This is a genomic window from Sinorhizobium arboris LMG 14919 (assembly GCF_000427465.1).
GTDB lineage: Bacteria > Pseudomonadota > Alphaproteobacteria > Rhizobiales > Rhizobiaceae > Sinorhizobium > Sinorhizobium arboris.
In genome coordinates this window covers 3195803-3253473 of sequence record NZ_ATYB01000014.1, presented here as the reverse complement: position 1 = coordinate 3253473, position 57671 = coordinate 3195803, and the positions used below count along the sequence as shown (strand labels likewise).

Annotated in this window: 40 protein-coding genes (2 of these 40 running past the window's edge); 25 read left to right on the top strand and 15 right to left on the bottom strand. The window is 64.1% G+C overall.

Annotation, left to right across the window (positions count from 1 at the left end):
- Positions 1-765, top strand: partial view of an MFS transporter gene (locus tag SINAR_RS0126930; RefSeq protein ID WP_028001965.1) — the 3' portion only. Its footprint begins 1125 nt before the window's first position; only the last 765 of its 1890 coding nucleotides appear in the window; the start codon falls outside the window, past its left edge; its stop codon occupies positions 763-765.
- Between the two features lie 102 nt (positions 766-867).
- Here SINAR_RS0126930 and SINAR_RS0126925 read toward each other — a convergent pair whose 3' ends face one another.
- Both SINAR_RS0126925 and leuB read right to left on the bottom strand, forming a co-directional pair.
- Entirely contained in the window at positions 868-1560 is a 693-nt protein-coding gene (locus SINAR_RS0126925; RefSeq protein WP_028001964.1) for a phosphatase PAP2 family protein, read from the bottom strand.
- A 132-nt stretch (positions 1561-1692) separates the two neighbouring features.
- The gene (gene leuB, locus SINAR_RS0126920; RefSeq protein ID WP_028001963.1) at positions 1693-2805 is read right to left on the bottom strand and encodes a 3-isopropylmalate dehydrogenase; all 1113 of its coding nucleotides are present in this window, start codon (positions 2803-2805) and stop codon (positions 1693-1695) included.
- Between the two features lie 171 nt (positions 2806-2976).
- On the opposite strand from leuB, the gene SINAR_RS0126915 reads away from it, so the two are divergent.
- Together SINAR_RS0126915 and SINAR_RS0126910 are read left to right on the top strand one after the other, a co-directional pair.
- The gene (locus SINAR_RS0126915) at positions 2977-3618 is read left to right on the top strand and encodes a LysE family translocator (protein ID WP_028001962.1); all 642 of its coding nucleotides are present in this window, start codon (positions 2977-2979) and stop codon (positions 3616-3618) included.
- A gap of 77 nt (positions 3619-3695) precedes the next feature.
- Entirely contained in the window at positions 3696-5759 is a 2064-nt protein-coding gene (locus SINAR_RS0126910) for a M3 family metallopeptidase (protein ID WP_028001961.1), read from the top strand.
- Positions 5760-5893: 134 nt separating this feature from the next.
- Here SINAR_RS0126910 and SINAR_RS0126905 read toward each other — a convergent pair whose 3' ends face one another.
- Positions 5894-7063, bottom strand: a complete 1170-nt coding sequence (locus tag SINAR_RS0126905) for a dihydrodipicolinate synthase family protein (protein WP_028001960.1) — start codon at positions 7061-7063, stop codon at positions 5894-5896.
- A 301-nt stretch (positions 7064-7364) separates the two neighbouring features.
- On the opposite strand from SINAR_RS0126905, the gene SINAR_RS0126900 reads away from it, so the two are divergent.
- The 13 genes from SINAR_RS0126900 to SINAR_RS0126830 all read left to right on the top strand — a co-directional run bounded on the left by SINAR_RS0126900 (position 7365) and on the right by SINAR_RS0126830 (position 23485).
- Positions 7365-8408: a LacI family DNA-binding transcriptional regulator gene (locus SINAR_RS0126900; RefSeq protein WP_028001959.1), complete on the top strand. Its 1044-nt coding sequence runs from the start codon at positions 7365-7367 to the stop codon at positions 8406-8408.
- The gene (locus SINAR_RS0126895) at positions 8405-9406 is read left to right on the top strand and encodes a 1,5-anhydro-D-fructose reductase (RefSeq protein ID WP_028001958.1); all 1002 of its coding nucleotides are present in this window, start codon (positions 8405-8407) and stop codon (positions 9404-9406) included. Before SINAR_RS0126900 ends, SINAR_RS0126895 begins: the two co-directional genes overlap by 4 nt.
- Positions 9406-11031, top strand: a complete 1626-nt coding sequence (locus SINAR_RS0126890; protein ID WP_028001957.1) for an acyl CoA:acetate/3-ketoacid CoA transferase — start codon at positions 9406-9408, stop codon at positions 11029-11031. The genes SINAR_RS0126895 and SINAR_RS0126890 overlap by 1 nt, the downstream gene beginning before the upstream one ends.
- A complete protein-coding gene (locus SINAR_RS0126885; protein ID WP_028001956.1) occupies positions 11024-11803 on the top strand; it encodes an enoyl-CoA hydratase/isomerase family protein in 780 nt (259 codons plus the stop codon). Before SINAR_RS0126890 ends, SINAR_RS0126885 begins: the two co-directional genes overlap by 8 nt.
- Complete coding sequence (locus SINAR_RS0126880; protein ID WP_028001955.1) at positions 11803-13311, top strand: aldehyde dehydrogenase family protein; 1509 nt, start codon at positions 11803-11805, stop codon at positions 13309-13311. Before SINAR_RS0126885 ends, SINAR_RS0126880 begins: the two co-directional genes overlap by 1 nt.
- 160 nt (positions 13312-13471) lie before the next feature.
- Entirely contained in the window at positions 13472-14716 is a 1245-nt protein-coding gene (locus SINAR_RS0126875; protein ID WP_028001954.1) for an ABC transporter substrate-binding protein, read from the top strand.
- Positions 14717-14938: 222 nt separating this feature from the next.
- Positions 14939-15817 carry a carbohydrate ABC transporter permease gene (locus tag SINAR_RS0126870; protein WP_028001953.1) on the top strand — a complete coding sequence of 293 codons (879 nt, stop codon included), beginning with the start codon at positions 14939-14941 and terminating at the stop codon, positions 15815-15817.
- Positions 15817-16698 (top strand): carbohydrate ABC transporter permease, encoded by an 882-nt coding sequence (locus SINAR_RS0126865; protein WP_028001952.1) that lies wholly within the window; start codon positions 15817-15819, stop codon positions 16696-16698. Before SINAR_RS0126870 ends, SINAR_RS0126865 begins: the two co-directional genes overlap by 1 nt.
- A 3-nt stretch (positions 16699-16701) precedes the next feature.
- The gene (locus SINAR_RS0126860) at positions 16702-17814 is read left to right on the top strand and encodes an ABC transporter ATP-binding protein (protein WP_028001951.1); all 1113 of its coding nucleotides are present in this window, start codon (positions 16702-16704) and stop codon (positions 17812-17814) included.
- The gene (locus SINAR_RS0126855) at positions 17811-19331 is read left to right on the top strand and encodes a GMC oxidoreductase (protein ID WP_028001950.1); all 1521 of its coding nucleotides are present in this window, start codon (positions 17811-17813) and stop codon (positions 19329-19331) included. Before SINAR_RS0126860 ends, SINAR_RS0126855 begins: the two co-directional genes overlap by 4 nt.
- Complete coding sequence (locus SINAR_RS0126850; RefSeq protein WP_028001949.1) at positions 19328-20101, top strand: 3-ketoacyl-ACP reductase; 774 nt, start codon at positions 19328-19330, stop codon at positions 20099-20101. The genes SINAR_RS0126855 and SINAR_RS0126850 overlap by 4 nt, the downstream gene beginning before the upstream one ends.
- Before the next feature lie 204 nt (positions 20102-20305).
- Entirely contained in the window at positions 20306-21961 is a 1656-nt protein-coding gene (locus tag SINAR_RS0126845; protein WP_028001948.1) for a GMC family oxidoreductase, read from the top strand.
- Between the two features lie 252 nt (positions 21962-22213).
- Positions 22214-23485, top strand: coding sequence for a glycerate kinase type-2 family protein (locus SINAR_RS0126830; RefSeq protein ID WP_028001947.1), 1272 nt, complete (start codon positions 22214-22216; stop codon positions 23483-23485).
- A 103-nt stretch (positions 23486-23588) separates the two neighbouring features.
- Here the strand turns inward: SINAR_RS0126830 and aptA are convergent, their stop codons facing one another.
- Positions 23589-24926 (bottom strand): omega-aminotransferase AptA, encoded by a 1338-nt coding sequence (gene aptA / locus SINAR_RS0126825; protein ID WP_028001946.1) that lies wholly within the window; start codon positions 24924-24926, stop codon positions 23589-23591.
- A 145-nt stretch (positions 24927-25071) separates the two neighbouring features.
- Between aptA and SINAR_RS0126820 the strand changes: the two genes are divergently transcribed.
- Positions 25072-25620, top strand: a complete 549-nt coding sequence (locus SINAR_RS0126820; RefSeq protein ID WP_028001945.1) for a cupin domain-containing protein — start codon at positions 25072-25074, stop codon at positions 25618-25620.
- 115 nt (positions 25621-25735) lie between these two features.
- Here SINAR_RS0126820 and SINAR_RS0126815 read toward each other — a convergent pair whose 3' ends face one another.
- From SINAR_RS0126815 to hglS, 4 genes are read right to left on the bottom strand one after another with little or no spacing between them, the layout of a single operon-like run.
- The gene (locus tag SINAR_RS0126815) at positions 25736-26968 is read right to left on the bottom strand and encodes a pyridoxal phosphate-dependent aminotransferase (RefSeq protein ID WP_028001944.1); all 1233 of its coding nucleotides are present in this window, start codon (positions 26966-26968) and stop codon (positions 25736-25738) included.
- Between the two features lie 12 nt (positions 26969-26980).
- Positions 26981-28513 carry an L-piperidine-6-carboxylate dehydrogenase gene (gene amaB, locus SINAR_RS0126810; RefSeq protein ID WP_028001943.1) on the bottom strand — a complete coding sequence of 511 codons (1533 nt, stop codon included), beginning with the start codon at positions 28511-28513 and terminating at the stop codon, positions 26981-26983.
- Between the two features lie 34 nt (positions 28514-28547).
- A complete protein-coding gene (locus SINAR_RS0126805) occupies positions 28548-29969 on the bottom strand; it encodes an FAD-binding oxidoreductase (protein WP_028001942.1) in 1422 nt (473 codons plus the stop codon).
- A gap of 10 nt (positions 29970-29979) precedes the next feature.
- Positions 29980-31380, bottom strand: a complete 1401-nt coding sequence (hglS, locus tag SINAR_RS0126800; protein ID WP_028001941.1) for a 2-oxoadipate dioxygenase/decarboxylase HglS — start codon at positions 31378-31380, stop codon at positions 29980-29982.
- 113 nt (positions 31381-31493) lie between these two features.
- Here hglS and SINAR_RS0126795 point away from each other — a divergent pair, with 113 nt between their 5' ends.
- The 3 genes from SINAR_RS0126795 to SINAR_RS0126785 all read left to right on the top strand — a co-directional run bounded on the left by SINAR_RS0126795 (position 31494) and on the right by SINAR_RS0126785 (position 42680).
- The gene (locus SINAR_RS0126795) at positions 31494-32387 is read left to right on the top strand and encodes a LysR family transcriptional regulator (RefSeq protein WP_028001940.1); all 894 of its coding nucleotides are present in this window, start codon (positions 31494-31496) and stop codon (positions 32385-32387) included.
- A 458-nt stretch (positions 32388-32845) separates the two neighbouring features.
- Positions 32846-41344, top strand: coding sequence for a cyclic beta-(1,2)-glucan synthase (gene ndvB / locus SINAR_RS0126790; RefSeq protein WP_084617693.1), 8499 nt, complete (start codon positions 32846-32848; stop codon positions 41342-41344).
- A 178-nt stretch (positions 41345-41522) separates the two neighbouring features.
- The gene (locus tag SINAR_RS0126785; protein ID WP_028001938.1) at positions 41523-42680 is read left to right on the top strand and encodes an OpgC family protein; all 1158 of its coding nucleotides are present in this window, start codon (positions 41523-41525) and stop codon (positions 42678-42680) included.
- A gap of 57 nt (positions 42681-42737) precedes the next feature.
- Here SINAR_RS0126785 and SINAR_RS0126780 read toward each other — a convergent pair whose 3' ends face one another.
- Both SINAR_RS0126780 and SINAR_RS0126770 read right to left on the bottom strand, forming a co-directional pair.
- Positions 42738-42935 carry a hypothetical protein gene (locus SINAR_RS0126780; protein ID WP_028001937.1) on the bottom strand — a complete coding sequence of 66 codons (198 nt, stop codon included), beginning with the start codon at positions 42933-42935 and terminating at the stop codon, positions 42738-42740.
- Between the two features lie 368 nt (positions 42936-43303).
- Entirely contained in the window at positions 43304-45061 is a 1758-nt protein-coding gene (locus tag SINAR_RS0126770) for a glucan ABC transporter ATP-binding protein/ permease (protein WP_028001936.1), read from the bottom strand.
- A 379-nt stretch (positions 45062-45440) separates the two neighbouring features.
- Here SINAR_RS0126770 and SINAR_RS0126765 point away from each other — a divergent pair, with 379 nt between their 5' ends.
- Positions 45441-46181, top strand: coding sequence for an autoinducer binding domain-containing protein (locus SINAR_RS0126765; RefSeq protein WP_028001935.1), 741 nt, complete (start codon positions 45441-45443; stop codon positions 46179-46181).
- Positions 46182-46489: 308 nt separating this feature from the next.
- Positions 46490-49948 carry a pyruvate carboxylase gene (pyc, locus tag SINAR_RS0126760; protein ID WP_028001934.1) on the top strand — a complete coding sequence of 1153 codons (3459 nt, stop codon included), beginning with the start codon at positions 46490-46492 and terminating at the stop codon, positions 49946-49948.
- Between the two features lie 57 nt (positions 49949-50005).
- On the opposite strand, the gene SINAR_RS0126755 is transcribed toward pyc, so the two are convergent.
- From SINAR_RS0126755 to SINAR_RS0126745, 3 genes are all read right to left on the bottom strand, one after another.
- Positions 50006-50767, bottom strand: coding sequence for an amino acid ABC transporter ATP-binding protein (locus SINAR_RS0126755; protein WP_028001933.1), 762 nt, complete (start codon positions 50765-50767; stop codon positions 50006-50008).
- Positions 50764-51444: an amino acid ABC transporter permease gene (locus SINAR_RS0126750; protein WP_028001932.1), complete on the bottom strand. Its 681-nt coding sequence runs from the start codon at positions 51442-51444 to the stop codon at positions 50764-50766. The genes SINAR_RS0126755 and SINAR_RS0126750 overlap by 4 nt, the downstream gene beginning before the upstream one ends.
- Before the next feature lie 231 nt (positions 51445-51675).
- Positions 51676-52449: an amino acid ABC transporter substrate-binding protein gene (locus SINAR_RS0126745; RefSeq protein WP_028001931.1), complete on the bottom strand. Its 774-nt coding sequence runs from the start codon at positions 52447-52449 to the stop codon at positions 51676-51678.
- A gap of 270 nt (positions 52450-52719) precedes the next feature.
- Between SINAR_RS0126745 and SINAR_RS0126740 the strand changes: the two genes are divergently transcribed.
- From SINAR_RS0126740 to ispG, 3 genes are all read left to right on the top strand, one after another.
- Entirely contained in the window at positions 52720-53502 is a 783-nt protein-coding gene (locus SINAR_RS0126740) for a DeoR/GlpR family DNA-binding transcription regulator (RefSeq protein WP_028001930.1), read from the top strand.
- Between the two features lie 72 nt (positions 53503-53574).
- On the top strand, positions 53575-54771 hold the full coding sequence (locus SINAR_RS0126735; RefSeq protein ID WP_028001929.1) for an MFS transporter: 1197 nt from the start codon (positions 53575-53577) through the stop codon (positions 54769-54771).
- 148 nt (positions 54772-54919) lie between these two features.
- On the top strand, positions 54920-56173 hold the full coding sequence (gene ispG, locus SINAR_RS0126730; RefSeq protein WP_028001928.1) for a flavodoxin-dependent (E)-4-hydroxy-3-methylbut-2-enyl-diphosphate synthase: 1254 nt from the start codon (positions 54920-54922) through the stop codon (positions 56171-56173).
- A 53-nt stretch (positions 56174-56226) separates the two neighbouring features.
- Here the strand turns inward: ispG and SINAR_RS0126725 are convergent, their stop codons facing one another.
- Both SINAR_RS0126725 and SINAR_RS0126720 read right to left on the bottom strand, forming a co-directional pair.
- The gene (locus tag SINAR_RS0126725; protein WP_028001927.1) at positions 56227-57012 is read right to left on the bottom strand and encodes an SDR family oxidoreductase; all 786 of its coding nucleotides are present in this window, start codon (positions 57010-57012) and stop codon (positions 56227-56229) included.
- Positions 57013-57057: 45 nt separating this feature from the next.
- Positions 57058-57671 carry the 3' portion of a sugar-binding transcriptional regulator gene (locus SINAR_RS0126720; protein ID WP_028001926.1) on the bottom strand. The gene runs 337 nt beyond the window's last position, so only the last 614 of its 951 coding nucleotides appear in the window; the start codon falls outside the window, past its right edge; its stop codon occupies positions 57058-57060.

Sequence of the window (57671 nt, the reverse complement as noted above, 5' to 3'; positions counted from 1 at the left end):
ACCTCCTGCGACATCGCCACCGCCTTCCTGACCAAGAACTCGGTTCCCTATGACGTCGTGACGACGGCGGCTGCGGGGACGCCGGCGACGGTGAAGATCGGCGAAACGACGATCACCAGCTATGATGCGGTTGCGGCCGGCGACAGGGCGAAGGCCGAGGAAGCGGCTTTCGGCAAGCAGGTCAACATGGCGCTGCAGGCTTCGGGCTATCCGCTGGTGCGCGGTGCCGCCAAGGTGCCGGAATCGAAGCTCGACGCCTTCGTCGCTGCCAATCCGGAACTTGCCCTCGACGCGGCTGCCGTGCGCTCCGGCGAAAAGACCATGGTGCCGGCCGACAAGCTCGTCGCCGACAAGCTGCTCACCCAGGAGGAAGTCGGCAGCGCCACCGAAATGGCGGTCTATGACATCGGCAAGGGCGGCGCCTTCACGATGGTGGCCGATCCGGAACGGGTCAACTGGACGGTTATCATCGCGGTGCTGACCGTGCTCGTCATCTATGTGACGATGGTCTATGGGCCGATCGCGGCACTGCTCGTCGAGCTCTTCCCGACCCGCATCCGCTATACCGGCATGTCGCTGCCCTACCATATCGGCAATGGCTGGTTCGGCGGGCTGCTTCCGGCAACGGCCTTCGCGATGAGCGCGGCAAAGGGCGATATTTACTACGGCCTTTGGTACCCGATCGTCTTCGCGGGCATCACGCTGGTCATCGGTCTTCTGTTCCTGCCCGAGACGAAGGACCGGGACATCCACACGATGGATTGAGCCGGCGGACGGGAGCGGGATGGGGAGCGTGCTTCCCATTCCGCTTCAACAGCTCTCCTGACTCCGGCGCGGCTTCCGCGCCGGCTTTTTATCTGGGCTCGTCTATTCGGTTTCGGACTCCGCACGCCTCAGCACGGGCCAGCCGGCCGCACCGCGCTTGAACAGCCAGCCCTGCCGGGCAAAGACGAAAGCCATCATCAGCGCGACCCAGAGGCCGAGCAGCAGGCCGGAGGCCACATCGCTCGGATAATGGGCGCCGACGACGACGCGCGAGATGCCGACAAGCAGGGCCAGCAGCAGAAACAGCGGCCGAAGCTGCGGCATCACCATCGCGAAGGCGCCGAAGAAGGCGCCGGCCGCCGTGGAATGTCCCGACGGAAAGCTTTCGAACAACGTGTCGCCGGTGAAGGGCGTGAGGCTGTAGGGGCCGTAATCTGCAAGGAGTTCGGGGCGGGCACGGCCGATCAGGAATTTCAGGCCGTGCACCAGCGTGCTCGCCGTGCCGATCGTCAGCAGGAAATAGGCGGAAAGATTGCGCGCCGCCCGCGCCCTCTGCCGCAAGGTGTCGCGCGCGGAGGATCGCCTGACGACGAAGGCGATCAGCAGCAGCAAGGCCGAGCCGTAGATCATCCAGGCGAAGGTGCCGAAATCGGTGATGGCGCGGTTGAAGCCGACGATTTCCTCCGGCAGACCTTGCGCCCATTCGGACAGATGCGGATCGAAAGGGATGAAGGCGACAACGAGGACAACCGTCATCAGCCAGATCCAGACGGTCAGTGAAAGCGGTCGGTTCATTTTGCTCCTTCCTTCACCTTATGGATGTGAAGGCGCGGCCGGCAAAATCAAGACCCCGCAAACGCAAGGCACCTCCGGCAAAGCCGGAGGTGCCGTTCATCCAGGCGTTCGGGTCGCGCGATTGCGCAGTCTTCAGGCCGAGAGGCTCTTGAACTCGGCGAGGATCGCGTCGCCCATCTCGGCGGTACCGACCTTCCGGCAGCCTTCCGCCATGATGTCGCCGGTGCGGATGCCCTGATCGAGCACGTTGGCGATCGCCTTCTCCAGACTGTCCGCTTCCTTCACGAGGTTGAAGGAGTAGCGCAGGCACATGGCGAAGGAAGCGATCATGGCGATCGGGTTGGCGATGCCCTTGCCGGCGATGTCGGGCGCCGAGCCGTGCACCGGCTCGTAGAGCGCCTTGCGCTTGCCGGTCTTGGCATCGGGCGCACCGAGCGAGGCGGAGGGCAGCATGCCGAGCGAGCCGGTCAGCATGGCGGCGACGTCTGACAGCATGTCGCCGAAAAGGTTGTCGGTGACGATGACGTCGAACTGCTTCGGCTGCCGCACGAGCTGCATGCCGCCGGCGTCCGCAAGCATGTGCTCGAGCTGGACGTCGGAATATTTCGCCTTGTGCGTCTCGGTCACGACCTGGTTCCAGAGCACGCCCGACTTCATCACGTTACGCTTTTCCATCGAGCAGACGCGATTGTTACGGGTGCGGGCGAGTTCGAAAGCGACGCCGGCGATGCGCTCGATCTCGTAGGTGTCGTAGACCTGCGTGTCGATACCGCGCTTCTGGCCGTTGCCGAGGTCGACGATTTCCTTCGGTTCGCCGAAATAGACGCCCCCCGTCAGCTCGCGCACTATGAGAATGTCGAGACCCTCGACCAGCTCGGGCTTCAGCGACGATGCGTTGGCAAGCGCCGGGTAGCAGATGGCCGGGCGCAGGTTGGCAAATAGCTCGAGGTCCTTGCGCAGGCGCAGGAGGCCGGCTTCCGGCCGCACCTCGTAGGGCACCGCATCCCATTTCGGTCCGCCCACCGCGCCGAAGAGCACCGCATCGGCGGCAAGCGCTTTCGCCATATCCTCTTCGGAGATCGCCGCGCCATGGGCGTCATAGGCGGACCCGCCTACAAGCCCCTCGTCCGTCACGAAGCCGGCGTCGCGCTCGGCATTCATGTAGGCGATGATTTTGCGGACTTCCGCCATGGCTTCCGGGCCGATGCCGTCGCCGGGCAGAAGGAAGAGATTGCGCACAGTCATGGATAGTCCTTCTCGCGGGGAAAACTCGGGGGTTCTTAGCGCAACTTCGTATCGAGGGAAATTGCGATCGCGAAAGAATTGTGCGCAGTTCGGCCTCACCGCTGCCCTGTTTCCGCTTGACGGAATCGCGCTCCGACGCTCGAATGGCTGCACTCAACCGGGGATTTCGCCATGTCCGAAACGCTTCTTGTCGGCGCCTTTCTCGCAGCGCTTTCCTATACGCTGATCCCCGGTCCCGCCTTCCTGGCGCTTCTGGGCATCGGCGCAGGCCAGGGCCGAAGGGCCGGCGCGCTCTTCATGGGCGGTCATCTCGCCGGCGATATTCTCTGGTCGACATTGGCGCTCGTCGCCATCGTCGGTGCCCGGTCGATCGGCACGGAACTCTTCGACGTTCTCGGCCTCCTTTGCGGAGCCTATCTCGCCTGGATCGGCTGGACTGCGCTTACCGCCCGCCCCAGGGGCGACAAAAAGGGGCTGTTGATCGTGGAGCGGCCGCTCAGGCGTGGACTTGTCTTCGGCCTCACCAATCCGAAGGGCTATCCGGTCGCGCTCGCGACCTTCACGGCGCTTCTTGCGGGCTCCGCCAATGCGCTGGAATTCACGGCGTTGCCGATGCTGCTTGCCGTGTCGCTGATCGGCTTCCTGGTAGCCGACGTCATCCTTATAGCGATCATCGGCGCTTCCGTTGTGCGCCGTTTCTATCGCCGCCACGAGTTGACGATCGTCCGGCTCTCGGGATTGCTCTTCATCGGCTTCGCAGCGCAGGCGGTCTGGCACGCGGCGCCCGGCCTTTTCGGCCTGCGCAAATCTTGACGGTCCGGCGCCGATCGGCCACTTCAAGCACCCGCTTCGCGGTTTTCGCCGCGCTCCCGCATTCGAAAGGAATCCTGATGACCGACAGCGCTTCGCTCAATCCCGCCCTCGTCGACTGGACCGGACACGAGGGCCTGCCGCGGTTCGAGGCGATCATGGACGAGGATTTCGCGCCTGCCTTCGATGCGGCACTGGCGAGCCACGAGGCGGAGATCGAGGCCATTGCAAACAATCCGGAGGATCCCACCTTCGATAACACGGTCGTCGCGCTGGAAATCGCCGGCGATGAACTTTCGCGCGTCTCCGCTCTCTTCTGGAGCAAGGCGGGTGCCCACACGAACGAGGTGATCCAGGCGCTGGAGCGCGAGATCGCGCCCAAAATGTCGCGTCATTATTCGAAGATCGGCACCAACCCGGCGCTCTTCGGCCGCATCGACGCACTGTGGGAGAAACGGGGAGAGCTCGGCCTCGACGTCGAGGCCCTGCGCGTTCTGGAGCGGCACTGGAAGAGCTTCGTGAAAGCGGGCGCCAAGCTTGAAAAGCCCGGGCAGGAGCGCCTCGCGGCGATCAACGAGAAGCTCGCCGGCCTCGGCGCCAGGTTCGGGCAGAACGTCCTGGCGGACGAGAAGGACTGGGCGCTCATGCTGTCGAGCGAAGAGGACCTGACCGGGATTCCGGATTTCCTGAGAGATGCGATGGCGGCGGCCGCGCGTGAGCGCGGCGAAGAAGACAAATATGCGGTCACGTTGTCGCGCTCGATCATCGAGCCGTTCCTGACCTTCTCGGAAAGACGGGAACTGCGCGAACAGGCTTTCAGGGCATGGACGGCGCGGGGGGAAAATGGCGGCGAGACCGACAATCGCGGCATCATCGCCGAAACGCTCGCTCTCCGGGCGGAGAAGGCGAAACTGCTCGGCTATGAAAATTACGCGGCGCTGAAGCTCGACAACACCATGGCGAAGACGCCCGAAGCCGTGAACGGCCTGCTGATGCAGGTGTGGGAAAAGGCGGTGGCGCGGGCTCGCGAAGAGGAGGCGGACCTCGCAACGCTCATTGCCGAAGAGGGCCGCAATCACGAGGTCATGCCTTGGGACTGGCGCCACTATGCGGAGAAACTCAGGTCGCTGAAATTCAGCTTCTCGGAAAGCGACCTGAAGCCCTATCTGCAGCTGGAGAAGATCATCGGCGCCTGCTTCGCCGTTGCCCAGCGCCTCTTCGGCATCACGGCGACCGAGAAGAAAGGCATTCCCGCCTATCACCCGGACGTCCGCGTCTTCGAGATCCGTGATGCCTCCGGCGGGCTTACGGCCCTTTTCCTCGGCGATTATTTCGCGCGCTCCTCGAAACGCTCCGGCGCCTGGATGAGCTCCTTTCAGTCGCAGCACAGGCTGAAGCTCAAGAACGGCGCGATTGGCGAAATCCCGATCGTGTACAATGTCTGCAACTTCGCGAAGCCCGCCGAGGGCAAGCCGGCGCTACTCTCGATCGACGACGCCCGCACGCTCTTCCACGAATTCGGCCATGCGCTGCACGGCATGCTTTCGAATGTCACCTATCCGTCCGTGTCGGGTACGGGCGTCTCGCGCGATTTCGTGGAGTTGCCGTCGCAGCTCTACGAGCATTGGCTGACAGTACCGGAGATTCTCAGGAAATATGCGGTGCACTACAGGACCGGCGAGCCGATGCCGCAGGAGCTGCTCGACAAAGTTCTGGCGGCGCGGACGTTCAATTCCGGCTTTGCGACGGTCGAGTTTACCGCCTCGGCGCTCGTCGACATGGCCTATCACACGGCAGAAGCGGTCGGCGATCCGATGGCGCTCGAAGCGGCGACGCTCGAAAAGATCGGACTGCCGAAGTCGATCGTCATGCGCCACCGCAGCCCGCATTTTCTTCACGTCTTCTCCGGCGACGGCTACTCGGCCGGCTACTATTCCTACATGTGGTCGGAGGTGCTCGACGCCGATGCATTCGCGGCCTTCGAGGATACCGGCGATCCCTTCGACCCGGCGATGGCGGCCAAACTGAAGGACAATATCTATTCGGTCGGCGGCTCCCTCGATCCGGAAGACGCCTACAGGGCTTTCCGCGGCAAGCTGCCGAGCCCGGACGCGATGCTGGCCAAGAAAGGGCTGGCGGCTTAGGTTTGCGTCGCGAAAATTGCCACTCTCCTCGGGTTTAACCCGAGGACTAGCCTTCTCCCCGCGAGCGGGGAGAAGGTCGCGGCAACGGGATGAAGGGCACAATCGGCCCAAATGAGGACGCGATCAGGCGAGATCTACGCCTGCTCCACCCCCAGGACGGACAGCAGATTGCGCATGCGTGCCGCCGCGAGTTCCGGCTTGTCGAGCACATTGGCCTGATCCGCCAGGCGGAAGATCTCGGCATAATGGAGCAATCCGCGGGCCGATTGCAGGCCGGCCGGCAGGGTGAAATGCCGCTGATGGCCATTCAGCCAGGCCAGGAAGACGACGCCGGCCTTGTAGTATTGCGTCGGCGCTTCGAAGATCTTGCGCGAGAGCGGCACGGTCGGCTCGATGACGCCGCGAAAGGTCGCAAGATCGCCCCCGGCTAGGGCCGCGAGCGCCTTCGATGCCGATGGCGCGACGGCATCGAAGATGCCAAGCAGTGCGTGGCTGTATTTCTCGCCATCGCCCTCGATCAGTTCCGCATAGTTGAAGTCGTCGCCAGTGAAGCAGAGCACGTTTTCCGGCAAGCGGCTGCGAAGCGCCAGTTCCTTGGCGTTGTCGAGCAGGGAAATCTTGATGCCTTCGATCTTGGCGCTGTTCTCGCCGATGATGGCCAGCACGGTCTCCAGCGCTTGGGAGAAGTTCTCCGAACCCCAATAGCCCTTAAGCTGTGGGTCGAACATGTCGCCCAGCCAGTGAAGCACGACCTTGTCCCTGGTCTGGGACAGGATGCGGCCATAGACGCGCCGGTAGTCGTCGGGGGAACGTGCCACGCGGGCAAGCGCCCGGCTGGCCATCATGATCGCGCGACCGCCTTCGGCCTCGACGAAACCGATCTGCTCTTCATAGGCGGCAACGACGTCGTCGATGGAGCGCGCTTCGGTGGGCGGAAGATGGTCCGTGCCTGCACCGCAGGCGATATCCGCGCCGGAAACGCTTCGCGCCTCGCGGAGCGAGCGCCGGATCAGTTCCTGCGCCGCCGGCCATGTAAGCCCCATGCCGCGCTGAGCGGTGTCCATCGCTTCGGCGATCCTGAAACCCAGCCCCCAAAGGTGATGGCGGAAGGCCATCGTCGCCTCCCAGTCGATCGCCGGATTTCCCCAAGGGTCGCCGTCGCGAACCGGATCGGAAACGACATGGGCAGCCGCATAGGCGATGCGATTGAAAGTTGGGGGCGCGCTGGGCCGGACGATGGGTGCTCCCCGAAGCCGGTATTCTTCGAGCGAACCGTCGCGGTGCGGCAGAAAAATGCGGGTCATCGGCTTTGAATCCTCCTCTGGTTCGCCCATCGAATAATTTAGACCGATCCAAATATCAAGGCGAAAAGCAATTTTCCTCCTGGGTGACAAGGATACTCACCTATTGGATTAGCTGCCTTTCCGAATGGACGTAATCCTCTTGGGCTAGTGATATCAGCTGGTTAGGAGGAAGATTCCAGTCGTATGAGGCGCAGGTCAACATGCAAAGTCGCGCAAAAAAGTTGACGGAAGCCCCTTGACGAGGTTGGAACGTTCCAATTAAGAAGAATGCAAGAGGTGAAAACCGGACGGGAGGATGTTCATGGGGAAGGAGCGGGTGACGGTTGTCGACATTGCGCGCGCCGCCGGCGTGTCGAAGTCGACCGTGTCGCTCGTGCTGCAGGGGAGTCCGCTCGTCAATGAATCGACGCGCGCGAAGGTCAATGCAGCGATCCGCGAGCTCGGCTATGTGTATAATCGCAGTGCCGCCAATCTGCGTCAGGCCAGATCGAAGATCATCGGGATTGTCGTCAACGATCTCACGAACAGCTTCTTTGCGGAGCTTGCAGTCGGCGTCGACGAGGTCGTCCAGTCTGCCGGTTTCGTGCAGTTCCTCGCCAATACCGGCGAGAAGCTTGCGCGCCAACGCGAGGTCATCGCCTCGATGCGCGAACACGGGGTATCGGGTCTCATCATATCGCCGGCGCGTGGAACGGAAGCCGCCGATCTCGCGCCGCTCGGTGCTGCCGGCATTCCGGTCGTGCTCGTCGTGCGCGACATCGCAGGCGCCGGCGTATCCTCCTTGACTTCGGACAATCACGCCGGCGCCGTTGCCGCCGTGCGTCATCTGGTCGAGCGTGGCCATCGCCGCGTCGCCTTCCTCGGAGGCTTCGCCGACACTGCGGTCTTCGAAGCGCGCATGCGCGGCTATCGCGACGCCCTTCGGGAGGCTGGCCTCGAGGTCTGCGACGACCTGATCATCGGTTCGGCGCCCTCGCGCGCCGGCGGCGTGACGGCGATCGAGCAGGCAATGATGCTGAAGGAGCGACCGACCGCGGCGCTTTGTTTCAACGATGCCGTCGCTTTCGGTGTATGCGACGGATTGCGCGCGCGCCGGCTGGAGCCAGGCGAGGATTTCGCGGTGATCGGCTTCGACGACGTGATCGAGGCGAAGACCGCGGTGCCGGCGCTGACCACGGTTTCCGTCGACCCGCAGGGCATGGGTGAGCGGGCGGCGGAACTGCTCTTGAAACAGATCAATCGCGGCCGTGTCGAGCCGGAGGCGATCGTCAGCCCGGTCCGGCTCGCCATTCGCCAGAGCTGCGGTGCTGCCGCCGGACGCAGGGTGAAGGAGGTTTCGTCATGATTCGCTGGGGACTGATCGGTGCGAGCACGATCGCGCACGAATGGGTGATCGGCGCCATCCGCGCGGCAGGTGGCGAGGTCGTCTCGCTGATGAGCTCAAGCGCGGAGCGGGGGGAGGCCTATTCGGCGGAAAATGGCATCGGAAAGGCTGTGACGAGCGTCGACGAGCTTGTCGGTGATCCGGATGTGGACGCAGTCTATATCTCGACGACGAACGAACTTCACCACGACCAGGCGCTCGCGGCGATCCGCGCCGGCAAGCACGTTCTCTGCGAGAAGCCTCTGGCAATGAACCTCAATGACGGCTGCGAAATGGTGCTCAAGGCCTGCGAGGCCGGCGTCGTGCTCGGCACGAATCATCATTTGCGCAACGCCGCCACGCATCGGGCGATGCGGGAGGCGATTGCAGCGGGCCGGATCGGCCGGCCGATCGCGGCGCGGGTCTTCCATGCCGTCTATCTGCCGCCGCACCTCCAGGGCTGGCGGCTCGACAAACCGGAGGCGGGCGGCGGCGTCATTCTCGATATCACCGTGCACGACGCCGACACGCTGCGCTTTGTGCTGAACGACGATCCGATCGAGGCTGTCGCGATCAGCCACAGCGCCGGCATGGGCAAGGAAGGCCTCGAGGACGGGGTCATGGGCGTGCTCCGTTTCCGCTCCGGCGTCATCGCCCAGTTCCACGATGCCTTCACGACGAAATATGCCGAGACGGGTCTGGAAGTGCACGGAACCGCCGGGTCGCTGATCGGCCGCAACGTGATGACGCAGCGGCCTGTGGGCACAGTCGTGCTGCGCAACGAAGAGGGCGAGAGCGAATTGCCGCTCGATCACCGCAATCTCTACGAGACGGCGCTCGAGGCTTTCCATGCCGCGATCGGGGGCAATGGCCGTCCGGCGGCGAGCGGGGAGGATGGCGTCTGGTCGCTCGCCACGGGCCTCGCTGTGGTCAAGGCGGCGGCTACCGGCGCGGCCGCCGAGATCGAAACGGGATTGTGATGCGCATGACGACGACCAAGCATGTTTCCCCGGCTGAAGCGGCCGGCCTGATTCCGGACGGAGCGGTCGTCTCGGTCTCGTCCTCCAGCGGTCTCGGTTGTCCGGACCTGATGCTGAAGGCGATCGGCGAACACTTTGAGGCGACCGGCCATCCGCGCGATCTGACGACACTGCATCCGATCGCCGCCGGCGACATGAGCGGCATCAAGGGAGTCGACTACATCGCCCGGAAGGGTCTTCTGAAGAAGATCGTCGGCGGCTCCTATCCTTCAGGACCGTCGAGCGCCGAGCCGCCGCTGATCTGGCAGATGATCGGAGCGAACGAGGTGGCGGCCTATAATATTCCCTCCGGCATTCTCTTCGACATGCATCGCGAGGCGGCGGCCAAGCGTCCGGGCGTGATGACAAAGGTCGGGCTCGACACCTTTGTCGACCCGTCGCGCGAAGGCTGCGCGATGAATGCGTCCGCCGCCGCCGAACCGGTCGTGAAGAAGATCTCCTTCGAGGGCGAGGACTGGCTCTATTTCAAGGCGATCGCGCCTGAGGTGGCGATCATCCGTGCGACGACAGCCGATGAGCGCGGCAATCTCACCTATGAACACGAGGGCGCCTATCTCGGCGGCCTCGACCAGGCGCTTGCGGCCCGCAACAATGGCGGCATCGTCATCGCCCAGGTGAAACGGATAGCCAAGGAAGGCTCGTTGAAACCCCATGATGTGCGCGTGCCCGGCGTCCTGGTCGATTATGTCGTCGTGGACACCGATCAGAAGCAGACGACGCAGACGCTCTACGATCCCGCCATTTCCGGCGAGATTTTCCGACCGCTCGACAGTTTCCGACTGCCGGAATTCAATGTCCAGAAGGTGATCGCGCGCCGCGTCGCCCAGGAGCTCGAGGCGGGCAGTGCGGTCAATCTCGGTTTCGGCATTTCCGCCAACGTACCGCGCATCCTCATCGAAGAGGGTCTGCACGGCGCAGTGACCTGGGTCATCGAGCAGGGTGCCGTCGGCGGTGTGCCGCTCCTCGATTTCGCCTTCGGCTGCGCCTCGAATGCGGACGCCTTCATGCCGTCTCCGTACCAGTTCACCTATTTCCAGGGTGCAGGCTTCGATGCCTCGCTGCTCTCCTTCCTCGAAATCGACCGCACCGGCTCCGTCAACGTCTCGAAGCTCAGCTTCCGCCCACATGTGACGGCGGGGGCGGGCGGCTTCGTCGACATAACCGCAAGGGCGAAGAAGATAGTCTTCTCCGGCATGTTCAATGCGGGCGCGAAGCTGGCGGTCGCCGATGGCCGGCTGATCATCGAGAAGGAAGGCAAGCTGAAGAAGCTCGTCCGCGAAGTCGAACACGTCACCTTCTCCGGCCGCCGGGCCGTCGAACAGGGGCAGGACATTACCTACGTCACCGAGCGCTGCGTCATGAAACTGACGCCGGAGGGCGTCGTGCTCACTGAAATCGCCCCCGGCGTCGACCTCGAAACGCATGTCCTCGGTCAGTCGGACTTTCCGCTGATCGTCTCCGAGGAGCTGAAGACGATGGATGCGGCACTGTTCGGCGAGAAGTCGATCGGTCTGAAGCTGCCCGCCAAGGCTCCGCGCCGGCTCACGGGAGGCGCCGATGTCTGAGGAACGCATCCGCATCGATTTCGACGACCAGATCGCGATTATGACCGTTGCGCGGCCGGAAAAGCTCAATGCTCTCGACATCGACATGCTGAAGGCGCTTGGCGCGGCCTGCGATGCCGTCGAGGCGAAACGCGAGGTGCGTGTCCTCATCCTGACCGGCGAGGGCAAGGCCTTTTCGGCCGGCGGCGATATCAAGGCCTGGGGCGGCATGGCGCCGGCCGCCTTTGGTCATGACTGGGTGCGTTTCGGCCACCGCATTTTCGAGCGGCTCGCCACGCTGCGCATGCCGGTGATCGCGGCACTCAACGGCCACGCGCTCGGTGGCGGTCTGGAGCTCGCGGCGGCGGCGGATATCCGTCTGGCCGAAAAACAGGTGAAGATCGGTCTTCCGGAGACAAGCCTGGGGATGGTCCCCGGCTGGTCGGGCACGCAGCGCCTGGTCGCGCGCTTCGGCGCGCAGATCGTTCGCCGCATGGTTCTCGGCGGCGAGATGTTCTCGGCGGCGGATGCCAGGAGCGAAGGGCTCGTCGACGCGGTCGTCGAAACCGGAGCGGTGATGGCGGCTGCGCGCGACTATGCCGCGCGAGTCGCCGCCCGCGGACCGGCGGCGCTCGAAATATCGAAACTGATGATCGCCTCTGCGAGCGGCGAGGACAAGGGCGCGGCGGTGGAAGCGCTGGGATCGATCCTCGTCGCAAAGACCGGCGACCTCAAGGAAGGCGTCGCCGCCTTCAGCGAAAAGCGTGAAGCCCGCTTCAAGGGAGAATGGTGATGACGGTGCTGGTGAGGCCGAAGGCGCTCGGCGACTACGAGACCCGCGAATTCCGGATGCTGATCGACGGCCAATGGGTGGATGGCGCCGAGGGCCGCACGATCGAGCGCCTGGCGCCGGGTCACGGCGTCGTCGTCAGCCGCTACCAGGCGGCGACGAAAACGGATGCCGAACGCGCGATCGCCGCCGCGCGACGCGCCTTCGACGAAGGCCCCTGGCCGCGCATGACCGCCTCGGAGCGGTCGTTGATCCTGCTCAGGGCCGCCGACATGATTGCCGCGCGCGCGGATGAACTGGCTTTCCTCGACTCGGTCGAGTCGGGCAAGCCGATCACCCAGGCGAAGGGCGAGTTGGCGGGTGCCGCCGACATCTGGCGCTATGCGGCAGCACTTGCCCGCGAGCTCTCCGGCGAAAGCTACAACACGCTCGGGGAGGGTACGCTCGGTGTCGTGCTGCGAGAGCCGATCGGCGTGGTATCGATCATCACGCCCTGGAACTTCCCTTTCCTGATTGTCAGCCAGAAGTTGCCCTTTGCGCTTGCCGCAGGCTGCACGACCGTGGTGAAGCCCTCGGAACTCACCTCGGCCTCGACGCTGGTTCTCGGCGAAATACTGGAAGCGGCCGGCGTGCCCAAGGGGGCCGTGAACATCATCGTCGGCACGGGGCCCGAGGCCGGCGCGGCGCTCACCACTCACCCGCATGTCGACATGGTCTCCTTCACCGGATCGACCGGAATAGGCCGCCTGACGATGGCAAACGCCGCGCAGACCCTGAAGAAGGTCTCGCTGGAACTGGGCGGCAAGAACCCGCAGATCGTCTTTCCGGACGCAAATCTGGACGAATTCATCGATGCGGCCGTCTTCGGCGCCTATTTCAATGCCGGCGAATGCTGCAATGCCGGCTCGCGGCTGATCCTGCATCGCGATATCGCCGAGGAGGTGACGGCGCGCATCGCCGGCCTCTCGGCCAAGGTCAAGGTCGGAGATCCGCTCGACCCCGAAACGCAGGTCGGCGCGATCATCACGCCGCAGCACCTGCAAAAGATCGCCGGCTATGTTTCTTCGGCATCGAACGAAGGCGCGAGAATAGCCCATGGCGGTACCACGCTCGATCTCGGCATGGGGCAATTCATGGCGCCGACCATCCTGTCGGCGGTTCGGCCGGAAATGGCGGTAGCCCGAGAGGAGGTCTTCGGGCCGGTTCTCTCCGTCCTGACGTTTCAGACGACGGAGGAGGCGATCCGCATCGCCAATTCGATCGATTACGGACTTTCCGCGGGTGTCTGGAGCCGCGACTTCGACACGTGCCTGACGATCGGGCGGCGCGTGCGCGCCGGCACGGTCTGGATGAACACCTTCATGGATGGCGCATCGGAGCTGCCTTTCGGCGGCTATCGGCAGTCCGGGCTCGGCCGCGAGCTCGGCCGCCACGCGGTCGAGGACTATACGGAGACGAAGACGCTCAACATGCATATCGGCCAGCGCACGAACTGGTGGATGCCGCGCTGAGAAGAGGAAGGGGCGAGGTTTCGTAATCGGCGAAAGGGTGTAACGTCTTGAATTGGCCGGGCGATGCTCGTCGCAGGCCATGCCGTCCGCGGGAACCGGGCGGCATCAGGAAAGAGCGGAGGAGATTCCGCTTCGGTAACTTGCAAACGGGAGGATAACGATGCGCAAGTTCATGACGACGACTGCTGTTGCAGCACTGATGTTGGCGGCGACAGCCGCGCGCGCAGCCGAGAATGTGGAAGTACTGCACTGGTGGACGTCCGGCGGCGAAGCCGCGGCCCTTGACGTCCTCAAGAAGGACCTGGAGAGCAAGGGCATCAGCTGGACCGACATGCCGGTCGCCGGCGGCGGCGGCACCGAAGCGATGACCGTGCTTCGTGCCCGCGTCACCGCGGGCAATGCGCCGACGGCCGTGCAGATGCTCGGCTTCGACATTCTCGACTGGGCCAAGGAAGGCGCCCTCGGCAATCTGGACGAGGTCGCCGCCAAGGAAGGCTGGGACAAGGTTGTTCCGGATGCCCTGCAGCAATTCTCCAAATATGACGGCCACTGGATCGCCGCGCCGGTAAACGTCCACTCGACCAACTGGGTCTGGATCAACAAAGCCGCGCTCGACAAGGCCGGCGCCAAGGAACCGACCACTTGGGAGGAGCTGATCGCACTGCTCGACAAGTTCAAGGAGCAGGGCATCACGCCGATCGCCCATGGCGGCCAGCCCTGGCAGGACGCGACGATCTTCGACGCCGTGGTTCTTTCGCTGGGCAACGACTTCTACAAGCAGGCTTTCATCGACCTCGATCCGGCGGCGCTCGGCGGCGACAAAATGAAGGAAGCCTTCGATCGCATGACGAAGTTGCGCTCCTATGTGGACGAAAACTTCTCCGGCCGCGACTGGAATCTCGCCTCTGCCATGGTCATCGAGAACAAGGCCGGCCTGCAGTTCATGGGTGACTGGGCGAAGGGCGAGTTCCTGAAGGCGAACAAGGTGCCCGGTACCGATTTTGTCTGCATGCGCTTTCCCGGGACGCAAGGTTCCGTCACCTTCAACTCCGACCAGTTCGCGATGTTCAAGGTTTCGGAGGACAAGGTTCCGGCACAGCTGCAGATGGCCTCGGCAATCGAGAGCCCGGCGTTCCAGTCGGCCTTCAACGTCGTCAAGGGTTCCGTTCCAGCCCGCACCGACGTCCCGGACACCGATTTCGACGCCTGCGGCAAGAAGGGCATCAAGGACCTCGCGGAAGCCAATGCCAACGGTACGCTCTTCGGCTCCATGGCTCACGGCCATGCCAATCCGGCTGCCGTCAAGAACGCGATCTACGACGTGGTCACGCGCCAGTTCAACGGCGAGCTCAACTCGGAAGAGGCCGTGCAGGAGCTCGTCTCGGCGGTCGAGTCGGCGAAGTAAGGGGGCTGTCACTGCCCCTCATCCGCCTGCCGGCACCTTCTCCCCGCGTGCGAAGGGACCCGCGGCAAGCTCCAGTGCCCCCTCGTGTCCTTCGGGCGCGGGCGCGGCACGACCGGTCCCCTCTCCCCGCAAGCGGGGAGAGGGCTAGTCCTCGGGTTAAACCCGAGGAGAGGGGCAATCGGGCGGGAGGAACTAAACAATGCGTCAATGGTGGTAACGAACATGGATAGCCGCGCCCGGCTGCAGGAGCTTCTGCCGAAGCTCGTGCTCGCTCCCAGCTTTCTGATAGTCCTGGTCTTCGTCTACGGCTTCATCGCCTATACCGGCTTTCTGTCGATGACGAACAGCCGCATGCTGCCCTCCTACGATTTTGTCGGCTTGAGCAATTACAGCCGGCTCTGGGCCTTGCCGCATTGGTGGCGGGCGGTCAGCAACCTGGCGATCTTCGCAACGCTCTACATCGCCATCTGCTCGGTGCTCGGCCTCGGGCTCGCGATCCTGCTCGACCAGAAGATCCGTGCAGAGGGCTTTTTGCGGCCGATCTATCTCTATCCGATGGCGCTCTCCTTCATCGTCACCGGTACCGCATGGAAATGGTTCCTCGATCCCGGCATCGGCCTTGAGAACACAATGCATCTCTGGGGCTGGGAGAGCTTCTCGTTCAACTGGATCAAGGACCGCAACTACGCGATCTACTGCGTCGTCATCGCCGCCGTCTGGCAGTCGACCGGCTTCGTCATGGCGATGTTCCTGGCGGGGCTCCGCGGCGTCGACAACGAGATCATCAAGGCCGCGCAGATCGACGGGGCGACCACGCCGACCATCTACCGGCGGATCATCATTCCCTTGATGCGGCCGGTCTTCCTTTCGGCCTTCGTCGTCCTTGCCCATCTCGCCATCAAGGCCTACGACCTGATCATCGCGCTCACCGGCGGCGGGCCGGGGCAGGCGACCGAGCTGCCGGCGACGTTCATGTATTCCTACACCTTCACCCGAAACCAGATGGCGATCGGCGCCTCGTCGGCGATCGTCATGCTGGTGATGATCTTCTCGATCATCGTTCCCTATCTCTATTCCGAAATCCGGGGAGGAAAACGCTGATGGGCGCTCCCAGTCCCGAGAACGTCATCTCGCACAACCGCCTGACGCGCGCTCTGATCTATTCGGCGCTGATCCTCTTCGCGCTCTATTCGCTGCTGCCGCTCTACGTGATGGTGGTGAATTCCCTGAAGCCGCTGGACGAAATCCGACAGGGCGGCATGCTCAACCTGCCTCAGACCTGGACCGTCGAACCGTGGCTCTCGGCCTGGTCGACGGCGCAGATAGGCGTGCAGCCGACGGGCCTTCGCCCCTTCTTCATCAATTCGATCCTGATGGTCGTTCCGGCCGTGGCGATCTCGACGATCATCGGGGCGCTCAATGGCTACGTGCTGACCAAATGGCGCTTCCCCGGCGCGAACATCTTCTTCGGCATGCTGCTTCTCTCATGCTTCATCCCCTTCCAGATCGTGCTTATCCCGATGGCGCGCATCCTCGGCATTCTCGGGATCGCCGGCTCGATCTGGGGTCTGATCCTCGTGCATGTGGTCTACGGCATCGGCTTCACGACGCTCTACTTCCGCAATTACTACGAGGCTTTCCCGACCGAACTCGTGCGCGCGGCGCAGATCGACGGCGCGAGCTTCTTCCAGATCTTCCGGCGGATATTGCTGCCTTCATCCGGGCCGATCATCGTCGTCTCCGTCATCTGGCAGTTCACCAACATCTGGAACGACTTTCTGTTCGGGGCCTCGTTCTCCGGACCCTATTCGACGCCGATGACGGTGGCGCTCAACAATCTCGTGAGCTCGTCGACCGGGGTCAAGGAATACAATGTCCACTTCGCGGGCGCGATTCTCGCCGCCCTGCCAACGCTCCTCGTCTATATCGTGTCCGGCCGCTACTTCGTCCGCGGACTGATGTCCGGCGCCGTGAAAGGATAAGCCATGTCGTTTCTGAAGATCACCAATCTGCGCAAGTCCTACGGCGCACTCGAGATCTTGAAGGACATCAACCTGGAGATCGAAGAAGGCGGCTTCCTCGTGCTCGTCGGCCCCTCCGGCTGCGGCAAGTCGACGCTTCTGAACACGATCGCCGGCCTCGAACCGTTCACCTCCGGTGACATAGCAATCAGCGGCCGCTCGGTTTCGGGGCTGCACCCATCGAAGCGCGACATCGCCATGGTGTTCCAGTCCTATGCGCTCTATCCCAACATGACGGTTGCCGGTAACATCGCCTTCGGCATGGAGATCCGCGGCGTGCCGAAGGAGGAGCGCGAAAAGGCGATCAGGCAGGTTGCCGACATGCTGCAGATCGGCCACCTCCTCGACCGCAAGCCGAGCCAGCTTTCCGGCGGCCAGCGCCAGCGCGTCGCCATGGGCCGGGCGCTGGTGCGCAATCCCCAGGTCTTTCTGTTCGACGAGCCGCTCTCCAACCTCGACGCGAAGCTGCGCGTCGACATGCGCACCGAGATCAAGCGGCTGCACCACCGCATGAAGACGACGATCGTCTACGTGACGCACGACCAGATCGAGGCAATGACGCTTGCAACCAAGATCGCGGTGCTGAAGGACGGCGTGTTGCAGCAATTCGGAACGCCGGCGGAGATCTACAACAATCCGGCCAACATGTTCGTTGCCGATTTCATGGGCTCGCCGGCGATGAACCTGCTCAAAGCGCGGATCGAGACCGCGGGCTCGCAGGTCTCGGTGACACTGGCGCGGCCGAATGCCGAGCCCTTGAGACTCGCCGTGCCGCATAACGGCGCGCTCTCCGCCTATGCCGGCAAAGAGGTGGTCTTCGGCATCCGTCCGGAAGCGCTGACCGACCCGGACGGGGCGGATCGCAATGCGCAATTCGTCGCCGAAGGCGAATGCCTGATCGAGGTGGTCGAGCCGGCCGGCTCCGATACCTTTGCCGTCACGAGGCTCGGCGGCAAGGAAATCGTCGCAAGGCTCAGAGCCGATGCGCGCATTGCGCCAGGCCAGACGTCGCGGCTCGCCTTCAATCTCGACAAGGCCGTCTTCTTCGACCCGCAAAGTGAAAAGCGCATTGCATGAGGAAGTCGATGGAGAGCCAGCCGGATATCGTCATCATCGGATCGGGGGTCGGCGGCGCAACCGTCGCTGCCGGCCTTGCTGCCTCGGGAGCCGAGATCCTGATCCTCGAAGCGGGCTCTCATATCGAGGACCTGCCGGTCAATCGCGACCAGAGGGCGATCTTCCAGCGCGGCCATTTCCGCCCGAAGGAGACCTGGTACGAGGCGGGCGGGCCCGGTTTCAATCCAGGCAATTACTACAATGTCGGCGGCAATTCGAAATTCTACGGCGCGGTGCTGACCCGCTATCGCCGGGAGGATTTCGAGGTGATGCAGCATCGGGACGGCGTCTCCCCCGCCTGGCCCTTTTCCTATGAGGAGCTCGAGCCGTGGTATTCCAAGGCGGAGCAGCTTTACCAGGTGCGAGGCAAACTGGGCGAGGACCCGACGGAACCCGCTCATTCGAGCGGCTATCCCCATGGCCCGGTGCCGGACGAACCTGCGATCGCCATGGTCCGCGAGCGCCTGGCCGAGATCGGCCTCCATCCCTATTCCCTGCCGCTCGGCGTCGATGTCGAGCGCTGGCTCGCCAAGGGCAAGACCCCGTGGGACGCGCATCCGAACTCATCCGACGGCAAGATGGATGCCGAAACGGCGGCGCTGGCGGCGGCGCTGAAATTTCCGAACGTGCGGCTGCAGACCGGCTCGCGGGTGACGAGGCTCGCAACCGGGCCGGACGGCAAGGCGATCGAAACGGTGTTCTATGCCAAGGACGGGGCAGAGCACGGTCTTTCGCCGAAGCTCGTCATTCTCTGCGCCGGCGCGGTGCAGTCGGCCGTACTGCTGCTGCGATCGGCCGACGACAGGAACCCGATGGGCCTTGCGAACCGATCCGATCAGGTCGGCCGCAATTTCATGAATCACAATTCGAGCGCGGTCATCGCGCTCAGCCCCTGGTACCGCAACGATTCCGTCTATCAGAAGACCTTCGGCCTCAACGACTTCTATCTGTCCGACGGGGCCGGCGGGCCGCCGCTCGGCAACATCCAGCTTCTCGGCCGCATCTCCGGCGCGATCCTCAAGGCGAATATGCCGTCGGTGCCGGAATGGCTGCTCGACCGGGTGTCCGCCCGCGGCATCGACTTCTACGCCATGAGCGAGGACCTGCCGTCACCGGAAAGCCGCGTCATGGTCGACGGCGAGCGCGTTGTGCTGAAATGGGTGCGCACCAACTGGCAGGCCCATCTCGACCTCGTCGCCAAGCTGAAGGAGGTGCTGAAGAAAGCCGGTTTCCCGATCGTGCTCGCGCGGGCCTTCGACAAGCGGACGCCCTCGCATCAGTGTGGCACGGTCCGGATCGGCAATGATCCCGGCCAGGCGCCGCTCGACGTCTATTGCCGTGCCTTCGATCATCCGAATCTCTTCGTCGTCGATGCCGGCTTTCTGCCGACCTCCGCCGCCGTCAATCCGGCGCTGACCGTAGCAGCCCAGGCGCTGCGTGTCGCCGACCATATCGTGAAACAGGATCTGCGGTCATGACTGAGAAGGCACGCCCCGTCGCGATCGTCACCGGCGGCCGCAGAGGCATCGGGCTCGGTATTGCCCGGGCGCTCGCCGTGAGCGGATTCGACATCGCCATCACCGGCATTGGCGATGCGCAGGGCATTGCGCCCGTAATCGCCGAACTAAACGCGCTCGGCGCCCGGGCGATCTTCCTGCGCGCCGATCTCGCCGACCTTTCGAGCCATCAGGCGACCGTCGACGGGGTGGTTGCGGAGTTCGGGCGGATAGACTGTCTCGTCAACAATGCCGGGATCGCCTCCGTCGTGCGCGGCGATTTTCTCGATCTGAAGCCGGAGAATTTCGACGCGATCGTCGGCGTCAATCTGCGCGGTACGGTGTTTTTCACCCAGGTCGTGCTGAAGGCGATGCTCGCGAGCGAGATTCGAGCGCAGAGCTCGATCATCAACATCACCTCGGTCTCGGCCGCGATGACGTCGCCGGAGCGTCTCGACTACTGCATGAGCAAGGCGGGGCTTGCGGCCTTCAGCCAGGGCCTGGCGCTGAGGCTCGCCGAGACCGGCATCGCGGTCTTCGAAGTCCGCCCCGGCATCATCCGATCGGATATGACGGCTGCCGTTTCCGGCAGATACGACGCGCTGATCGCAGGCGGCCTGGTGCCGATGCGGCGCTGGGGCGAGCCCGAGGATATCGGCAATATCGTCGCAGGCCTCGCCGGCGGCAAATTCGGCTTCGCCACCGGCTCGGTCATCCAGGCGGATGGTGGATTGTCGATCGGGCGGTTGTGAATTTTCCTCTCGCTGGTCGTGAGATCTGCCCCTCACCCTAGCCCTCTCCCCGCAGGCGGGGAGAGGGGAGGTGCGCCGACGAGATGGTGGCGAGTGGTTGCCGCGAGTCCCTTCTCCCCGCCTGCGGGGAGAAGGTGGCGGCAGCCGGATGAGGGGCCCGACGCTGATACCGCGCCCGAAGCGCGTGACTTTGAGGACATGTGAATGACATACGACTACATCATCACCGGGGCCGGTCCGGCCGGCTGCGTGCTCGCCAATCGCCTGAGCGAGGACCCGGACGTCAGGGTGCTGCTGCTCGAAGCCGGCGGCGGCGACTGGAATCCGCTGTTCCACATGCCGGCCGGCTTCGCCAAGATGACGAAGGGGGTCGCAAGCTGGGGCTGGCACACGGTGCCGCAGAAGCACATGAAGGGCCGGGTGCTGCGCTATACTCAGGCCAAGGTGATCGGCGGCGGTTCCTCCATCAATGCACAGCTCTATACCCGCGGCAATGCGGCGGACTATGATCTCTGGGCGGGTGAGGACGGCTGCGCCGGCTGGGACTACCGCAGCGTGCTTCCCTATTTCAAACGGGCCGAGGACAATCAGCGCTTCGCCGACGATTATCATTCCTATGGCGGCCCGCTCGGCGTCTCCATGCCGGTTTCGGCGCTGCCGATCTGCGACGCCTATATCCGCGCCGGACAGGAGCTCGGCATTCCCTACAATCACGATTTCAACGGCAAGCAGCAGGCGGGCGTCGGCTTCTATCAGCTGACGCAGCGCAACCGCCGCCGTTCCTCCGCCTCGCTCGCCTATCTCTCGCCGGTCAAGGATCGCCCGAATCTCGCGGTCCGCACCGGCGCCCGCGTCGCGCGCATCGTGCTCGAGGGCGGGCGCGCCGTCGGCGTGGAGGTCGCGACGGGCAGGGGAAGCGAGATCGTCCGCGCTGAGCGCGAAGTGCTGGTCTCCTCGGGCGCGATCGGCTCGCCGAAGCTGCTCCTGCAGTCCGGCATCGGCCCGGCCGATCACCTGCGCGCTGTCGGGGTCGAGGTGCGGCACGATCTCCCCGGTGTGGGCGGCAATCTCCAGGACCATCTGGATCTCTTCGTCATCTGCGAATGCACCGGAGATCATACCTATGACGGCGTCGCCAAACTGCACCGCACGCTCTGGGCCGGGCTGCAATATGTGCTCTTCCGCTCCGGCCCGGTCGCGTCGTCGCTCTTCGAGACCGGCGGGTTCTGGTATGCGGATCCGAATGCCCGCTCGCCGGACATCCAGTTTCACCTCGGCCTCGGTTCGGGCATCGAGGCCGGCGTCGCGCGGCTCAAGAATGCCGGCGTCACTCTCAATTCCGCTTACCTGCACCCGCGCTCGCGGGGCACCGTCCGGCTCTCATCCGCCGATCCGGCAGCCGCGCCTCTGATCGACCCGAACTACTGGGAGGACCCGCACGACCGGAAGATGTCGATCGAAGGCCTGAGGATCGCGCGCGAAATCATGCAGCAGCCGGCCCTGAAGTCCTTCGTCCTCGACGAACGTTTGCCGGGCAAGGATGTAGTGACCGAGGACCAGCTCTTCGACTATGGCTGCGCCAACGCCAAGACCGACCACCACCCGGTCGGCACCTGCAGGATGGGCACCGACGCGGCGGCGGTGGTCGACCTGGAGCTCAAAGTCCGTGGGATCGAGGGCCTGCGCGTCTGCGACAGTTCGGTGATGCCGCGGGTCCCGTCCTGCAACACAAACGGCCCGACGATCATGATGGGCGAGAAGGGGGCTGATATCATCCGCGGATTGCCGCCGCTGCCGCCGGCCGTGTTCCAGCATGAGCGCAACGACATCCGGCCGAGGGCGCGGGCGGAGGTCCGCTGAGGGAGGATACGTTGATCCGCCACTGCGCTTTCATCCGCTTCCGTCCGGAGGTGGGCGCGGCCGATAAGGCCGCGATCTTCGCTCTTAAGGTTTCTCGTGGCAGCGCCCTCGAGCCCGCAGGCACCTCATGAATGGCGCGCGCCTATCACCATGACGCGGAACATCAAAAGACCGGCGCAAAAATCGTTGCGGCGGCGGACGGGGGCGTCCAAGGTATCTTCGTCTACGATCTCGAAATCCCGGGCTGATTTGATGGCATTGATCGATCCGCGTTCCTTTCTGACCTCCCTCTTCGACGCGGCCGTCGCTGCGGCCGATCCTGAGGCCGCCATTCGGGCGCATCTGCCTGCTCGGCCGAAAGGGCGCACGATCGTCATCGGCGGCGGCAAGGCCGCCAGCCAGATGGCGGCCGCCTTCGAGCGGCTCTGGGACGGGCCGCTCGAAGGCATAGTCGTCGCTCGCCACGGCCCCATCGAGAGATGCGAGCGGATAAAGGTCCTGCAGTCGGCTCACCCGGTGCCGGACGAGGCGGGGCTTGCCGCTTCCTCGGCGCTCCTCGATCTGGTCGAGGGACTGACCGCTGACGATCTCGTGGTGGCGCTCATCTCCGGCGGCGGCTCGGCACTCCTGCCTGCCCCGCCCGGCGGCTTGACCCTGGAGGACGAGATCGCCGTCAACAGGGCCCTGCTTGCCTCCGGAGCGCCGATCTCTGCCATGAACGTCGTGCGCAAGCATGTCTCACGGATCAAGGGTGGGCGGCTTGCGCTCGCCGCCGCGCCGGCCCGCGTCGTGAGCCTCGTCGTTTCCGACGTTCCGGGCGACAATCCTGCCTTCGTCGCGTCCGGTCCGACGGTGCCGGACCGGTCGAGCCTGGAAGAGGCGCACGAGATCGTTGCGCGCTATGGCATGGCCCTGCCGGAGCGGGTGATGGCGCATCTCGCTTCCGATGCCGCACGCGCGCCAGGGCCCGATGATCCGGCATTTGCCGGCAATGAGGTCCATGTCGTCGCCTCGGCGAGCGTTTCGCTGGAAGCGGCGGCGGCGCGGGCGCGGGAAAGCGGCGTCGAGGCGATGATCCTCTCGGATGCGATCGAGGGCGAGTCGCGCGACATCGGCCGCATGCATGCGGCGCTCGCACGGGAAGTCGCCTTGCGTAACCGCCCCTTTCCCAAGCCGGTGGTACTGCTCTCCGGCGGCGAGACGACGGTGACGATTTCCGGCGACGATTACGGCAGGGGCGGGCGCAACAGCGAATTCCTGTTGTCGCTCGCGCTCGATATCGATGGCTTTAGCGGCATCGATGCACTCGCCGCCGATACGGACGGCATTGACGGCTCCGAGAATAATGCCGGGGCCTTCGCCGACGGGGAGAGCATCGGCCGGATGCGGGCGGCAGGCGCCGATCCCCGCGCACACCTCGCGCGCCATGACGCCTGGACGGCCTTCGCGGCCAGCGGCGACCTCTTCGTTCCCGGCCCGACCGGGACGAATGTCAATGATCTGCGGGCGATCCTGATACGCTGAGTCTGCTTCTGGAAGGGCGCAGGCACGGCCTGTGAATGCACCTACCACGAGCGCCAAAGCCCCTCCCACCTGTGGGGAGGGACCACTCGGCGCGCGACCGCCGTCACGCCACCCGCTTCAACGCATCGCCCAGGATCGACACGATCTCGCCGAAGTGATGCTTTTCGGCGATTAACGGCGGCGAGAAGGCGATGATGTCGCCGGTGACGCGGATCAGCAGGCCCCGCTCGAAGCAATCGACGAAGACATCGTAGGCGCGGGCACCGGGCGCGCCGTCGCGCGACTTGAGCTCGATGCCGGCGATGAGGCCGATCGTGCGGATGTCGATGACATGCGGCAGGCCCCTGAGCGAATGCATCGCCTCGTGCCAGTCGTCCTGCAGCTCGGCGGCGCGCGTCATGAGGCCTTCGTCGCGATAGATGTCGAGCGTGGCGATGCCGGCGGCACAGGCGGCCGGATGGCCGGAATAGGTGTAGCCGTGGAAGAGCTCTATCTGGCCTTCCGGGCCGTGCATCAGGGCGTCGTGCACCTTGCGGCTGGCAAAGACAGCGCCCATCGGGATCGCGCCGTTGGTAAGCCCCTTGGCGGTGGTGACGATATCAGGCGTGACTCCGAAATAGTCGGTCGCAAAGGCCGCACCGAGCCGGCCGAAACCGGTGATCACCTCGTCGAAGATCAGGAGAATGCCGTGCCTGTCGCAGATCGCGCGCAGCCGCTCGAGATAGCCCTTCGGCGGGATCAGCACGCCGGTAGAGCCGGCGACGGGCTCGACGATGCAGGCGGCGATCGTCTCGGCGCCGTGGAGCGCCACGAGCCTTTCGAGGTCGTCGGCAAGCTCCGCACCATGCTCGGGCTGCCCTTTGACGAACGCGTTCTTCGCCGGGTCATGGGTGTGGCGCAGATGGTCGGACCCGGGAAGCTGCGGGAAGACGCGGCGGTTGTTGACGATGCCGCCGACGGAGATGCCGCCGAAGCCGACGCCGTGATAACCGCGTTCACGGCCGATGAGGCGGGTGCGGGTGCCTTGGCCGATCGAACGTTGATAGGCAAGTGCGATTTTCAGCGCGGTATCGACGGATTCCGAGCCCGAGCCGGTGAAGAACACCCGGTCGAGCTTGGCGCCGGCCGGGCCGGGCGCGATCGCGGCCAGCCGCTCGGCGAAGTCGAAGGCGATCGGATGGCCCATCTGGAAGGACGGCGCGAAGTCCATGGTCGAAAGCTGCCGCTCGACCGCGGCGGCGATCTGCCGGCGGCCGTGCCCGGCATTCACGCACCAGAGGCCGGCGGTGCCGTCGAGAATCGTCCGGCCGTCGACGCTGGTGTAGAGCATGCCTTCGGCGGCGGCGAGCAGCCTGGGTGCCGCCTTGAACTGGCGGTTGGCGGTGAAGGGCATCCAGTAGCTGTCGAGAACCGGGGCGTTGGACCTGTTGTGGGCGTTCATGGCATCCTCCTGTCGTCAGCTGATTGACGCCATGATTTGGATTTCCGAACAAGTCCTTTTCTTGCGTCATCTAAGGCATTGTATTTATGCGCAGATGTTTGCTAGAATTTCGCTATTTCAAACAACATAAACACCGGAGTTTGCGATGGGCGTCGATATCGGCAACCGCCTGCGCTATGTGCGGCTGAGGCACAAGCTTTCCCAGCGCGAACTTGCCAAGCGGACTGGGGTTACCAACTCCACCATCTCGCTGATCGAATCGAATGCGTCGAACCCTTCGGTCGGCGCGTTGAAGCGGATACTCGACGGCATTCCGATCGGGCTTGCAGAGTTCTTCTCCTTCGAGCCCGAGAAGCCGCGCAAGGCTTTCTATGCGGCGGAGGAACTGGTGGAGATCGGCAAGGGGCCGATTTCCTATCGCCAGATCGGCGACAACCTTTTCGGCCGCAGCCTTCAGATCCTGAAGGAGTGCTACCAGCCGGGCGCGGATACCGGCAAGGTGCCGCTGGTGCATGAGGGCGAGGAAGGCGGGATCGTGCTTTCAGGCCGGCTGGAAGTGACCGTCGACGACGAGCGGCGCATCCTCGGGCCGGGCGATGCCTATTATTTCGAAAGCCGGCGGCCGCACCGCTTCCGCTGCGTCGGACCGGTGCCCTGCGAGGTTATCAGCGCCTGCACGCCGCCGACGTTTTGAGGAATGGACGGGCGCGGATTGCCCCTCATCCCGCTGCCGCAACCTTCTCCCCGCAAGCGGGGAGAGGGCTAGGGTGAGGGGCAATTTTGCAGTCAGGTGAGGGCGACCTACGCCTTCACGAAAGCCGCGCACAGGCAGCGGCGATGCGGGTGAGGGCTTCCTTCAGTTCCGCCTCCGAGGTCGCATAGGAGATGCGGAAAAAGGGTGAGAGGCCGAAAGCCGCGCCCGGGACGACGGCGACATGGGCGTCTTCCAGAAGATAGGCGCAGAAGTCCGTATCCGTCTCGATCCTCTTGCCTGATGGCGTCCTCCTGCCGAGCACGCCGGCGCAGCCGGAGAAAGTGTAGAAGGCACCCTCGGGAACGCGGCACTCGAGGCCGTCGACCGCGTTCAGGCCATTTACGACGAGATCGCGGCGGCGCTGGAAGCTCTCGGTCCGTTCTTTCAGAAAGTCCTGCGGTCCGTTGAGCGCGGCGACCGAAGCCGCCTGGCTTATCGAAGAGGGGCAGGAGGTCGCTTGGCTCTGGACGACGGCCATCGCCTTGATGAGCTCGCGCGGGCCGCCGGCATAGCCGATCCGCCAGCCGGTCATCGCATAGGCCTTGGAGACGCCGTTTACGGTCAGGGTGCGGTTCTTCAGGGCCGGCTCCAACTGCGCCGGGGTGACGAAGCGGAAATCGTCATAGACGATGTGCTCATACATGTCGTCGACGAGCAGCCAGACATGCGGGTGCCTCAGAAGCACCTCGAGCAGCGGCCGGTAGTCCGCCGCACCGTAGGCGGCGCCGGACGGGTTCGACGGCGAGTTCAAGAGCACCCAGCGGGTCCGCGGCGTGATGGCCGCCTCCAGCTTTTCCGCCGTCAGACGGAAACCGGAAGATGCGTCGCAGGCGATCAGGACGGGCTTGCCCTCGCAGATCTGGACAATGTCCGAATAGGAGGTCCAGTAGGGCGTCGGGATGACAACCTCGTCGCCCGGGTCGAGCGACGCCATCATGGCGTTGAAGAGGATCTGCTTGGCGCCGGTCGCGACCGTGATCTCGTCCAGCTCGTAGGCCAGTCCGTTCTCGCGCTGGAATTTCTCGCGGATCGCCTTCTTCAGTTCCGGCGTGCCGTCGAGTGCGGTGTATTTCGTCTCGCCGCGGTGGATTGCATTGGCGGCGGCCTGCTTCACGTGTTCCGGCGTGTCGAAATCCGGCTCGCCGGCGCCGAGGATGATTACCGGCTTGCCTTCGCGCTTCATGGCAGCGGCACGGGCGCCGATCTTCAGGATTTCCGAAACGCCGATCGAGGAAATCCGCGAGGCGGGCTGAAAGCCCGCCTCCTTGACCGTTGCATTGATGGTCATGGCCGATCCTGTCTATTCGATGTCGAAGGAGACGCCCTGCGCCAGCGGCAGAGCCTTCGAATAGTTCACCGTGTTGGTGGCGCGCCGCATATAGGCCTTCCAGGCGTCGGAGCCGGATTCGCGCCCGCCGCCGGTCTCCTTTTCGCCGCCGAACGCGCCGCCGATCTCGGCGCCGGAGGTGCCGATATTGACGTTGGCGATGCCGCAATCCGAGCCGTCGGCTGCGAGGAAACGTTCGGATTCCTGCATGTCACGGGTGAAGATCGAGGAGGAAAGCCCGGCAGCAACCGCATTGTGCTCGGCGAGCACCGCGTCGAAGTCGCTGTACTTCATGACGTAGAGGATCGGCGCGAAGGTCTCTTCGAGCACCGGGCCCTCCTGCCTCGGCATCTCGACCAGCGCCGGCTTGACGTAGTAGCCGTTCTCGTGGCCGAGCTCGACGCGCTCGCCGCCGGTGATTTGTCCGCCATGGTTCTTTGCCTCGGCGATCGCCTTCTGCATCCCGTCGAAGGCCGCCTTGTCGACAAGCGGGCCGACGAGTGCGGCCGATTCCAGCGGGTTGCCGACCGAAACCGACTGGTAGGCCTTCTTCAGCCGCGGCACGAGCTGGTCGTAGACGCTTTCGTGAACGAAGAGACGGCGCAGGGTCGTGCAGCGCTGTCCGGCGGTGCCCATAGCCCCGAAAGCAATGGCGCGCAGCGCCATGTCGAGATCGGCGGACGGGCAGACGATGCCGGCGTTATTGCCTCCGAGTTCCAGGATTGCACGAGCGAAACGCTTGGCAAGTCGCGGACCGACCTCGCGGCCCATACGGGTGGAGCCGGTCGCCGAGACCAGCGGCACCTTCGGATGGTCGACGAGAACCTCTCCGATCGCACGGTCGCCGATCAGGACCTGCGACAGGCCCTCCGGAGCGTCGCCGAAACGGGCGATGGCGCGTTCCAGGATCGCCTGGCAGGCGAGCGCGGTAAGCGGCGTCTTTTCCGACGGCTTCCAGACGACGGCGTCGCCGCAGACGAGCGCGAGCGCCGCATTCCACGACCAGACCGCGACGGGAAAGTTGAAGGCGGAAATGATGCCGACGACACCGAGCGGGTGCCAGGTTTCCATCATCCGGTGGCCGGGACGCTCGGTGGCGATCGTCAGGCCGTAGAGCTGGCGGGAAAGGCCGACTGCGAAATCGCAGATGTCGATCATTTCCTGGACTTCGCCGAGGCCCTCGGACGGGATCTTGCCGGCTTCGATCGAGACGAGACGGCCGAGATCGGCCTTGAAGGCGCGCAGTTCCTCGCCGAGAAGCCGGACGAGTTCGCCGCGCTTCGGCGCCGGTACGAGGCGCCAGGCGCGGAAGGCCCCGTCGGCCCTCTCGATCTTCCTGGCGGCTTCAGCGGCAGACACGGTCTTGAGACTTGCGATCTTCTCGCCGGTAACCGGGCTGAAGGACGGCATGTCGCCGCCGGTGTAGAGGTCCTTGACGACGCCCATCTTCTCGAGGAGCGCGGCCGCCTCGCTCGCGACATCGATTTTCTTGGCTGCAATGTTCATGTGGTGACTCCCGTCTTGTAACTGGCGCGACGACCTAACCGAAGCGCACGCTGCCGAGCTTGCCCGGCGAGGTGAGCGTCTTGAGGCCGGCCGCCATGTTCTTCAGTTTTTCCGGCGTGTAGAAATCGTAAAAAGCCTGGTTGCGGCGGCCGAGCGCATGTTCCGCGCTGAAGCTGCCGTGATATTGCTCGACCGCGATCGCAAATACCCATTCGCGCAGTCGCTGCTCGAAGGTCGCGTCAGCCAGTAGCGGACTATCCTTGGCGACGACCAGGTTGAAGTGAACGCCGCCGTCGCCGATATGGCCGAAATCGCAGACGCTGACCCCGGGAAATTTTTCCGGCATTTCCGCCTTCATATGGTCGCAGAAGGCCATAATGTCACCCCTGCGGAAGGAGAGATCGAAGGCGATCAGCTTGCCGAGGTGTTTAACGCCCTCCGAAAGCGCATGGCGCAGCGCCCAGATTTCGTGCGGCGGTCCGACGAGTGCATCGGCGAGCGGCGCCTCTTCCATCTGCCATATCTCCGCGAGCACGCTTTCGAGAACCGCGGCAAGCGGCTGCTCGCCCTCGCGCGGGCTTGAGGTGCGGGAGATTTCAGCAAGGATCACATAGTCGGGGACCTTGCCGCCCTGAAAGGGGTTCTTCAGCGACGGCACATGGGCGAAGGCCGCGTCGATCGCGTTCCTCGACATTCCCTCGAAGGCCGAGAGATAGGCGCCGAGCCGCTCTTCCATGGCTTTCAGGAGCGACAGAACATGCGCGCCGCTCGCCGGCACCAGGAAGGCGGTCGCCGTCTGCTTCGGCAGGCACTCGATATTGAGCACGCATTCGGTGACGATGCCGAAGGCGCCCGAGGTGCCGATGAAGAGCTGCTTCCAGTCGACGCCGGTATTGTTCTTGCGCAGGTCCGAGCCGAGGTCGAGCACCGTGCCCGCCTCGTCGGCGAGGACCACTTTCAGACCCAGCGTATTGCGGCGCACGTCGCCATATTTCAGAAAGCGCGAGCCGCCGGTGTTGGTGGCGATCATGCCGCCGATCCGCGGGTCGGCGCCGAGATCGATCGGGAAGAACAGGCCGTGTTCCTCCAGCCGCCGGTTGAGTTCGGACAGGCGGATGCCGGCATCGACGCGCACCGAGCGATTGTCGAGGTCGAGCGCGAATTGGCGGGTCAGCCGGTCGAGGCTGACAACGACCTCGCTGCCCGACTCGTCCGGCGTCGACCCCGAGACGAGGCCCGTATTGCCCGACTGAGGGATGAGAGCGATGCCGTTGCGGACGCAGTAACCGACCGCGGCGGAGGCCTCCTCCGTCGTTGCCGGACGCAGGACGGCGGCCGCGCGGCCCCGGTCGTAGCGCGCGCCCGTCTCGTAAGCCTCCATGTCCTGCCGACGCGTGACGACGCCCTTGTCGCCAAGGAGCTTCGTCAATGCGTCGATATGGTGCTCGTCAATCATCGCCGGCCTATCACTCCGCTGCCATGGCGGCGGTAAGCGCCTTGAGGCAGCTTTCGATCGATGCCTGCTCGATGCCGGCATAGTGATCGAATTCGTTGAGCACGGCGACGCCGAGATCGGTCTCGAAGCGCTTCTGGTTCGGGCTCGCCTCGAATTCCTGCTGCGCACCGTCGCCGAGGTTCGACTGGAAGATACCGGCGGCGCTGACCGGAAGGAAGTCCTCATAGACGATCGGATCGAATTGAACCAGGCCGTCGGCGATCAGGGAATCGAGATCGCGCCGGCCGGGCAGCTTCGTCCGCCGGCCCTTATCCGTCAGTGAGTAGCTGAAATAGCCGAGCCCCGCCTGGCGGATTTCCACCCAGTCGTCCGGGAAGGCCTCGAATACCGAAGCCAGGGCCGCCTCGTAGTCTCCGGCGTTGGAGCCGTCGGCGGCGGGACGCACGATCTTGCGGGATTCGTCGAGCAGCCGGTCGTAGAGGCCGCGGCCCTTCGGCGTCAAGGCAATGCCGCGCTGTTCGATCTCGCCGAAGCGGGCGGTATGCGAGCCGGCCCTCCAGCTGCCATCGGCGTCACGGAACGAAACCGGCTCTTCCAGCGCCTTGAAGGACGTCTGGCGGAGCAGGATCGGGCATTTGCGCGTCGGAGGCCCTTCGACGACGGCTTTCGGGGCGATGCCATATTCCGGCATCAGCGCCTGGACCTTGTCGATGTCGAGCGTGCGCGGCGTCAGATGATTGATATGCGGTCCCCTGAAGGAGACCACGTCGGCAATCAGCCGGTGCGCATCGTGCAGCCGCCTGTACATGTCGGCGCTGACATTCGCCTTGTCGTGCCACCGGAACGTCTCAAGCACCTCCGCGACGAAACGGTCGGCATCGGCCTTGCCGAGTCCGCCGTCGCGCTCGGCCTTCTCGGCAAGTTCGACCGCACCGGGCGTGAAGATCCGGCGTTCTTTCAGGATCGCCTCGGCCTCGGCGCGCAGGGTCTCGTCGGCAATAAGGTCGAGCCTCAGAAGCGAGGTGAAGACGCGGAAGGGATTGCGCTTCAGCGCCGTTTCTCCGACCGGTCTGAAGGCCGTGGAGTGCACCGGCACGCCGGCGGTGGACAGGTCGTAGTAGCCGACCGGATACATGCCCATCACCGCGAAGACCCGGCGCATCGTCGAAAGCTCCGCGGGGGTGCCGAGGCGGATCGCCCCGTGGCGTTCCTCGGAGATCCGTTCGAGCGAATCGGTCGCTTCGAGGCGCTCCTTCAGGGCAGCGTCGGCCGAGAGCGTTTCGCCGTTCACCCTGGCGACGAGTTCCATCAGCGTGCCGTAGGCCGGCACTTCCTCGCGGTACATCAAGGACATCGCCGTGGAAAAGGACGAACGGATATCGTCGGCTGATACGAAACTATTCTCTTTCACTGGGGCTCGCCTCGCGCTATGGATGAAGGACAAGGTCATTCTTAATTCTGATCATATCGGAAGGGTATGGGCTTGGATCGCGCTGCTTCTGACTATGTTGATGCGAGGCTGGAATGAAGTTGAGCCGCCGACTGGTTCCTGACGTCACGACGCTGCAGGCCTTCGAATGCGCCGCGCGCCACGGCAGCTTCACCCAGGCGGCAGCCGAGCTCAATCTCACGCAAAGCGCGGTCAGCCGTCAGATCAAGGACCTCGAGAACCAGCTCGGCGTGCTGCTCTTCGAACGGGTGCGTCAGCGGGTCATTCTTTCGGATGCCGGACAGAAATTCCTGCCGGAGGTGCGCCGGCTCCTGAACCAGACCGAGGAGCTGATGGTGCGCGCCATGGCGTCGGCACGAGCCGACTCCAGCCTCTCCATCGCGTCGCTGCCCACTTTCGGCAGCCGCTGGCTGGTGCCGCGCCTGCCGGACTTCCTGAAGCGCCATCCAGGCACGGTCGTCAATATCGCCTCCCGTTCGGAGCCATTCGATTTCGAGGAGCAGAACTTCGATCTGGCGATCCATTACGGGCAGCCGGTCTGGGCGCGCGCCATCTGCAGCTATCTCTGCAGCGAAGTCATCGTGCCGGCGGCAAGCCCGGCCCTTCTCGAGGAGCATCCGGTCGAGGCGCCTGCCGACATCGGCGGCGGGCCGCTGCTGCATCTCGCGACCAGGCCCAAGCTCTGGGCGCAATGGTTCGAGGCGAGCGGCGTCGAGCAGGACGGCGCCTATCGCGGCAATCGCTTCGATCAATTCTCGATGGTGATCGAAGCGGCGACTGCAGGTCTCGGTTTTGCCCTTTTGCCTCGCTATCTCATCGAGCAGGAACTTACCGCGGGCACGCTGCGGATCGTTCTCGATCGGCCGATGCAGACGGAGAACAGCTATTACCTCGCCATTCCGGAAGGCAAGCTCGAGAATCCGGTCAGCCGTGCCTTCCGGGAGTGGATCACCGAGCAGGTCGGTTGATCAGCCACAGCAGGGGAGTCCGGTTGAAGATCTACCGATCCCGGCTTTCGGACCTGATACTGCAGCACCAGGAAGGGGCGGATTTTGAAAGAGGTTTCCCACGAGCCGAAGGCGCATGCCGGCTGGCCCGGCAGCTCCCGTTCCGGGCCTCCGGAAGCGGCCCAGCGGCGCACGCATTCCTTGCAAGTTGCTGACATCACGGCTAAAAAATGCCATCTTCATACATCACGCGGCCATGGCACGCAGCACGCCGCCGGTTTTGCAATGTCCAAGCCTCAAGTCCCGGTCGGCGCCCGCTTTCGCCGGTTCTCACCTCCCCGGACGATGACGGCGAGGGAGGGCACATGACCGTGTCTAGAAACGCGCCGGCGCCGTCTGCAGCCCCAGGGCCGCAGCCAGACCGGCAGAACAACGAGAACCGGGCCGATCGGTCCCAGGTGGAACCAGAATCCGTACCCATGCTCCAGCACACAATGCAGTCCAATTCACCGCGCGAACCGGAAGCGAAGCAGATCGACTACAACGATTCGATCCGCTCGACCTATTTCTCGATCGACGAGCTGCGGGCATGCGGCGCGAGCCTCGCCGAGAACGGGGTTTCCGCCCTGCCGGGCTTCTTCTCCTTCGAGTTCCGCTCCCGCCACCGGGAGAACGAAAAGGAGATATTGCGCGTCTATCGGGCGACAGCAGCCGACGTCGAAGCCGGTGCCTCGATCACGCCGGCAGCCGAATGGCTGCTCGACAACCACCATGTCGTAGAAGAGGCGATCCAGGAGGTTCGGCGCGATTTCCCGCGCCGGTTCTACCGGCAATTGCCGACGCTCTCCGTATCCGGCAACGTCATTCCGCGCACGATGGCGCTGGCTTGGCTTTACGTCGCTCACACCCACAGCACGGTTTCGCGGGAAAGCATCACCGCGATGGTCGAGGGCTTCCAGGAGCACGACACCTTCAGGATCGGTGAACTGTGGGCGCTGCCGTCGATCCTGCGCTTCGTGCTCATCGAAAATCTCAGGCGCATCGCCATCCGCGTCGAGCGCTCGCGCGGCATGCGGCGCAAGGCGAACGAGGTGGCGGACCAGCTCATCCGGCTGAGCGAGCCGGAAGCCTGCCGGACACTTCTCGTCGAGTCCGAAGCGCTCTCCGCCGACAATACTTTCATTGCGCAGCTCCTATACCGCATGCGCGACGGTTCGCAGACCTCGGGCGCCGTCATAGCCTGGATCGAGGAGCGACTGGAACGGCGCGGCACCGACGTCGAGGAGGCGCTGGTGGCGGAGCAGAACCGCCTCTCCTCCGGCAATGCGACGATGAGCAATATCATCCGCAGCCTGCGCGAGATCGACGACACGGACTGGGCCGTCTGGTTCGAAAGCGTCAGCAAGATCGATGCGACGCTGCGCGAGGGTTCGGATTATGCGTCGCTGGATTTCGGGTCGCGAAACACCTATCGTGACACGATCGAGAAGCTCGCCCGCCGTTCGGGCCACAGCGAACACGAAGTCACGAAAATTGCGATCGAAATGGTCGAGGAGGCGAGGGCGGCGGCGGCCGTCGAGGCGCCCCTGCAGGAGCCGAATGTCGGTTCGTTCCTCGTCGGGAAGCAGCGCGCGGCGCTGGAGAGGCGGATCGGCTATTCGCCCTCCGTCTTCCAGCACCTGATCCGCGCCATCCGCAAGCTGGACTGGTTCGCCATCGCCGGTCCGAACATCGTGCTGACGATCCTGGCGATGATCGTCGTCTACGCCTTCGTCAGCCCGATGGACATTCCGAACGGCGCGAAGCTGATCATGCTGCTGCTCTTCGCGCTGCCGGCTTCAGAAGGCGCGATGGGCCTGTTCAACACGCTCGTCACGCTCTTCCTCAAACCGTCCCGGCTCGTCGGCTACGAATTTCTCGACGGAATACCCGCGGACGCCCGCACGCTGGTGGTGGTACCTTGCCTGATCGCCAAACGCGACCATGTGGACGAGCTCGTGCGCAATCTCGAGGTGCATTACCTCGCCAATCCGCGCGGGGAGATCTATTTCGCGCTCTTAAGCGACTGGGGCGACAGCAAGTCCGAGGAGGCGCCTGCCGATACCGATGTCCTCGAATACGCCAAACGCGAGATTGCTTCGCTCGCCGCCCGCTACGCCTATGACGGCAAGACGCGCTTCTTCCTCCTGCATCGGCGCCGCCTCTACAACGAGGCCGAGGGAGTGTGGATGGGATGGGAGCGCAAGCGCGGCAAACTGCACGAGCTGAATCTGCTGCTGCGCGGCGACCGCGACACCTCGTTCCTTCAGGGCGCCAACACGGTGCCGGAGGGCGTGCAATATGTGATGACGCTCGACTCCGACACGCGTCTCATGCGCGATGCGGTCACCAAGCTTGTCGGCAAGCTCTATCACCCGATCAACCGGCCGGTCGTCAATCCGAGGACACAGGAGGTCATGACCGGCTACAGCCTCCTGCAGCCGCGGGTGACGCCGTCGCTCACCACCGGCAGCGAGGCTTCGGCCTTCCAGCGCATCTTCACCATCAATCGCGGCATCGACCCCTATGTCTTCACCGTGTCGGACGTCTACCAGGACATCGCCGGCGAAGGCAGCTTCACCGGCAAGGGCCTCTACCATGTCGATGCCTTCGAGGCGGCACTCAAGGGCAAGATCGACGAAAATGCGGTGCTCAGCCACGACCTTCTCGAAGGCTCCTATGCGCGTTGCGCGCTGGTGACCGACGTCGAACTCGTCGAGGATTTCCCGACCCGTTACGAGGTCGAGATGTCGCGGCAGCATCGTTGGGCGCGCGGCGACTGGCAGCTCCTGCCCTATATCTTCAGCCCGGCGAACGGCCTGTCGATGCTCGGCCGCTGGAAGATGTACGACAATCTGCGCCGGTCGCTCATTCCCGTCGCCTGGCTCGCGGCCTCGGTCATGGGCTGGTACTACATGGAGCCGACTCAGGCACTGATCTGGCAACTCGTGCTGATCTTCAGCCTTTTCGTCGCGCCCACGCTGTCGCTGATTTCCGGGATCATGCCGCGGCGCAACGACATCGTCGCGCGTGCGCATCTCCACACGGTGCTGTCGGACATTCGGGCCGCAAACGCGCAGGTCGCGCTGCGTATCGTCTTCATCGCGCATAATGCGGCGATGATGGCGGATGCGATCGTGCGCTCGCTCTACCGCACCTTCGTCAGCCGCAAGCTGATGCTGGAATGGCGTACCGCCGCGCAGGTGCAGAGCGCCGGCCACGGTTCGATCGGCGACTACTTCCGCGCGATGTGGACGGCGCCGGCGCTCGCGCTCGTGTCGCTGGCGCTTGCCGCCATTTCCGATACCGGCCTGCCCTTCATCGGCCTGCCCTTCGCCCTCATCTGGGCGGCTTCGCCCGCGGTCGCCTGGTTCGTCAGCCAGTCCGCCGAAACCGAAGACCAGCTCGTCGTCTCCGAGGAGGCGATCGAGGAGATGCGCAAGATCGCGCGGCGGACATGGCGCTATTTCGAGGCATTCGTCACCGCCGAGCAGAACTTCCTGCCGCCGGACAACTTCCAGGAAACACCGCAGCCGGTCCTCGCGGAGCGCACCTCGCCGACCAATATCGGCGTCTATCTCCTGTCGGTGATGTCGGCCCGCTCCTTCGGCTGGATCGGTTTCGAGGAGACGATCACGCGTCTCGAACAGACGATCGCCACGATCGACCGCATGCCGAAATACCGCGGCCATCTCTTCAACTGGTATCGCACGCGCGGCCTCGAACCGATGGAACCGCGCTATGTTTCCTCCGTCGACAGCGGCAACCTCGCCGGACACCTGATCGCGGTGTCGTCCATGTGCCGGGAATGGGCCGAGGCGCCGTCCGCCCACGTCCAGGGCAATCTCGACGGTATAGGCGACGTCGCGGCGATCCTCGAGGAGGCGCTGAGCGAGCTTCCCGACGACCGCAAGACCGTACGGCCGCTCAGGCGTCTGATCGAGGAGCGCATCGCCGGCTTCCGGAATGCGCTGGCCGCGGTCAAACGCGAGCGCGAGTTCGCCTCCATACGGGTGATCAACCTCGCGGTCCTCGCGCGCGACATGCACAAGCTGACAGTCAATCTCGATCATGAGGTACGCACGGTCCAGAGCGGTGAGGTGGCGACATGGGCGGGCTCGCTGGTGGCCGCCTGCGAGGCCCACATCGCCGACGGCGTCTTCGACCTCGGCGCGATCGAGGCGCTGCGTCAGCGGCTGCTGGTGCTCAAGGAGCGCGCGCGTGACATCGCCTTCTCGATGGACTTCGGTTTCCTGTTCCGGCCGGAGCGGCGGCTGCTCTCGATCGGCTACCGCGTCAACGCCAACGAACTCGATGAGGCCTGCTATGACCTTCTGGCCTCCGAGGCGCGGCTGACAAGCCTCTTCGCGATCGCCAAGGGGGACCTGCCGACCGAGCACTGGTACAAGCTCGGCCGTCCGATCGTGCCGATCGGCGCGCGCGGGGCGCTCGTCTCCTGGTCGGGATCGATGTTCGAATATCTGATGCCGCCGCTTGTCATGCAGGAGCGGCAGGGCGGCATCCTCAACCAGACCAACAATCTGGTGGTCCAGGAGCAGATCAATCACGGCCGGCGTCTCGGAACGCCTTGGGGCATCTCCGAGGCGGCGTTCAATGCGCGCGATCACGAACTGACCTACCAATACACGAATTTCGGCGTGCCGACACTGGGCCTGAAGCGCGGGCTCGGCCAGAATGCCGTCATCGCGCCCTACGCATCCATTCTTGCCTGCATGTATGATCCGAAATCGGCCCTTGCCAACCTGGCGCGGCTCCGGGAGGTCGGTGCGCTTGGTGCCTATGGCTATCACGACGCCGTCGACTTCACGCCGACGCGCGTGCCGGAGGGCCAGAAATGCGCCGTCGTGCGCAACTATTATGCCCATCATCACGGCATGTCTGTCGCCGCGATCGCCAATGTCGTCTTCAACGGCCAGTTGCGGGAGTGGTTTCACGCCGATCCGGTCATCGAGGCCGCCGAGCTCCTCCTGCAGGAGAAGGCTCCGCGCGACATTCCGGTCATGGCCGCCAAGCGCGAGCCGGAATCACTCGGCAAGGGTCAAGCCGATCTCCTGCGCCCCGAGGTCCGCGTCGTCGAAGATCCGATCAATCAGGATCGCGAGACGGTGCTTCTGTCGAACGGTCACTACTCCGTCATGCTGACGGCGACCGGGGCGGGCTATGCCCGCTGGAACGGCCAGTCTGTAACGAGATGGGCGCCGGATCCGGTGGAGGACAGGACGGGGACCTTCATCTTCCTTCGCGACACGGTTACCGGCGACTGGTGGTCGGCCACGGCCGAGCCCCGTCGTGCGCCCGGCGAAAAGACCGTCACCCGCTTCGGCGACGACAAGGCCGAGTTCGTCAAGATCGTCGGCGATCTGACAAGCGAGGTGGAGTGCATCGTCGCCACCGAGCATGACGCCGAAGGCCGCCGGGTGATCCTGCTCAATACGGGCACGGAAGACCGCTTCATCGAGGTGACGTCCTATGCCGAGCCGGTGCTTGCCATGGACGACGCCGACAGTTCGCACCCGGCCTTCTCGAAGATGTTCCTCCGCACCGAGGTCAGCCGTCAGGGAGACGTGATATGGGTCTCGCGCAACAAGCGCAGCCCGGGCGATCCGGACATTGAGGTCGCCCATCTCGTAACCGACAACGCCGGCAGCGAGCGCCACACGCAGGCGGAAACCGATCGCCGGCGCTTCCTCGGCCAAGGCCGCACCCTTGCCGAGGCGGCCGCATTCGATCCGGGCGCCACGCTTTCCGGCTCCGACGGCTTCACGCTCGATCCGATCATGTCGCTTCGCCGCGTCGTCCGCGTACCGGCGGGCAAGAAAGTGAGCGTCATCTTCTGGACGATCGCCGCCCCCGACAGGGAAGGCGTCGACCGGGCGATCGACCGGTACCGGCATCCGGAAACCTTCAACCACGAGCTCATCCACGCCTGGACCCGCAGCCAGGTGCAGATGCGCCATGTCGGGATCACCTCGAAGGAGGCCGCCAGTTTCCAGATGCTCGGCCGCTATCTCGTCTATCCGGACATGCACCTTCGCGCCGACACGGCCACCGTCAAGTCCGGGCTTGCCTCTCAATCGGCGCTGTGGCCGCTGGCGATTTCGGGGGATTTCCCGATCTTTTGCCTCCGGATCAACGACGACGGCGATCTCGGCATCGCCCGCGAGGCATTGCGGGCGCAGGAATATCTGAGGGCCCGCGGGATCACCGCCGATCTGGTGGTGGTCAATGAGCGCGCCTCTTCCTACGCGCAGGACCTGCAGCACACGCTCGACTCCATGTGCGAAAATCTGAGGCTTCGCGGCCTTTCGGACGGTCCGCGCCAGCACATCTTCGCGGTGCGCCGGGACCTGATGGAACCGGAGACCTGGTCGACGCTGATCTCCGCCTCGCGGGCGGTCTTCCATGCCCGCAACGGCACCATCTCGGATCAGATCGCCCGCGCCGCCTCGCTCTACGCCAAACCCTCCGAAAAGAAGGAGGAGAGCGCCGAGATGCTGGTGCCGGTGATACCGCAGACCGACGAGCGGACGGCGGCCGAGCCAGAAGGCGGCGACCTGGACTTCTGGAACGGGTTCGGCGGCTTTGCCGAGGACGGCCGCGAATATGCCGTGCGGCTGCGCGGAAGCGAGGCGACGCCGCAGCCGTGGATCAACGTCATCGCCAACGAACAGTTCGGCTTCCATATTTCGGCCGAGGGCGCGGCCTTTTCCTGGAGCCGCAATTCGCGCGACTATCAGTTGACGCCCTGGACCAATGACGCGGTGGTCAACCGTCCGGGCGAGGCGATCTTCGTGCGCGACATGGCGAGCGGCGCGGTGCTGACGCCCTATGCCGCACTGTCGCGGCGCAAGTCCGCCCTGTTCGAGACCCGTCATGGCCTCGGCCATTCGCGCTTCCTCAGCACGCAGGACGAGCTCGAGATCGAGGCCATGCATACGGTCCACAGGACCTTGCCGGCCAAGCTGGTGCGGCTGACAATCCGCAATCGCAGTTCGGCCGCTCGCAAGCTTCGCGTCTACGGCTATGCGGAATGGGTGCTCGGCAGCAATCGCAGCCGCACCGCGCCCTTCGTCCTCAGCGAGTGGGACGAAAGCGGCAAGGCGCTCCTCGCCACCAATCCATACAGCATCGATTATCCGGGCCGGTGCGCGTTCTTCGCCAGCGATGGCGACGTCGCGGGCTATACGGCGAGCCGACGGGAATTCCTCGGCCGGGCCGGAGGAATCCTCGCCCCGCAGGCGGTGATATCAGGCGCCGAGCTCACGGGGTCGACGGAAGTGGATGGGGATGCCTGCGCGGCGCTCGCGACGGATCTCACCATCGAAGCGGGCGTGGAGCAACAGATCACCTTCTTCCTCGGCGATGCCGGCAATTCCGACCAGGTGCGGGCTATCCTCGGGGAGCTCAGGGCCGGCAGTTTCGACGCTGCGCTCGATGCGGCGAAGACCTTCTGGGGCGATTTCACCGAAGTCGTGAAGGTGGAGACGCCCGACAGCGCCTTCAACCACATGATCAATCATTGGCTGCCCTACCAGGCGCTCGGTTGCCGGATCATGGCACGTTCGGCCTTCTATCAGGCAAGTGGCGCCTTCGGTTTCCGCGATCAGCTGCAGGATACGCTTGCCTTCCTGATCCACCGGCCGGCGCTTGCCCGGGCGCAGATCCTCAACGCCGCAGCGCGGCAGTTCGTCGAAGGCGACGTTCAGCACTGGTGGCTGCCCGGTACGGAAGCCGGCGTCCGGACGATGATATCGGACGACGTCGTCTGGCTGGCTCACGCGGTTGCACATTACTGCGCGGTCACCGGCGGCGAGGACATCCTCCAGGAGAAGGTTCCTTTCATCACCGGGCCGGCCCTTGAAGAGGGCCAGCACGACAGCTTCTACAGGCCGGAGGCGGCCGACGAGGTGGGCGACGTCTACGAGCATTGCGCCCGTGCGCTCGATCTTGCCGTCCGCAGGACCGGCGCCAACGGTCTGCCGCTGATCCTCGGCGGCGACTGGAACGACGGCATGAACCGTGTCGGGGAAGCCGGGGAGGGTACGAGCGTCTGGCTCGGCTGGTTCCTCGCCGGCACCTTGCGCGCGTTCCTGCCCTATGCCCGCGCCCGGAAGGACAAGCCGCGCGTGGCGCTGTGGGAGCGCCATCTCGAAGCGCTCAAGGATGCGCTCGAACAGGCCGGGTGGGACGGCGATTACTACCGCCGCGGCTATTACGACGACGGCACGCCGCTCGGATCGGCGGAAAACGAGGAGTGCCGCATCGATTCGATTGCGCAATCCTGGAGCACGCTTTCGGGCGAGGGCGACAAGGAACGCTCGCTGCGCGCAATGGACGCGGTGATGGCGGAGCTCGTCGATCCCGAAAAGCGGATCGTCCGGCTGTTCACGCCGCCACTCGAGGCGACGAAGCAGGACCCGGGTTACATCAAGGCCTACCCCCCGGGCGTTCGGGAGAACGGCGGTCAATATACCCACGCGGCCACCTGGGCGGTGCTGGCGTTCGCTGCCCAGGGGCGGGCGGAGGAAGCCTGGCGCACCTTCCGCATGCTCAACCCCGTGTCGCATGCGCTCAGCCGGAACGAGGCCGAGCATTACCGTGTCGAGCCCTATGTGGTCGCTGCCGACATCTATGGAGAGGGCGCGCTTGCGGGCCGCGGCGGCTGGACCTGGTATACTGGCTCAGCCGGCTGGCTCTACCGCGCCGGCGTCGAGGGAATCCTCGGCATCCGCAAGAGAGGCGACAAGCTTTTGATCCGGCCCGTCCTGCCATCCGAATGGGCGGGCTACTCGGCCGAAGTGCGTGTGAACGGCACCACGCACCGGATTTCCGTCAGCCGCGATTCAAAAAGTGGTGAACCGGTCGTAACCGTAAATAATAGTGTCACAAAAAACGCGCATGAAGGGGTTTTGCTATAAGTGCCGGACTTGAGCACGAGCTGAACCGGCTTTGTTTCCGTTAGGGCAAGGCCGGTTTTTCTTTGCCGCTTCAGGTTCGTTCATTTCGCCACGGCGTCGACGCCGCCCGGGCCGGGCACGGCGGCGCCCGTTTTCAACAGGGGTGGGGCGGGGCGCCAAATCCCGGATATCAACACGCATGCTGCAAAAGACTTCTGAGGGCGGCAACGATCAGAGACGGGTCGCCCATCCGGTGCCGACCGGGCGCGACACACGCCTCGACGTTTTCCGGGCTCTCTGCCTGCTGACCATTTTCGTCAACCATGTACCGGGGCAGTATCTCGAATATCTGACGCACAAGAACTACGGCTTCTCCGATTCGGCGGAGGCCTTCGTGCTGATTTCCGGCCTGTCGGTCGGAGCGGCCTATTCCGGCAAGTTCCTGGCCGGCGGACGGCTCGCCCTCACACTGAAGATATGGCGGCGCGCTTTGGCGCTCTACGTCGCGCACATCATGACGAGCGTGGTGACGCTTGCGATCTTCGCTGGCGGCGCCCTCTATTTCGGCCGTCAGGAACTGATCGGCGAAATCAATATCCGGCCGATCGTCGAGCAGACGGAGCAGGGAATCGTCGCCATGGTATTGCTCGGCCACCAGCTTGGCTACAACAACATTCTGTCGATGTACGCGGTTCTGTTCCTGCTGCTGCCCGGCTTTCTATGGTTGAATGCCGTGCGCCCGAGATTGCTGTTCGCGGTTTCGGCGGCGCTCTGGCTCGCTGCCGGCTGCTTCAAAATGGTGCCCTATAACTTTCTCGATGACGGCTATTGGTTCCTCAATCCCTGGTCCTGGCAGTTCCTCTTCGTGATCGGCATCCTGTGCATGAGCCATGTTCGGAGGGGTGGCAGTCTCCCGCGGAGCCCCTGGCTCGCTGGAGTTTCCGTCGCCTATCTCGCGATTTCCGCGCTCTGGGTGCTGTTCTCCTGGTGGAACATCGACCTTTCCTTTGGGCTGCCTGCAGTGCTGACCGGCTTCGACAAGACCTTCCTGTCGCTCACGCGGCTGCTGCATGTGCTGGCGCTCGCCTATATTCTCGCAACCGTTCCTGTCTTCAGCCGGCTGACGAGACTGGAAAGCAACCACCCCCTGGTGATGATCGGGCGCCATTCCCTTGCCGTCTTCGTCTTCGGGACGATCCTTGCAATGGCGGGCCAGGTGCTGCTTCTCGTCACCGACCGGGACAGGATCATCGGCACACTCTTCGTCATCGGCGGCATCGGCCTGCACTTCGCCTATGCCTATTACCTCGAATGGCTGAAGGAGGTGTCGGTGGCGCCGCCGCTGAAGGCGGCGTGAGGGACCTTTACCCGCACGCAGGGAGGACGGTCGTCCCTCCCAGCGCGGCGGCGGCAATCACAGTCCGCGCGACCGTTCGATGAACTTGCCCTTGCGCTCATGGACGCTCGCGGATGCCGGCGAGCCGGCGGTAGAAATCGGCGGCTTTGCCTTCCTTGCAGAAAGTGGCGCGAGGTCAGCGAGCATTGCAGCGGCGCTGTCGTAATCCTTGCCGTTGCGGCGTTCGACCTCGCTTTCGCTCTCCCGCCAAAACATCCTCGCCCCTTTAGTTCGTGAAGGTCGTCGCAGAGACCCGCGCCCGCGAGGACAAGTCGCGCAGCATTCCTTGCCCGCCCTTCGTCAGCGGCCTGTCGACCTGAGACGCGTAGAACCGATAGGCGCTCATTGAGCGCAGGTCTCCCGGACCGGGGGGAAGCAGAACCCGGGGTCCGGCAGCGGACGAAATGCCGAGGCGACAGTCTTTCCCCGGTCGTGGAGGTGCAGGCCGCGGGACGAGATTATCCCCAAACGCTCCGGCCGTCTCTGCAGCGAGGACGCCCGCCGCCGATTGGGAGATCGGATTCCCGATCACATAAGAATGCCCCGGAGTCCGGGGCATTCTGGTGCAAATCCAGGTGATGGTATCAGGCTGCCGTAAGGCTCTTGCGGACATCCTCGTCCGTGAGGATACCGCTGGCGCGAAGCAGCGCGGCGAAGCGCCCGTTGCTCTGGCTGAGCTCGTTGAAGCCGCCCATTTCCACGATTCGGCCCTGGTCCATGAAGATGACCAGATCGGCTTCCCGCACCGTCGACAGGCGGTGGGCGATGATGAAGGTCGTGCGGTCCTTGCGCAGCGCGTCGATCGCATCCTTGACGCGGGCCTCGGTCTCCACGTCGAGCGCGCTGGTCGCCTCGTCGAGCACCAGGATCGGTGCGTTCTTCAGGATCGCGCGGGCGATGGCGACACGCTGGCGCTCGCCACCGGAAAGCCGGTTGCCGCGTTCGCCGACGACCGTGTCGTAACCGTTGAGGCGGCCCTCGATGAAATCGCTCGCGGCGGCGGCTTCGGCGGCGGCCATAACCTCGTCCAGCGACGCGTCCTCACGGCCGAGGCGAATATTCTCGCCGATCGAGCGGTTCATCAGGCCCGCATCCTGGAAGACCGTTGCGATCGACCGGCGCAGCGACTTGCGGGTGACGGTCGCGATGTCCACGCCGTCGACGAGGATCTGCCCGTGCTTGGGTTCGTGGACCCGCTGCAGGAGGTTGACGAGCGTGGTCTTCCCGGCGCCGGTCGGGCCGACGATGGCGATCGTCTGCCCGGCCTTGGCCTTGAAGGAGACGTTGCGCACGCCCTGGGCCGAGTTTGCGAAGTCGAAGGAAATGTCCCTGAATTCGACTTCGCCGACGACCCGCTTCAGTTCCCCGGCATCGGCCGGCTCCTCGCGGTCCTGGACCGAATCCTCGAGCTGGAAGAAGTCTTCGAGCTTGGCGCGGGCTTCAAAGATCTGGGTGGCGAATGCCTTCATCTGGTCGAGGCGGCCGATCAGCAGATTGGCGAAACCGATGAAAGCGATCACCTCGCCGACGCCGAGTTCGCCGCGCTGCACGAGAACGGTGCCGATGACGAGGATCGCCATCATCGAGATAGTCGAGGCGATGCGGTTGAGGCCGCTCGCCAAAGCCCACCAGTCGAGCACCGGATACTGCGCTGAAAGCAGGCGCTGCGTGAATTTCTTCAACGCGCGCGTTTCCGCTTCTATGCGATTGTAGCTGTGAACCACCGAAACGTTGCTGATCGAGTCGGACACGTGCGAAAAGACCGTGTGGTAGTGTCTCTCGACGGAAGCCTGGCCCTCCTTGGTACGGCTCATCACGACCTTGCTGATCATCACATAGGCCACGCCGAGCACGACAAGAACGAGCGACAGGCGGACGTCCATCGCAAAGGCCGTCGGAACCAGGAGCACGAGCGCCACTGCCGTCGCCAGATGCTGCCGCATGAATTCGAGCCAGAGCCCGAAGAGCGTTTCGCAGGCGCGAAGCAGCGTATGCAGCGCATTGGAGGTGCCGCGTTGGCTGTGCCATGAGAGCGGCATCGACACGATCCGGCCGAAGGCTTCGGTCAGGAGCGAAGCGCGTCTGCCATGCGCGAGACGATCCGCCTCGCGGGAAACGAGCACGAAGGCGATCGTATTGAAGACGCCGAAGCCCGCCCACAGGAGCAGCATCGGCGCGACCTCCTTCTGTGACGAGATCGCGTCGATGATGCGGCCGAACAGGATCGGCTCGGCAATGGTGATGACGGCCAGGACGATATTGGCAATGACGATCGCCCCGACGCGAAACTTGTGGACAGCAAGATACTGAAGCGCTCTTGCATACACCTGAAACAAGGACACTGTCTCACCCCTTTCGGGTATCGGATTTGGCGCCGCAACGGCACGATGCGGCAATGCGTTGCGTCTTTGGCCGTCCCGCAAGCGTGAACTTCAATCACCTTGCGTGCCGGCAAAGCCGCGGGTGACGGCCTTGGCGTTCTTCCCGAAAAACGCGGGAGACGGGGCGGATCAGCAAAGAGGGTCATCCGATACCATGGGAGGGTTGGCGTGATGATCCATCGTTAGCTATCTTGATGCCTCGACTCCGAGTTTTTGCAGGTTTCCTGCAAGACCGGGCGTGATATGAAGAATTATCGCGGTTGCAACATGAATGGCTTCTGAACGGCGTATTCACGTGGCCTGGCGGGTTGCGCTACGCGTTTTGATTTGAGGGTGCTCTATGAATATTACGTTGCTCGTCCAGTTTCTGGCGCTTCTGGAAGAAATGAAGACGCGCGAGGAGATCCTGCCCGAGTTCGAGCGCCTGCTCGACCGTTGCGGGTTCGACTTTTACGGCATTGTGCGTCAGCCGAAACCGCACGAGAATCCGCTGAGGCTCCTTCTGGCCGGACGCTGGCCGGATGGCTGGCCGCAGATCTATATCCGCAAGAAATACGTCGTCATCGACCCGACGATCCGCTTCCTCGGGCACGCCCAGCGCGGCTTCCGCTGGCGCGACACGCTCGTGGCCTTCCGCTCGGATCCGCACCGCAAGCGCATGGAAAGCATGATGGTAGAGGCGCGCAATCATGGCCTCTTCGACGGCTATATCTTTCCGGTGCACGGCCGGCGCGGGCTCATGGGCAATCTGACGGTGGGCGGCCGCGTGGTCGACCTGAGCCCGGTGGAACTGAGTCTTTTCGACGCCATAGCCAAGCGGCTTTTCTGGAAGTTGCTCGAACTCACCGATCCGGAGATCATGGCGGAACTCGTCTCGCGCGTCGAAGTCCAGATGACGCGGCGCGCAATGGAAGCGCTCCACTATCTTGCCGACGGCATGACTTCGAACGACATCGGCAAGGTTCTCGACATCTCCAGTCATACGGTCGACTGGTACATGAACGGCATTCAGGAAAAGCTGAAGGCGAAGAACCGCCACCATGTCGTGGCGATCGCCTTCCGCCTGGGGCTGATCTCCTGACGATACTGGCTCCTGCGCCCTCATTCCGGTGGCTGTCACAGGACGCCAGCCAGCCCAAATCCTTGGGCTGAAACAACATGTTGCGCGCCGTGATCGCGGCGCTGCTGGACCCCTGCGACAAGTACTGGGGTGGGGGGAGGTCCGAAGGCTCGAGCCAAGATCCCTGAACCACTCTCCTGCGCTGTGCTCCTGACCAAATGGGTCAGGTTTCATGTCGCATCTGAAATTGCACTTCATTCCTTGACTCGCTAATAGTTCTTTTCGCGGGTGCAGCATTCCCGCGTGTCCAAGTCTATGAGGAGTCCGACTTGTCCATATCGAAGATCCTTGTTGCCAACCGTTCCGAAATCGCCATCCGCGTCTTCCGCGCGGCCAATGAGCTGGGGCTTAAAACGGTCGCGATATGGGCTGAGGAGGACAAACTGGCGCTCCACCGGTTCAAGGCGGACGAAAGTTACCAGGTCGGACGCGGGCCGCACCTGCCGCGCGATCTCGGGCCGATCGAGAGTTATCTGTCGATCGACGAGGTGATCCGCGTCGCCAAGCTTTCGGGCGCCGACGCCATTCACCCCGGCTATGGCCTGCTCTCCGAAAGCCCGGAATTCGCCGAGGCCTGTGCCGCAAACGGCATTACCTTCATCGGCCCCAGGCCGGAGACGATGCGCCAGCTCGGTAACAAGGTCGCGGCCCGCAACCTCGCGATCTCGATCGGCGTGCCGGTTGTGCCCGCGACCGAGCCGCTGCCGGACGATCCGGAAGAGATCAAGCGGTTGGCGGAGGAGATCGGCTATCCGGTGATGCTGAAGGCCTCCTGGGGCGGCGGCGGCCGCGGCATGCGGGCGATCCGCGACCCCAAGGACCTGATCCGCGAGGTGACGGAGGCCAGGCGCGAGGCCAAGGCCGCTTTCGGCAAAGACGAGGTCTATCTCGAAAAGCTCGTCGAGCGCGCCCGTCACGTCGAGAGCCAGGTCCTCGGCGACACGCACGGCAATGTCGTCCATCTCTTCGAGCGTGACTGCTCCATCCAGCGGCGCAACCAGAAGGTCGTGGAGCGGGCGCCGGCGCCCTATCTCACCGATGCGCAGCGCCAGGAGCTCGCCGACTATTCGCTGAAGATCGCCAGGGCGACCAACTACATCGGCGCCGGCACGGTCGAATATCTGATGGACGCCGATACCGGCAAGTTCTACTTCATCGAGGTCAATCCGCGCATCCAGGTCGAGCACACGGTGACCGAGGTCGTCACCGGCATCGATATCGTCAAGGCGCAGATCCACATTCTCGACGGCTTTGCCATCGGTGCACCGGAATCGGGCGTGCCGCGCCAGGAGGATATCCGCCTCAACGGCCATGCGCTGCAGTGCCGCATCACGACGGAAGATCCGGAGCAGAACTTCATTCCGGACTATGGCCGCATCACCGCCTATCGCGGCGCCACCGGCTTCGGCATCCGGCTCGACGGCGGCACCGCCTATTCCGGCGCTGTCATCACCCGCTACTACGATCCGCTTCTTGAAAAGGTGACCGCCTGGGCGCCGAATCCGGGCGAAGCGATCCAGCGGATGATCCGTGCGCTGAGAGAATTCCGCATCCGCGGCGTGGCGACCAACCTCACCTTCCTCGAGGCGATCATCAGCCATCCGAAGTTCCACGACAACAGCTATACGACGCGCTTCATCGACACGACGCCGGAACTGTTCCAGCAGGTCAAGCGACAGGACCGCGCCACCAAGCTTCTCACCTATCTCGCCGACGTCACCGTCAACGGCCATCCGGAAGTCAAAGGCCGGCCGAAGCCTTCCGACGATATTGCCGCACCGGTCGTGCCCTTCATCGGCGGCGATGTGAAGCCGGGCACGAAGCAGCGGCTCGATGAGCTCGGCCCGAAGAAATTTGCCGAATGGGTGAAAGCGCAACCCGAGGTACTGATCACCGACACGACGATGCGCGACGGTCATCAGTCGCTCCTCGCTACCCGCATGCGCACCTACGACATCGCCCGCATCGCCGATACTTATGCGCGGGCGCTGCCTAACCTCTTCTCGCTCGAATGCTGGGGCGGCGCGACCTTCGACGTGTCGATGCGTTTCCTCACGGAGGACCCGTGGGAGCGGCTGGCGATGGTACGCGAGGGCGCTCCGAACCTGCTGCTGCAGATGCTCCTGCGCGGCGCCAACGGCGTCGGCTACAAGAACTATCCCGATAATGTCGTCAAATATTTCGTCCGCCAGGCCGCAAAGGGCGGCATCGACGTCTTCCGCGTCTTCGACTGCCTGAACTGGGTCGAGAACATGCGCGTCGCGATGGATGCAGTTGCTGAAGAGAACAGGATCTGCGAGGCGGCGATCTGCTACACGGGCGACATCCTGAATTCCGCGCGGCCGAAATACGACCTGAAATACTACACGGCGCTTGCCGCCGAGCTGGAAAAGGCCGGCGCCCATATGATCGCCGTCAAGGACATGGCCGGACTGCTGAAGCCGGCTGCGGCGCGCGTGCTCTTCAAGGCGCTCAAGGACGCGACCGGCCTGCCGATCCATTTCCACACACACGACACATCGGGCATTGCCGCGGCGACGGTGCTTGCAGCCGTCGAGTCCGGCGTCGATGTCGTAGATGCGGCGATGGACGCGCTCTCCGGCAACACCTCTCAGCCCTGCCTGGGCTCGATCGTCGAGGCGCTGTCCGGCACGGAGCGCGAGCCGGGCCTCGATCCGGAGTGGATCCGCCGCATCTCCTTCTACTGGGAGGCGGTACGCCATCAATATGCGGCCTTCGAAAGCGACCTCAAGGGACCGGCCTCGGAAGTCTACCTGCACGAAATGCCCGGGGGCCAGTTCACCAATCTGAAGGAACAGGCCCGCTCGCTCGGGCTCGAGACCCGCTGGCACGAGGTGGCGCAGGCCTATGCGGACGCCAACCGGATGTTCGGCGACATCGTCAAAGTGACGCCGTCCTCCAAGGTCGTCGGGGACATGGCGCTGATGATGGTGTCCCAGGACCTGACGGTGGCCGACGTCGAAAATCCGGGCAAGGACATCGCCTTTCCGGAATCCGTTGTTTCCATGCTCAAGGGCGATCTCGGCCAACCGCCGGGCGGCTGGCCGGAGGCGCTGCAGAAGAAGGCCTTGAAAGGCGAGGAGCCCTATGACGCACGTCCGGGCTCCCTGCTGGAAGATGCCGATCTTGATGCCGAGCGCAAGGGCATCGAGGAGAAGCTCGGCCGCGAAGTGACCGATTTCGAGTTCGCCTCCTATCTCATGTACCCGAAGGTCTTCACCGATTATGCCGTAGCCTGCGAGACCTACGGTCCGGTCAGCGTGCTGCCGACGCCGGCTTATTTCTACGGCATGGCGCCGGGCGAGGAGCTCTTCGCCGACATCGAGAAGGGCAAGACCCTCGTCATCCTCAACCAGGCGCAGGGCGAGATCGACGAGAAGGGCATGGTCAAGATGTTCTTCGAGCTGAACGGCCAGCCGCGCTCCATCAAGGTTCCCGACCGCAACCGCGGCGCGTCGGCCGCCATCCGCCGGAAGGCGGAAGCCGGCAACGCCGCCCATCTAGGTGCGCCGATGCCGGGCGTGATCTCGACCGTGGCGATCGTGACGGGCCAGTCCGTGAAAGCCGGCGACGTGCTGCTCTCCATCGAGGCGATGAAGATGGAAACGGCGCTTCATGCCGAGAAGGACGGCGTGGTCGCCGAAGTGCTGGTCAGGGCCGGCGACCAGATCGATGCGAAGGATCTGCTGGTCGTTTTCGGCGGGTAATACCGTGCCAGGCCCGAAGATGACGGCGGCGAGGCGAGGCTCGCCCGCCCCGTCTCTTCAAATGTCATAGTTCATCGGCGCACTCAGCGACGCAATGAACCGCTTGGTCCGCTCCCGCTCCGGCGTCGAGAAGATCTTCCGCGGCGGTCCGCTTTCGACGACGACGCCGCCGTCGAGGAAGACGACATGATCGGCGACCCGCGAGGCAAGCCGAAGGTCGTGGGTCGCCATGATCATCGTCGTTCCCTCGCGGGCGAGGCGGCTCAGGACCTCAACCACTTCTTCCGCCAGTTCCGGGTCCAGCGCCGAGGTCGGCTCGTCACAGAGGAGCACGCGCGGGGAAGGGGCAAGGGCCCGGGCGATCGCCACGCGTTGCTGCTGGCCGCCGGAAAGGGTGGCCGGCCAGGCATCCGCCTTATGTGCCATGCCGACCTTCTCCAGAAGTTCGAGAGCCCGGGCGCGGGCGCGGGCGGCCGGCCATTTGAGGACGGTGACGAGGCCTTCCATCACATTGCCGATCGCCGTCTGGTGCGGAAACAGCTGAAAGTTCTGGAACACCATTCCGGTCTGGCGGCGCAGTCCCTGGATGGCCTGCCAGCCGATCTTGCGGCCGGCGGCGAATTCCAGCCGGTCGTCGCCGAGCCGGATCGCGCCCGACGTCGGGATTTCCAGCAGGTTGATGCAGCGCAGCAGGGTGCTCTTGCCGCCGCCGGAAGGCCCGACGAGAGCAGTCACGCTGCCTTCCGCCAATGAGACGCTGATGTCGTTCAGCACGGTGTTGGTGCCGAAGCGTTTGACGATGTGGGAGAGCTCGATCACGTGCGCGCCTCCAGGAAGCCGCCATAGCGGGCGAAACGCTGCTCCAGTTTCCCCTGCAGAGCCGAGAGAACGGAACTCATGACAAGATAGATCAGGGCAGCCTCTATGTAGAGGATCAAAGGTTCATAGCTGGTGGCGACGATGCGCTGCGCCGTCTGGAAAAGCTCCGGCACGGTAATGGCGGCGGCGAGCGAGGTGTCCTTGACGAGCGAGATGAAGGTGTTCGAAAGCGGCGGCACGGCGACACGGCCCGCCTGGGGCAAAATCGTCCGGCGCATCGCCTGACTCCAGCTCATGCCGATCGAGTAGGCCGCTTCCCACTGTCCCCGCGGAACGGACGAGATCACCGCCCGAATGATCTCGGAGCTGTAGGCGCCGATATTGAGCGTGAAGCCGATCAGCGCTGCAGGAAAGGCGTCGAGCAGGATGCCCATGCTCGGCAGGCCGTAGAAGATGACGAAGAGCTGCACGAGCAGCGGCGTGCCGCGGATCACCCACACATAGAAGCGCGCCACGGCCGCGAAAGGCGCCGGGGCAAAAAGCCGGACGACCGCGGTGACGAGGCCGAGAGCCAGGCCCAGAGTGAAGGAGAGGAGCGTCAGCGGGATCGTGAAGATCAGCCCCGCCCAGAGCAGGGCCGGCAGCGAGTCCGCCATCAATTGAAGCCAATGGGGCAAGGGAGAACCTTTCGAAATACGCGATCCGTCCCGGAAGCCGGAACGGATCGCGATTCATAAGCAGGATGAAGGAGGGTGTGAAGCCCGCATTCCATTCAACTGCTTTGCAGGCGTCCCTCACCCTGGCCCTCTTACCGCAAGCGCGGAGAGCGGATTTAGCAGCTCTCGGCTTGCCCCTTCGCCGCGCTCGCGGGAGAAGGCGGATGAGGGCGATGCGCGGCCCTCCGAAAGCTATTTCGAAACGTCGGCTCCGAAATATTTTTGCGAAATCCTGTCATAGGTGCCGTCGGCCTTGATCTCGGCCAACGCCTTGTTGATCGCCTCGAGCAGCTCCGGCTCGCCCTTGCGGATAATGATGCCGGAATAGTCGGCGTCGGGCTTTTCGGCAGCAATCTTCACGTTGGCGTCCGGCTTCTGCTTCTTGAAGTCCAGGAAGGAGAGGCTGTCATTGATGGTCGCGTCGGCACGGCCGGTCAGCACGAGCTGGATCGACTGGTCGAAGCCGTCGGTTCCGACGAGCTCGGCGCCCGAGGCCTGCGCGAGCTTGCCGAAGTTGCTGGTCAGCGATTGCGCCGATTTCTTGCCCTTCAGATCGGCGAAGTCCTTGATCTCCTCGTCGTCGCCGCGGACGATCAGCACGGCCTTGGAGGCGATATAGGGCTCGGAGAAGTCGTATTTCTTCTTGCGTTCCTCGGTGATGCCGACCTGGTTGATGACGGCGTCGTAACGGTTGGCGTCGAGGCCGGCGATCAGGCCATCCCACTTGCCTTCCAGGAATTCAGCCTTGACGCCGAGACGCTTGGCGACTTCCTGGCCGATCTCGACGTCGAAGCCGACGAGAGCGCCGCTCGCGTCATGATAGGTGAATGGGGCGTAGGTGCCCTCGGTGCCGATCTTCAGAACGCCGGCGGACTTGACCTCGTCCAGGTTCTGTCCCGCTTCGGCGGGTGCGAAGGCGGCAAGTTGCAGGAGGGCGGCAGCAAAAAGCGTCGGAAGAAGTTTCATCGTTGTTTTCCAGTTCTGGTTCTCCGGCCCGTCATCCGGATTGCGGCGAGATTCGCATAAACCGGTCGGTTTCCAAGCGTATAAAAGACCAATTCCGAACCGTTTCGATGAAGATTTTTCTTCAAAAGGACCGATTTCCACCCAAAACGCGGCGACGCGAAATGTTCCGCAGCGAGTCCGCAGTTTTCCGGCAGACGGGATTGAAAGCCCGGATCAGGAGTGGTAATCACGTTTCCATCGATTCATGCACGTTTATGCACGGTTTCCACGATGTCGGCCGATTTGCTTCTGCGAGAGAGAAAGAGCCTGATCCAGGAAAGGCTGAGAACCGAGGGCCGGGTGCTTGCGGCCGATCTCGCGCGCGAATTCGGCGTATCGGAAGATACGGTCCGCCGCGACCTGCGCGAGATGGCCGCCGCCGGCCTTTGCGAGCGCGTCTATGGCGGAGCGCTGCCGGTTGCGCCCGACGCGGGTTCGCTTGTGGCCCGGATATCCCGTGAGCCGGAACGGAAGGCGGCGCTGGCGCGGGCTGCGGTCGTCTTTCTGAGGCCGCGCATGACCGTCTTTCTGGATGCCGGTTCCGCCAATCTGGCGATCGCACGGGCGATCGGACCGGACCTCTCGGCGACGATCGTTACCAATACGCCGCTGATCGCCGCGGCCTTGATGGAAAAGCCGGGCATCGAAGTGATCCTCGTCGGCGGCCCGCTGAACCGCGCTGTAGGTGCGGCAGTCGGTGCGCGGGCGCAGCGCGATGCCGAGCTCCTGAGGCCGGATCTGGCGGTTCTCGGAACCTGTGGTGCAGATGCCGAAGCAGGGCTGACCGCGTTCCATTTCGAGGATGCCGAATTCAAGCGGCTGATCGCCTCGAGGAGCCGTTCGCTGCTTGCGGCCGTCACGACCGAGAAGCTCGGTACCGCAGCGCCGCACATGGTGGTCGCGATAGACGGTGCCTCCACGCTCGTTCTCGAGGCGGATGCCCCGGATGCTCAGGTCGCGGCCTTCACGGCGGGAGGGGCGAACGTCGTTCTTGCGAAGGAGCCCAACCGGTGATCGGCGATCCCGACGGCAATCTCATCGAAATCACCAATTGAGCCGGACGACCCGGCTGCGGAAGGTTAACCCATGGATCAGCGCACAGATTCCGTCCCGAAAGCCGTCGGCCGGCAGGGCTATATGTCGAAAAACAGGCTTGCCGTGTCCCTCCTGTTCCTGATGAACGGCTTCGTCACCGGGAGTTGGGCGCCGAAAATCCCGGAGTTCAAGGAGCGCCTCGGCATCGGCGAGAGCGTTCTCGGCCTTCTCATCCTCGGATTCGGCATCGGCTCGCTCGTGCTGATGCCGATTGCCGGCGGCTTCATCGCCCGTCTCGGCTCGCAGAAGGTGGTCAAGGTCACGGCGATCGTCCTTTCGCCGCTGCTCCTCCTTCTGACGCTCCTGCCGAATCTGTGGACGGCAGCACTCGGCATGTTCCTGCTCGGCGGCTTCGTCGGCGCCATGGACGTGGCCATGAATGCCAATGCCGTCGAGGTCGAGAAGGCGATGCGCCGTGCGATCATGTCCTCGTGCCATGCCTATTGGAGCCTCGGCGGGCTGATCGGCGCCGGGATCGGCGGCATTCTGATGGCGCGCTTCGGCGTGCTGCCGCATGCGGTCGCCGTCACCTGCCTGTGTCTTGTGATACTCGCGGTTGCCTGGCCAATGATCCTTGCGGACCGCCCGCATCCTGCAGCAACCAGGGAGAAGCTCAGGCTGCCAATGACACCGCTGCCCTGGCTGATCGGCATTATGGCGCTTTTCTCGATGGTGCCCGAGGGTGCCGTTCTCGACTGGGGTGCGCTTTATCTGAGGGATGAACTCGGCGCCTCCGTCGAGCTTTCGGGCTTCGGTTTTGCCGCCTTCTCGGCGACCATGGCGGCGATGCGCTTTGCCGGCGATCATGTGCGCGACCGGCTCGGCGCCACTCTGACCTTACGCATCTGCACCGTGACCGCTCTCGTCGGCATGGTGCTCGCCGGTCTCGCTCCCAATGCCGTTCTCGCGATTCTCGGTTTTGCGCTTGCCGGCATCGGCATCTCAAACATGGTGCCGATCGCCTTTTCGGCCGCCGGCAACATGCCGGGGCTGCAGCCGGGCATAGGATTGTCGGTCGCGACCACCATGGGCTATTCCGGCATGCTGTTTGCGCCCTCATTGATCGGCTTCATCGCGGAACACAGCGGCTTTGCGATCATCTTCGCCTGCGTTCCCGTGCTGTTCATCGTGGTGCTCCTGCTTTCGCATCACGCCGTTCATGCGGATCACAGCAAGGGGCACTCGTAACGGATCGCTTAGCCGCTGCCATCAATTCGCCGTCAGCGCGTGATGTTGCCGTTGACAAGCGGGCGTTCCTTCGCCACCTGAAAAGTGACAGTTTCGGGCGGTCCGTGCGCGTTCCGCTCTGTAGCAATGGACCCAAGAAGAGGCCTTCATGTCTTCTGCCTTCGATTTCGAGCCACAGCCGCGCCGCGCCTCGGTCGCCGTCGATGTCGGCGGCGTGATCGTCGGCGGCGGTGCTCCGGTCGTCGTCCAGTCGATGACGAACACCGATACGGCCGATATCGATGCGACCGTCGCGCAGGTGGCCGCACTCCACAGGGCAGGGTCGGAGCTGGTGCGCATCACGGTCGACCGCGACGAGAGCGCAGCGGCCGTGCCGAAGATCCGCGAGCGGCTCCTGCGCCTCGGCATGGATGTGCCGCTCGTCGGCGATTTTCATTATATCGGTCACAAGCTGCTCGCCGATCACCCGGCCTGCGCGGAGGCGCTTGCGAAGTACCGCATCAATCCCGGCAATGTCGGCTTCAAGGACAAGAAGGACAAGCAGTTCGCCGAAATCATCGAAATGGCGATCCGCTACGACAAACCGGTGCGCATCGGGGTGAACTGGGGTTCGCTCGACCAGGAGCTGCTGACGCGGCTGATGGACGAGAACCAGGCGAATGGTTCCCCTATGACGGCGCAGCAGGTCACGCGCGAGACGATCGTGCAGTCGGCGCTTCTCTCGGCGGAACTTGCCGAGGATCTGGGCCTGCCGCGTAGCCGTATCATCCTTTCCGCCAAGGTCTCCGGCGTGCAGGACCTGATCGCCGTCTATGCCATGCTCGCCGCGCGTTCCGATCATGCGCTCCATCTCGGCCTTACGGAGGCCGGCATGGGCACCAAAGGCATCGTCGCCTCCTCCGCCTCGCTCGGCATCCTGATGCAGCAGGGCATCGGCGACACCATCCGCATCTCCCTCACTCCGGAGCCAGGCGGCGACCGCACCCGCGAGGTGCAGGTGGCGCAGGAGCTTCTGCAGGTGATGGGCTTCCGCCAATTCATTCCGGTCGTTGCGGCCTGTCCGGGCTGCGGCCGCACCACCTCGACCGTGTTCCAGGAACTCGCCCAAAAGATCCAGGAAGATATCCGGGCGAGCATGCCGGTTTGGCGCGAGAAATATCCGGGCGTCGAGGCGTTGAAAGTTGCCGTCATGGGCTGCATCGTCAACGGCCCCGGCGAGAGCAAGCACGCCGATATCGGTATTTCGCTTCCCGGCACCGGCGAAATGCCGGCCGCGCCCGTCTTTATCGACGGGCAGAAAGCGCTGACGCTGCGCGGACCGAAAATCGCCGAGGAGTTCCAGCTGCTCGTGGCCGACTATATCGAGAAACGCTTCGGCCACGGGCAGGCGGCGGCAGAATGATGCATCGCGCCGTCACATCACGCGCCGAAATCCCGTCCGGCGGCGCTTGAAGGTCACGACATGATCAAGCCGCCATCGACGTTGATCGTCTGTCCGGTGATGTAAGCCGCATCTTCCGAAGCCAGGAATGCGACCAGCGCCGCGACTTCGGCCGGCGTTCCGGCGCGCCCCATCGGAATGCCGCGGACCCATTCGGCCATCAGTTCGCCCGGGCCGTATTCGCCGAGCATCTGGCCCCAGACGCGGTCGTTGTAATCCCACATCTCGGTGTGAATGATGCCGGGGCAAATTGCGTTGGCGGTTATGCCCTCGCCGGCGAGCTCTTTGGCAAGGCTTTGCGTCAGGCCGACCACGCCGAATTTCGAGGCGGCGTAGTGCGGAGTGTAGATGAAGCCCTGGCGGGCCTGGCCGGATGCGGTGTTGATGAGGCGCCCTTTGGTGCCGCTGGCGCGAAAACGGCGGACGGCCTCCTGGCAGCAGAGGAAGACCCCTTTCGTGTTCACGTCGAGATTGAGGTCCCACTCGCGCTCGGTGAGGTTTTCGACCTTGGCGATGGTGATGACGCCCGCGTTCTGGACGGATACGGAAATCGCGCCCAGCTTCGCCTCGGCCTCGCCATAGGCGTCCTGTACGGCTCGAATATCGGTCACATCCAGCGTCAACCCAATCACATCGGCGCCGGTTTCCCCGGCGAGCGTCTCGGCGGCCGCGGACGCGTCCTTCTCGATCGCGGCGATCGCGACCTTTGCCCCCTCTTCGGCAAAGCGTTTTGCAATGCCCCGCCCGATTCCCTTGTTGCCCCCGGTGACGAAAACCGTTCGGCCTGCGAAACGTCTCATGGTCTTTCCTCCATAATGCGCAGCAGGCCAGGAATGATCGTCAGATCAGGCCGTGAGCCGGGCTGCTGTGAACTTGTCGGTGACGAGCACATCGATGACGCCCAATTTGAGGGCGCCTGCAATGGCCTGGGTTTTGGATTCTCCGCCCGCAAGCGCCATGACGCGATCCGCCTTGCGCAGGTCCTCAAGCGAGATGCCGATGACGCGCTCGTTGAGCGGCGTTTCCACCGGCTTACCGTCCTTGTCGTAGAACCGGTAGGAAATTTCGCCGACCGCACCCGCCTCGTGCAGCATCGCCATTTCCTGCCGGGAGAAGGTATTGCCCGAGCGGGCGAGAAGTTCGGAAGGTTCCACCGCGCCGATGCCGACGATGGCGAGGCTGAGACGGCCGAAAAGATCCATCGTTTCGCGCACGACAGGGTCGGCCAGCATGACGAGCTTTGCCTCGCGGGAGGAGGTGATGCCCTGGACGAGAAGCAGTCTCGGCTCGCCGCCGGTCAGCCTGGCGAGGCGTGCCGTCAACTGCGTGGCGTGGGTCTGTACCGAAGCGTCGCCCATGCCACCGAGAATCTGCACGATGTATTTGGCCTTGGCGTTTTTCAGCGGGTGGATGTTGTCCACCATGCGCAGGATGGTCTGGCTCCAGCTGGAGACGCCGA

Excerpts from the sequence above, each read along its gene's own strand:
- SINAR_RS0126925 (WP_028001964.1), bottom strand. The coding sequence starts at position 1,560 with ATGAACCGACCGCTTTCACTGACCGTCTGGATCTGGCTGATGACGGTT.
- leuB (WP_028001963.1), bottom strand. The coding sequence starts at position 2,805 with ATGACTGTGCGCAATCTCTTCCTTCTGCCCGGCGACGGCATCGGCCCG.
- SINAR_RS0126915 (WP_028001962.1), top strand. The coding sequence starts at position 2,977 with ATGTCCGAAACGCTTCTTGTCGGCGCCTTTCTCGCAGCGCTTTCCTAT.
- SINAR_RS0126910 (WP_028001961.1), top strand. The coding sequence starts at position 3,696 with ATGACCGACAGCGCTTCGCTCAATCCCGCCCTCGTCGACTGGACCGGA.
- SINAR_RS0126905 (WP_028001960.1), bottom strand. The coding sequence starts at position 7,063 with ATGACCCGCATTTTTCTGCCGCACCGCGACGGTTCGCTCGAAGAATAC.
- SINAR_RS0126900 (WP_028001959.1), top strand. The coding sequence starts at position 7,365 with ATGGGGAAGGAGCGGGTGACGGTTGTCGACATTGCGCGCGCCGCCGGC.
- SINAR_RS0126895 (WP_028001958.1), top strand. The coding sequence starts at position 8,405 with ATGATTCGCTGGGGACTGATCGGTGCGAGCACGATCGCGCACGAATGG.
- SINAR_RS0126890 (WP_028001957.1), top strand. The coding sequence starts at position 9,406 with ATGCGCATGACGACGACCAAGCATGTTTCCCCGGCTGAAGCGGCCGGC.
- SINAR_RS0126885 (WP_028001956.1), top strand. The coding sequence starts at position 11,024 with ATGTCTGAGGAACGCATCCGCATCGATTTCGACGACCAGATCGCGATT.
- SINAR_RS0126880 (WP_028001955.1), top strand. The coding sequence starts at position 11,803 with ATGACGGTGCTGGTGAGGCCGAAGGCGCTCGGCGACTACGAGACCCGC.
- SINAR_RS0126875 (WP_028001954.1), top strand. The coding sequence starts at position 13,472 with ATGCGCAAGTTCATGACGACGACTGCTGTTGCAGCACTGATGTTGGCG.
- SINAR_RS0126870 (WP_028001953.1), top strand. The coding sequence starts at position 14,939 with ATGGATAGCCGCGCCCGGCTGCAGGAGCTTCTGCCGAAGCTCGTGCTC.
- SINAR_RS0126865 (WP_028001952.1), top strand. The coding sequence starts at position 15,817 with ATGGGCGCTCCCAGTCCCGAGAACGTCATCTCGCACAACCGCCTGACG.
- SINAR_RS0126860 (WP_028001951.1), top strand. The coding sequence starts at position 16,702 with ATGTCGTTTCTGAAGATCACCAATCTGCGCAAGTCCTACGGCGCACTC.
- SINAR_RS0126855 (WP_028001950.1), top strand. The coding sequence starts at position 17,811 with ATGAGGAAGTCGATGGAGAGCCAGCCGGATATCGTCATCATCGGATCG.
- SINAR_RS0126850 (WP_028001949.1), top strand. The coding sequence starts at position 19,328 with ATGACTGAGAAGGCACGCCCCGTCGCGATCGTCACCGGCGGCCGCAGA.
- SINAR_RS0126845 (WP_028001948.1), top strand. The coding sequence starts at position 20,306 with ATGACATACGACTACATCATCACCGGGGCCGGTCCGGCCGGCTGCGTG.
- SINAR_RS0126830 (WP_028001947.1), top strand. The coding sequence starts at position 22,214 with ATGGCATTGATCGATCCGCGTTCCTTTCTGACCTCCCTCTTCGACGCG.
- aptA (WP_028001946.1), bottom strand. The coding sequence starts at position 24,926 with ATGAACGCCCACAACAGGTCCAACGCCCCGGTTCTCGACAGCTACTGG.
- SINAR_RS0126820 (WP_028001945.1), top strand. The coding sequence starts at position 25,072 with ATGGGCGTCGATATCGGCAACCGCCTGCGCTATGTGCGGCTGAGGCAC.
- SINAR_RS0126815 (WP_028001944.1), bottom strand. The coding sequence starts at position 26,968 with ATGACCATCAATGCAACGGTCAAGGAGGCGGGCTTTCAGCCCGCCTCG.
- amaB (WP_028001943.1), bottom strand. The coding sequence starts at position 28,513 with ATGAACATTGCAGCCAAGAAAATCGATGTCGCGAGCGAGGCGGCCGCG.
- SINAR_RS0126805 (WP_028001942.1), bottom strand. The coding sequence starts at position 29,969 with ATGATTGACGAGCACCATATCGACGCATTGACGAAGCTCCTTGGCGAC.
- SINAR_RS0126795 (WP_028001940.1), top strand. The coding sequence starts at position 31,494 with ATGAAGTTGAGCCGCCGACTGGTTCCTGACGTCACGACGCTGCAGGCC.
- ndvB (WP_084617693.1), top strand. The coding sequence starts at position 32,846 with ATGCTCCAGCACACAATGCAGTCCAATTCACCGCGCGAACCGGAAGCG.
- SINAR_RS0126785 (WP_028001938.1), top strand. The coding sequence starts at position 41,523 with ATGCTGCAAAAGACTTCTGAGGGCGGCAACGATCAGAGACGGGTCGCC.
- SINAR_RS0126780 (WP_028001937.1), bottom strand. The coding sequence starts at position 42,935 with ATGTTTTGGCGGGAGAGCGAAAGCGAGGTCGAACGCCGCAACGGCAAG.
- SINAR_RS0126765 (WP_028001935.1), top strand. The coding sequence starts at position 45,441 with ATGAATATTACGTTGCTCGTCCAGTTTCTGGCGCTTCTGGAAGAAATG.
- SINAR_RS0126745 (WP_028001931.1), bottom strand. The coding sequence starts at position 52,449 with ATGAAACTTCTTCCGACGCTTTTTGCTGCCGCCCTCCTGCAACTTGCC.
- SINAR_RS0126740 (WP_028001930.1), top strand. The coding sequence starts at position 52,720 with ATGTCGGCCGATTTGCTTCTGCGAGAGAGAAAGAGCCTGATCCAGGAA.
- SINAR_RS0126735 (WP_028001929.1), top strand. The coding sequence starts at position 53,575 with ATGGATCAGCGCACAGATTCCGTCCCGAAAGCCGTCGGCCGGCAGGGC.
- ispG (WP_028001928.1), top strand. The coding sequence starts at position 54,920 with ATGTCTTCTGCCTTCGATTTCGAGCCACAGCCGCGCCGCGCCTCGGTC.
- SINAR_RS0126725 (WP_028001927.1), bottom strand. The coding sequence starts at position 57,012 with ATGAGACGTTTCGCAGGCCGAACGGTTTTCGTCACCGGGGGCAACAAG.